This window comes from Geminicoccus harenae, assembly GCF_019800005.1.
In the GTDB taxonomy this organism is placed as follows: domain Bacteria; phylum Pseudomonadota; class Alphaproteobacteria; order Geminicoccales; family Geminicoccaceae; genus Geminicoccus; species Geminicoccus harenae.
Genome location: NZ_JABGCL010000025.1, coordinates 1 through 56,182 on the forward strand (window position 1 = coordinate 1; position 56,182 = coordinate 56,182).

The 56,182-nt window shown below is 68.7% G+C and carries 53 protein-coding genes (1 of these 53 cut by a window edge); 26 read left to right on the forward strand and 27 right to left on the reverse strand.

The genetic code is table 11. The annotated features are described in order from the left end of the window. Positions 1-278 precede the first annotated feature (278 nt). Positions 279-1,268, forward strand: a complete 990-nt coding sequence (locus HLA95_RS20065) for a hypothetical protein (protein WP_191059259.1) — start codon at positions 279-281, stop codon at positions 1,266-1,268. A gap of 19 nt (positions 1,269-1,287) precedes the next feature. On the opposite strand, the gene HLA95_RS20070 is transcribed toward HLA95_RS20065, so the two are convergent. From HLA95_RS20070 to HLA95_RS20095, 6 genes are all read right to left on the reverse strand, one after another. Beyond that, positions 1,288-1,683 (reverse strand): SUF system Fe-S cluster assembly protein, encoded by a 396-nt coding sequence (locus tag HLA95_RS20070; RefSeq protein ID WP_191059258.1) that lies wholly within the window; start codon positions 1,681-1,683, stop codon positions 1,288-1,290. Positions 1,684-1,693: 10 nt separating this feature from the next. Then, entirely contained in the window at positions 1,694-2,947 is a 1,254-nt protein-coding gene (locus tag HLA95_RS20075; protein WP_191059257.1) for an aminotransferase class V-fold PLP-dependent enzyme, read from the reverse strand. A gap of 5 nt (positions 2,948-2,952) precedes the next feature. Then, on the reverse strand, positions 2,953-4,293 hold the full coding sequence (gene sufD / locus HLA95_RS20080; RefSeq protein WP_191059256.1) for a Fe-S cluster assembly protein SufD: 1,341 nt from the start codon (positions 4,291-4,293) through the stop codon (positions 2,953-2,955). Next, positions 4,290-5,060, reverse strand: a complete 771-nt coding sequence (sufC, locus tag HLA95_RS20085) for a Fe-S cluster assembly ATPase SufC (protein WP_191059255.1) — start codon at positions 5,058-5,060, stop codon at positions 4,290-4,292. The genes sufD and sufC overlap by 4 nt, the downstream gene beginning before the upstream one ends. Positions 5,061-5,125: 65 nt before the next feature. Beyond that, a complete protein-coding gene (gene sufB, locus HLA95_RS20090; protein WP_191059254.1) occupies positions 5,126-6,571 on the reverse strand; it encodes a Fe-S cluster assembly protein SufB in 1,446 nt (481 codons plus the stop codon). Between the two features lie 27 nt (positions 6,572-6,598). Next, the gene (locus HLA95_RS20095) at positions 6,599-7,084 is read right to left on the reverse strand and encodes an SUF system Fe-S cluster assembly regulator (protein ID WP_191059253.1); all 486 of its coding nucleotides are present in this window, start codon (positions 7,082-7,084) and stop codon (positions 6,599-6,601) included. 213 nt (positions 7,085-7,297) lie between these two features. Between HLA95_RS20095 and HLA95_RS20100 the strand changes: the two genes are divergently transcribed. Together HLA95_RS20100 and HLA95_RS20105 are read left to right on the forward strand one after the other, a co-directional pair. Then, positions 7,298-8,524 carry a CaiB/BaiF CoA transferase family protein gene (locus HLA95_RS20100; protein WP_191059252.1) on the forward strand — a complete coding sequence of 409 codons (1,227 nt, stop codon included), beginning with the start codon at positions 7,298-7,300 and terminating at the stop codon, positions 8,522-8,524. 5 nt (positions 8,525-8,529) lie between these two features. Then, on the forward strand, positions 8,530-9,318 hold the full coding sequence (locus HLA95_RS20105) for an alpha/beta fold hydrolase (RefSeq protein ID WP_191059251.1): 789 nt from the start codon (positions 8,530-8,532) through the stop codon (positions 9,316-9,318). 25 nt (positions 9,319-9,343) lie between these two features. On the opposite strand, the gene HLA95_RS20110 is transcribed toward HLA95_RS20105, so the two are convergent. Further along, positions 9,344-10,168, reverse strand: coding sequence for an FkbM family methyltransferase (locus HLA95_RS20110; protein ID WP_222184322.1), 825 nt, complete (start codon positions 10,166-10,168; stop codon positions 9,344-9,346). 221 nt (positions 10,169-10,389) lie between these two features. On the opposite strand from HLA95_RS20110, the gene HLA95_RS20115 reads away from it, so the two are divergent. The 3 genes from HLA95_RS20115 (at position 10,390) to pth (ending at position 12,659) form a co-directional block, all read left to right on the forward strand. Next, the gene (locus HLA95_RS20115; protein WP_191058773.1) at positions 10,390-11,322 is read left to right on the forward strand and encodes a ribose-phosphate pyrophosphokinase; all 933 of its coding nucleotides are present in this window, start codon (positions 10,390-10,392) and stop codon (positions 11,320-11,322) included. An 87-nt stretch (positions 11,323-11,409) separates the two neighbouring features. Then, complete coding sequence (locus tag HLA95_RS20120; RefSeq protein WP_191058772.1) at positions 11,410-11,994, forward strand: 50S ribosomal protein L25/general stress protein Ctc; 585 nt, start codon at positions 11,410-11,412, stop codon at positions 11,992-11,994. A gap of 32 nt (positions 11,995-12,026) precedes the next feature. Then, positions 12,027-12,659, forward strand: coding sequence for an aminoacyl-tRNA hydrolase (gene pth / locus HLA95_RS20125; RefSeq protein WP_191058771.1), 633 nt, complete (start codon positions 12,027-12,029; stop codon positions 12,657-12,659). A 108-nt stretch (positions 12,660-12,767) separates the two neighbouring features. On the opposite strand, the gene HLA95_RS20130 is transcribed toward pth, so the two are convergent. Both HLA95_RS20130 and HLA95_RS20135 read right to left on the reverse strand, forming a co-directional pair. Then, positions 12,768-13,700, reverse strand: a complete 933-nt coding sequence (locus HLA95_RS20130) for a hypothetical protein (protein WP_191058770.1) — start codon at positions 13,698-13,700, stop codon at positions 12,768-12,770. 526 nt (positions 13,701-14,226) lie between these two features. Then, entirely contained in the window at positions 14,227-15,108 is an 882-nt protein-coding gene (locus HLA95_RS20135) for a polyphosphate kinase 2 family protein (RefSeq protein WP_191058774.1), read from the reverse strand. 166 nt (positions 15,109-15,274) lie between these two features. On the opposite strand from HLA95_RS20135, the gene HLA95_RS20140 reads away from it, so the two are divergent. From HLA95_RS20140 to HLA95_RS20160, 5 genes are all read left to right on the forward strand, one after another. Continuing rightward, positions 15,275-16,777: an ATPase domain-containing protein gene (locus HLA95_RS20140; protein ID WP_191058769.1), complete on the forward strand. Its 1,503-nt coding sequence runs from the start codon at positions 15,275-15,277 to the stop codon at positions 16,775-16,777. Beyond that, complete coding sequence (locus HLA95_RS20145) at positions 16,728-18,881, forward strand: PAS domain-containing protein (RefSeq protein WP_191058768.1); 2,154 nt, start codon at positions 16,728-16,730, stop codon at positions 18,879-18,881. Before HLA95_RS20140 ends, HLA95_RS20145 begins: the two co-directional genes overlap by 50 nt. Positions 18,882-18,962: 81 nt before the next feature. Beyond that, on the forward strand, positions 18,963-20,060 hold the full coding sequence (gene ychF, locus HLA95_RS20150) for a redox-regulated ATPase YchF (protein WP_191058767.1): 1,098 nt from the start codon (positions 18,963-18,965) through the stop codon (positions 20,058-20,060). Between the two features lie 12 nt (positions 20,061-20,072). Then, complete coding sequence (aroQ, locus tag HLA95_RS20155) at positions 20,073-20,630, forward strand: gamma subclass chorismate mutase AroQ (RefSeq protein WP_191058766.1); 558 nt, start codon at positions 20,073-20,075, stop codon at positions 20,628-20,630. 84 nt (positions 20,631-20,714) lie between these two features. Further along, positions 20,715-21,719 (forward strand): S1C family serine protease, encoded by a 1,005-nt coding sequence (locus tag HLA95_RS20160; protein ID WP_222184326.1) that lies wholly within the window; start codon positions 20,715-20,717, stop codon positions 21,717-21,719. Between the two features lie 73 nt (positions 21,720-21,792). Here the strand turns inward: HLA95_RS20160 and HLA95_RS20165 are convergent, their stop codons facing one another. Both HLA95_RS20165 and HLA95_RS20170 read right to left on the reverse strand, forming a co-directional pair. Next, positions 21,793-22,590, reverse strand: a complete 798-nt coding sequence (locus HLA95_RS20165; protein WP_306422355.1) for an exodeoxyribonuclease III — start codon at positions 22,588-22,590, stop codon at positions 21,793-21,795. Between the two features lie 38 nt (positions 22,591-22,628). After that, entirely contained in the window at positions 22,629-23,258 is a 630-nt protein-coding gene (locus HLA95_RS20170) for a DNA-3-methyladenine glycosylase I (RefSeq protein ID WP_191058622.1), read from the reverse strand. A gap of 118 nt (positions 23,259-23,376) precedes the next feature. Between HLA95_RS20170 and HLA95_RS20175 the strand changes: the two genes are divergently transcribed. The 3 genes from HLA95_RS20175 to HLA95_RS20185 all read left to right on the forward strand — a co-directional run bounded on the left by HLA95_RS20175 (position 23,377) and on the right by HLA95_RS20185 (position 27,660). Then, a complete protein-coding gene (locus HLA95_RS20175) occupies positions 23,377-24,147 on the forward strand; it encodes an SDR family NAD(P)-dependent oxidoreductase (protein WP_191058621.1) in 771 nt (256 codons plus the stop codon). A 422-nt stretch (positions 24,148-24,569) separates the two neighbouring features. Then, on the forward strand, positions 24,570-25,922 hold the full coding sequence (locus HLA95_RS20180) for a hypothetical protein (RefSeq protein WP_191058620.1): 1,353 nt from the start codon (positions 24,570-24,572) through the stop codon (positions 25,920-25,922). Between the two features lie 280 nt (positions 25,923-26,202). Further along, positions 26,203-27,660: a hypothetical protein gene (locus tag HLA95_RS20185; RefSeq protein ID WP_191058619.1), complete on the forward strand. Its 1,458-nt coding sequence runs from the start codon at positions 26,203-26,205 to the stop codon at positions 27,658-27,660. Positions 27,661-27,739: 79 nt separating this feature from the next. On the opposite strand, the gene HLA95_RS20190 is transcribed toward HLA95_RS20185, so the two are convergent. From HLA95_RS20190 to HLA95_RS20220, 7 genes are all read right to left on the reverse strand, one after another. Further along, positions 27,740-28,828 (reverse strand): ABC transporter ATP-binding protein, encoded by a 1,089-nt coding sequence (locus HLA95_RS20190; protein ID WP_191058618.1) that lies wholly within the window; start codon positions 28,826-28,828, stop codon positions 27,740-27,742. Between the two features lie 2 nt (positions 28,829-28,830). Further along, a complete protein-coding gene (locus tag HLA95_RS20195; RefSeq protein ID WP_191058617.1) occupies positions 28,831-29,655 on the reverse strand; it encodes an ABC transporter permease in 825 nt (274 codons plus the stop codon). Beyond that, positions 29,648-30,559, reverse strand: a complete 912-nt coding sequence (locus HLA95_RS20200) for an ABC transporter permease (RefSeq protein WP_191058616.1) — start codon at positions 30,557-30,559, stop codon at positions 29,648-29,650. The genes HLA95_RS20195 and HLA95_RS20200 overlap by 8 nt, the downstream gene beginning before the upstream one ends. Positions 30,560-30,650: 91 nt before the next feature. Beyond that, on the reverse strand, positions 30,651-31,709 hold the full coding sequence (locus HLA95_RS20205) for an ABC transporter substrate-binding protein (protein WP_191058615.1): 1,059 nt from the start codon (positions 31,707-31,709) through the stop codon (positions 30,651-30,653). 243 nt (positions 31,710-31,952) lie between these two features. Beyond that, positions 31,953-33,035: an ABC transporter substrate-binding protein gene (locus tag HLA95_RS20210; RefSeq protein ID WP_222184328.1), complete on the reverse strand. Its 1,083-nt coding sequence runs from the start codon at positions 33,033-33,035 to the stop codon at positions 31,953-31,955. 57 nt (positions 33,036-33,092) lie between these two features. Continuing rightward, positions 33,093-34,187, reverse strand: coding sequence for an extracellular catalytic domain type 1 short-chain-length polyhydroxyalkanoate depolymerase (locus HLA95_RS20215; protein ID WP_222184330.1), 1,095 nt, complete (start codon positions 34,185-34,187; stop codon positions 33,093-33,095). A 37-nt stretch (positions 34,188-34,224) separates the two neighbouring features. Next, entirely contained in the window at positions 34,225-34,641 is a 417-nt protein-coding gene (locus HLA95_RS20220; protein WP_222184332.1) for a ribbon-helix-helix domain-containing protein, read from the reverse strand. Positions 34,642-34,789: 148 nt separating this feature from the next. Here HLA95_RS20220 and HLA95_RS20225 point away from each other — a divergent pair, with 148 nt between their 5' ends. Then, positions 34,790-36,046 (forward strand): DNA recombination protein RmuC, encoded by a 1,257-nt coding sequence (locus HLA95_RS20225; RefSeq protein ID WP_222184334.1) that lies wholly within the window; start codon positions 34,790-34,792, stop codon positions 36,044-36,046. Here the strand turns inward: HLA95_RS20225 and HLA95_RS20230 are convergent. Beyond that, the gene (locus tag HLA95_RS20230) at positions 35,959-36,909 is read right to left on the reverse strand and encodes an anti-sigma factor family protein (RefSeq protein WP_222184335.1); all 951 of its coding nucleotides are present in this window, start codon (positions 36,907-36,909) and stop codon (positions 35,959-35,961) included. The genes HLA95_RS20225 and HLA95_RS20230 overlap by 88 nt on opposite strands. Positions 36,910-37,183: 274 nt before the next feature. Here HLA95_RS20230 and HLA95_RS20235 point away from each other — a divergent pair, with 274 nt between their 5' ends. From HLA95_RS20235 to HLA95_RS20250, 4 genes are all read left to right on the forward strand, one after another. Further along, positions 37,184-39,205, forward strand: coding sequence for an elongation factor G (locus tag HLA95_RS20235; RefSeq protein ID WP_191061650.1), 2,022 nt, complete (start codon positions 37,184-37,186; stop codon positions 39,203-39,205). A gap of 62 nt (positions 39,206-39,267) precedes the next feature. Further along, entirely contained in the window at positions 39,268-39,681 is a 414-nt protein-coding gene (locus HLA95_RS20240; protein WP_222184336.1) for a DUF2946 family protein, read from the forward strand. A 27-nt stretch (positions 39,682-39,708) separates the two neighbouring features. Continuing rightward, complete coding sequence (locus HLA95_RS20245; RefSeq protein WP_191062581.1) at positions 39,709-40,251, forward strand: copper chaperone PCu(A)C; 543 nt, start codon at positions 39,709-39,711, stop codon at positions 40,249-40,251. Between the two features lie 2 nt (positions 40,252-40,253). Then, on the forward strand, positions 40,254-40,877 hold the full coding sequence (locus HLA95_RS20250; protein ID WP_222184337.1) for an SCO family protein: 624 nt from the start codon (positions 40,254-40,256) through the stop codon (positions 40,875-40,877). A 15-nt stretch (positions 40,878-40,892) separates the two neighbouring features. Here HLA95_RS20250 and HLA95_RS20255 read toward each other — a convergent pair whose 3' ends face one another. From HLA95_RS20255 to HLA95_RS20265, 3 genes are all read right to left on the reverse strand, one after another. Further along, positions 40,893-41,699 carry a glycosyltransferase family 2 protein gene (locus HLA95_RS20255; protein WP_222184338.1) on the reverse strand — a complete coding sequence of 269 codons (807 nt, stop codon included), beginning with the start codon at positions 41,697-41,699 and terminating at the stop codon, positions 40,893-40,895. 10 nt (positions 41,700-41,709) lie between these two features. Continuing rightward, the gene (locus HLA95_RS20260; RefSeq protein ID WP_191062330.1) at positions 41,710-41,955 is read right to left on the reverse strand and encodes a hypothetical protein; all 246 of its coding nucleotides are present in this window, start codon (positions 41,953-41,955) and stop codon (positions 41,710-41,712) included. A 143-nt stretch (positions 41,956-42,098) separates the two neighbouring features. Further along, positions 42,099-42,518 (reverse strand): VOC family protein, encoded by a 420-nt coding sequence (locus tag HLA95_RS20265; RefSeq protein ID WP_191062329.1) that lies wholly within the window; start codon positions 42,516-42,518, stop codon positions 42,099-42,101. Between the two features lie 186 nt (positions 42,519-42,704). On the opposite strand from HLA95_RS20265, the gene HLA95_RS20270 reads away from it, so the two are divergent. Further along, on the forward strand, positions 42,705-44,423 hold the full coding sequence (locus HLA95_RS20270; RefSeq protein ID WP_222184339.1) for a methylmalonyl-CoA mutase family protein: 1,719 nt from the start codon (positions 42,705-42,707) through the stop codon (positions 44,421-44,423). After that, a complete protein-coding gene (scpA, locus tag HLA95_RS20275) occupies positions 44,420-46,573 on the forward strand; it encodes a methylmalonyl-CoA mutase (RefSeq protein WP_191061431.1) in 2,154 nt (717 codons plus the stop codon). The genes HLA95_RS20270 and scpA overlap by 4 nt, the downstream gene beginning before the upstream one ends. A 19-nt stretch (positions 46,574-46,592) precedes the next feature. Here scpA and HLA95_RS20280 read toward each other — a convergent pair whose 3' ends face one another. Further along, positions 46,593-48,572: a PAS domain-containing protein gene (locus tag HLA95_RS20280; protein WP_222184340.1), complete on the reverse strand. Its 1,980-nt coding sequence runs from the start codon at positions 48,570-48,572 to the stop codon at positions 46,593-46,595. Further along, a complete protein-coding gene (locus tag HLA95_RS20285) occupies positions 48,569-49,312 on the reverse strand; it encodes a Crp/Fnr family transcriptional regulator (protein WP_191061490.1) in 744 nt (247 codons plus the stop codon). The genes HLA95_RS20280 and HLA95_RS20285 overlap by 4 nt, the downstream gene beginning before the upstream one ends. 239 nt (positions 49,313-49,551) lie before the next feature. Between HLA95_RS20285 and HLA95_RS20290 the strand changes: the two genes are divergently transcribed. Continuing rightward, positions 49,552-51,531, forward strand: coding sequence for an AI-2E family transporter (locus tag HLA95_RS20290; protein ID WP_222184341.1), 1,980 nt, complete (start codon positions 49,552-49,554; stop codon positions 51,529-51,531). 76 nt (positions 51,532-51,607) lie between these two features. Here HLA95_RS20290 and HLA95_RS28435 read toward each other — a convergent pair whose 3' ends face one another. After that, positions 51,608-52,159 (reverse strand): DUF2934 domain-containing protein, encoded by a 552-nt coding sequence (locus HLA95_RS28435; protein ID WP_223861855.1) that lies wholly within the window; start codon positions 52,157-52,159, stop codon positions 51,608-51,610. A gap of 215 nt (positions 52,160-52,374) precedes the next feature. Between HLA95_RS28435 and HLA95_RS20300 the strand changes: the two genes are divergently transcribed. Next, positions 52,375-53,214 carry an HAD family hydrolase gene (locus tag HLA95_RS20300; RefSeq protein WP_222184342.1) on the forward strand — a complete coding sequence of 280 codons (840 nt, stop codon included), beginning with the start codon at positions 52,375-52,377 and terminating at the stop codon, positions 53,212-53,214. A gap of 17 nt (positions 53,215-53,231) precedes the next feature. Here the strand turns inward: HLA95_RS20300 and HLA95_RS20305 are convergent, their stop codons facing one another. Next, positions 53,232-54,218, reverse strand: coding sequence for a YihY/virulence factor BrkB family protein (locus tag HLA95_RS20305; protein WP_191059129.1), 987 nt, complete (start codon positions 54,216-54,218; stop codon positions 53,232-53,234). 116 nt (positions 54,219-54,334) lie between these two features. Here HLA95_RS20305 and HLA95_RS20310 point away from each other — a divergent pair, with 116 nt between their 5' ends. Further along, the gene (locus HLA95_RS20310; protein ID WP_191059128.1) at positions 54,335-54,997 is read left to right on the forward strand and encodes a peroxiredoxin; all 663 of its coding nucleotides are present in this window, start codon (positions 54,335-54,337) and stop codon (positions 54,995-54,997) included. A 107-nt stretch (positions 54,998-55,104) separates the two neighbouring features. Beyond that, positions 55,105-55,506 carry a response regulator gene (locus HLA95_RS20315; RefSeq protein WP_191059127.1) on the forward strand — a complete coding sequence of 134 codons (402 nt, stop codon included), beginning with the start codon at positions 55,105-55,107 and terminating at the stop codon, positions 55,504-55,506. 10 nt (positions 55,507-55,516) lie between these two features. Here the strand turns inward: HLA95_RS20315 and HLA95_RS20320 are convergent, their stop codons facing one another. Beyond that, positions 55,517-55,765, reverse strand: a complete 249-nt coding sequence (locus HLA95_RS20320) for a helix-turn-helix domain-containing protein (protein ID WP_191059126.1) — start codon at positions 55,763-55,765, stop codon at positions 55,517-55,519. A 103-nt stretch (positions 55,766-55,868) separates the two neighbouring features. Between HLA95_RS20320 and HLA95_RS20325 the strand changes: the two genes are divergently transcribed. Beyond that, a protein-coding gene (locus HLA95_RS20325; protein WP_191059125.1) for a monovalent cation/H+ antiporter subunit A crosses the window boundary here: on the forward strand, positions 55,869-56,182 show its 5' portion. It continues 2,602 nt past the right edge of the window; 314 of the gene's 2,916 nt are visible here — the first part of the coding sequence; its start codon is at positions 55,869-55,871; the stop codon falls past the right edge of the window.

Below are 56,182 nucleotides of genomic sequence, written 5' to 3' on the forward strand. Positions count from 1 at the left end.
CGCCAACTTCGCCTCGGCCGTCGCCCTTGCCGCCGTTATCGCATTCTGGTGCTGATTGAGTTCGAACCCTACACATGGATGCACATCATGTAGATGATGACGATGCCCATGCGACTGCTAACGGCCAAGAGACCAGCATAGCCGAGGCCTGCAGAAAGAACAGAAATCCGATGCTCCTGCTGCAAGGTGCAGTTAACTAATTATTAACAAGTTTCCGTCACTAGTAACTCAGCGGATCGCGACTTCAAGCGCGTTTGCTGGGCTACCAGGGCGGAATCATGCAGCTCAAACGGCGTTCGTTTATCGCTGGCGCATCTGCCACGCTAATATCTCATCTGACTCCCAATATTGCTCTGGCTCAATCTGGTGAGATGGAGCCGTATTATCATGAGATCATTCAGAACCGAGCCCGCTACGGCAAGGTCTGTCACCTGTTCGGTGACAGCATCATGCGCGGCTGGGCACTGGGCGAGTTCTGGGACGGGGAGAGGGTAGATCCGACAAGAAATGGCAATGAGCCACGAGACCTCAGGCTGGTACAGGGACATCCGCTTTTCCCCTGGCATTCGATCGCGGCCTGCATGCGTGAACTGGCCATGGAGAATCGCCAGAACCAGCTTGCCATCGGCTATGCGGGTGGCGCCGATCCATCCATGGTCCGTACCCTGGTCGAGAACGGCACGATCCGCACTGGCGACTACGTCGTGTTTGAGGATGCCGGGAGGCACGGCGCCGATCCGGTCGCCTACTTCCACAAGGTTCGCAATTGGCGGCAGGCGGTGATCAACCGGGTGAACGCTACCTGCGTCCTCATGACGATGTTCGATTACCGTCCATTTCGAGGTCAGTACCCTGACATGGAGTATGATCGGCGCTATCGGACCGCGGATGGTCGAGCTCTATCGACGAATGACGCTATCCGGATGGCCGCCAACAGCATTTATTGGAAGCGCGGGCAACCTCCCGGCCGGACCATCTTGATCGACATCAACCGCCGCATGGATGAATGGCGTGACTACTGTCTTGCAAGCAGTCGTCTCGATCCCATTCATCCCGATGGCATCCATCCCAACTGCTGGGGGCAGTGGCTGATGGTGCGAGAAATACTGCAAGCCATGGGACGCACTGATCTGCGGACCGTCCGTATCGAGCGGAGTGTCCAACTGGCGGCCGAGAACTGGCGGCTCCTCGGCTATGGCGCTGACCGGCTAGGTTGGTCACCAAGCCGGGCAGCCTTCTACCTGCGGCGGCTGTTCCGCCAGATCTGAGGTGCCCGGACTGGCCGCCTCAGTAGATCATGCCGAGTTCGAGCTGGGCCTCTTCCGACATCATCGAGGGATGCCAGGGCGGGTCCCAGGTGATCTCGACCGTGCAGCCGGGGATGTTCTCGAGCGCGGTGATCTTGTTCTCCACCTCGATCGGCAGCGATTCGGCGACCGGGCAACTCGGTGAGGTCAGGGTCATCGTCACGATGACCCGGTTGTCGTCCTCGATGTCGATCTTGTAGATCAGCCCCAGCTCGTAGATGTTCACCGGGATCTCGGGGTCGTAGATCGTCTTCAGCGTGTCGACGATCTGGTTGCCGAGCTGCTCGACCTCGAGGGTGCGGGCGCGCTGGGCGGCGTCCTCGGGCGTTTCCTGAAGGAATGCTTCGGCGCGATCGAGGCCGGTCTTCTCGTCCATGTCCGCTTCCTCAGCCATACTTGCGCACGATGTAGCGCAGGCTGTCCGCCAGCGCCGCGACGTCCGCCTCGTTGTTGTAGATGCCGAACGAGGCCCGGGCACTGCCCTCCAGGCCGAAGCGCCGGTGCAGAGGCTGGGCGCAGTGATGGCCGGTGCGGATGGCGATGCCGTCCAGGTCGAGCATGGCGCCCACGTCCTGGTGGTGCAGCCCGTCCACCCAGAACGACAGCGCACCCGTCCGGTGCCGTGGGTCGCCCAGGGGATGCAGGCCCGGGATCTGCTGCAGGGCGCGCTGGGCCTCGGCCATCAGCCGGGTCTCGTGCGCCTCGACCGCGCGGATGTCGAACTGGCCGAACCAGTCGAGGGCGATGCCCAGCCCATGGACGCCGGCGATGTCCGGCGTGCCCGCCTCGAAGCGGAACGGGATCTCGCCATAGGTCGTGCCCTCGAAGGTCACCCGGTCCACGATCCCCCCACCACCCTGCCAGGGCGGCATGGCTTCCAGGTGCTCCCGCTTGCCGTAGAGCACGCCGACGCCGGACGGCCCGTAGATCTTGTGCGCGGAGAAGGCCAGGAAGTCGGCGCCGACCGCCTGGACGTCGACCGCCACGTGCTGCACCGCCTGGGCGGCGTCGAGCAGCACCGGCACGCCCGCCGCATGGGCGATCTCGATGATCTCGGCGACCGGGTTGACCGTGCCCAGCACGTTGGAGACCCAGGTGCAGGCCAGCATCTTGGTGCGTGGCCCGATCATCTCCTTGAGCGCTGCCAGGTCGAGCTCGCCCGCATCGGTGATCGGCACCGCCACGACCTTGGCGCCATGGCGCATGGCGACGAGCTGCCAGGGCACGATGTTGGAGTGGTGCTCCATGGTCGTGACCAGGATCTCGTCGCCCGCCTGGAGCCGGGGCTCCAGGAACGACCAGGCCACCAGGTTGATCGCCTCGGTCGTGTTGCGGGTGAACACGATCTCGCGCCAGTCGGCGGCACCCAGGAAGGCCTGGACCTTGCGCCTGGCGCCGTCGAACGCGTCGCTGGCGCGCTGACTGAGATCGTACACGCCGCGATGGATGTTCGCGTAGTCGTGCCGGTAGAACTCGGCCTCGGCGGTGATCACCGCCTCGGGCTTCTGCGTGCTGGCCCCGCTGTCCAGGAACACCATCGGCCGGCCGTTCATCTCCTGGCCGAGGATTGGGAACGCGGCGCGCACCGCGTCCGGATCGAAGGTGAGGGTGTCGCCCGCTGCCCGGACCTCGGTGGCCATGTCGCTCACCCCAGCTCGGCCAGCCGCTCGCCGCCCGGCAGCCGGCTCAGGATCATGCGGCGCACGATATGCTCCACGCTCTCGTCCGCGATCCGCTCCAGCACCTCGCCGGTAAACGCGAAGGTCAGCATCGAGCGGGCCAGCGCCTCGTCCAGCCCGCGCGAGCGCAGGTAGAACAGCGAGGCAGGATCCAGGTCGCCACAGGTGGCGCCGTGGCTGCACTTCACGTCGTCGGCATAGATCTCGAGCTCGGGCTTGGCGTCGATCTCGGCATCGTCCGACAGCAGCAGGCTGTCGTTCTTCTGGTACGAGTTGGTGCGCTGCGCGTCCTTGTGCACGAAGATCTTGCCGGCGAACACGGCACGGCCGCGATCGTCCGCCACGGTTTTGTAGAACTGGTCCGACTGGCAGTCCGGCATCTCGTGATGCATGCGGATCAGCGTGTCCACGTGCTCGGTGCCGCGCGGCATCATCAGGCCGTTCAGGATCGCCTCGCTATGGGTGCCGCGCAGCCGGGCCTCCATCTCGTGGCGGATCAGGCTGCCGCCGATCGAGGCGGTGGTCTGCTGCAGCCGCGACCTGCTGCCCAGCACGAAGCGCGAGCGGGTGATGGCGCTGCGGCCCTGGCCCTGCTCGAGGGTCCGGTCGATGGTGAGATCCGCCCCGTCGGCGATCTCGACCGTCTCGACCTGGTTCATGAGGCTGTCCGCCTGGCCCAGCGCCACCGTGGTCAGGATCAGGCGGAGCTTCGCGTCCTTGCCCAGCCGGATCACGTGACGCGGATGGGTCATGAAGGCGCTCTCGGCCTCGGTGAGGATCGAGATGACCTGGAGCGGCTCGTCGAGCGCCACGCCGTCTTCCAGCGAGATCCACGCACCGTCCTCGACCAGCGCCCGGTTCAGCGCCTCGAAGCTGTGCTCCGGCTCGTCGTTGACGCTGGTCCGGTCGACCAGCTCCGGCGTCTCGGCCAGGACCTGGGCGAGCGGCCGCACGGTCATGCCGGCGGGCAGGCCGCCCAGATGGCTGAACTGCGGAATGGTGCGGCCGTTCACCAGGATCAGCCGGCGCGCCTTATGGCCGCCCGCGAAATGCGGGATGATGAGGCTGGAATCGACCGTGCCGCGCGGCGCCAGGGCGAACGGGCGGTTCGCGAAGCTGGCGGCGTTGGTGTACTTCCAGTTCTCGACGCGCGAGGTCGGCACGCCCAGGGCCTGGAAGCGCTCGAAGGCCGCGTTGCGCTGCTCCAGCGCCCGGCCGGAACTGCCGGCCGCCTCGCCGCGCAGGCGCTCCAGCGCCTCCGCGAAAGCCGGCACCGGCTCGATGGTACGATTGCGCAGGGCACTCATGCCACGACCTCGGCGAACTCAGCGCCCAGCACGCCGCCATAGCCCTGCTCCTCCAGGTCCAGGGCCAGCGAGCGGTCGCCGCTCTTCTGGATCCGCCCCTTGGCGAGTACGTGGACATGATCCGGCACGATGTAGTCGAGCAGGCGCTGGTAGTGGGTGATGATCAGAAAGCCGCGCTCGGGCGAGCGCATCCGGTTCACGCCGTCGGCGACCGTGCGCAGCGCGTCGATGTCGAGGCCGCTGTCGGTCTCGTCCAGGATCGCGATCTTCGGCTCCAGCATGGCGAGCTGCAGGATCTCGTTGCGCTTCTTCTCGCCGCCGGAAAAGCCGCGGTTGACGTCGCGCTTGAGCAACTCTTGACCGACGCCCAGCAGCCCCGCGCGCTCCTTCACCAGCTTCATGAAAGCGCCTGCCGAGATCTCATCCTCGCCCCGCGCCTTGCGGATCGAGTTCATCGCCTGGCGCAGGAAGTACATGTTCGACACGCCCGGGATCTCGACCGGGTACTGCATGGCCAGGAACAGGCCGGCCGCGGCCCGCTCCTCGGGCTCCAGCTCCAGCAGGTCCTCGCCGTCCAGCGTGGCGCTGCCCTCGGTAACCTCGTAGCCGTCGCGGCCGCTCAGGACATAGGCGAGCGTGCTCTTGCCCGAGCCGTTCGGGCCCATGATCGCATGGACCTCGCCCGGCCGGACGGTCAGCGAGAGACCCTGGAGGATCTGCTTGTCCGCGCCTTCGATGGTAGCGTGCAGGTTGTTGATTTCGAGCATGACTTCTTGATCCGATCGGGTGCCGCGGCACCCCCGACTTGTTCAGTGAGAGGCGGAGCCGGCGGTCAGCCGACGCTGTGTTCCAGGCTGATCGCGAGCAGCTTGCGCGCCTCGACTGCGAACTCCATGGGCAGCTCGTCCATCACCTCGCGGCAGAAGCCGTTGACGATGAGCGCCACGGCGTCCTCCTCCGGGATGCCGCGCTGGCGGCAGTAGAAGAGCTGGTCGTCCGAGATCTTGGACGTGGTCGCCTCGTGCTCGCACTTGGCCGAGCGGTTGCGCACCTCGATATAGGGCACGGTGTGCGCCCCGCACTTGTCGCCGATCAGCATCGAGTCGCACTGGGTGTAGTTGCGGGCACCCTCGGCCGACTTCAGGATCTTCACCAGGCCACGATAGGTGCTGTCCGAGGTACCGGCGGAGATGCCCTTCGCAATGATATGCGAGCGGGTGTTCTTGCCGATATGGATCATTTTCGTGCCGGTGTCGGCCTGCTGGCGGTTGTTGGTCACCGCGACCGAGTAGAACTCGCCCACCGAGTTGTCGCCCTGCAGGATGCAGGACGGGTACTTCCAGGTGATCGCCGAGCCGGTCTCGACCTGGGTCCAGCTGATCTTGCTGTTCTTGCCGCGGCAGGCACCGCGCTTCGTCACGAAGTTGTAGATGCCGCCCTTGCCCTCGGCGTCGCCCGGATACCAGTTCTGGACGGTCGAGTACTTGATCTCGGCATCGTCGAGCGTGATCAGCTCGACCACCGCGGCGTGGAGCTGGTTCTCGTCGCGCTGAGGTGCGGTGCAGCCTTCCAGGTAGCTGACGTAGGAGCCCTCGTCCGCGATGATCAGGGTCCGCTCGAACTGGCCGGTGCCCTTCTCGTTGATGCGGAAATAGGTGGACAGCTCCATCGGGCAGCGCACGCCCTTGGGAATGTAGACGAAGCTGCCGTCGGTGAAGACGGCCGCGTTCAGGGCGGCGAAGAAGTTGTCGCCGGCCGGGACCACGCTGCCCAGATACTTGCGCACGAGCTCCGGGTGATCCTGGATCGCCTCGGAGATCGAGCAGAAGATGATCCCCAGCTCATGGAGCTTCTTGCGGAAGGTCGTGGCCACCGAGACGCTGTCGAACACGTAGTCGACCGCGACGCCTGCCAGGATCTCCTGCTCCTTGATGGGAATCCCGAGCTTCTCGTAGGTGCGAAGGATCTCCGGGTCGATCTCGTCCAGGCTCTTCGGGCGCTCCTTGATCTTGGGCGCCGCATAGTAGCTGATCGCCTGGTAGTCGATCGGCTCGTAGTCGACCTTCTGCCAGGTCGGCTCCTTCATGGTCAGCCAGCGATGGTACGCGGCCAGACGCATCTCGGTGAGCCATTCCGGCTCGTTCTTCTTGGCCGAGATCAGACGGATGACGTCTTCGCTCAGACCGTTGGGCGCCATGTCCGACTCGATATCGGTGACGAAGCCGTACTTGTACTCGCCACCGGTATATTCACGGACCGTCTCGAGCGCGGTCGCCATGGATGTCGATCTCCCGATATACGGCCGTCAGGCCGAAAGATGTCCGGACGGGCGCGCCTGCTTCCGTCCCGCTTCGTCGTCCGTGTGGCCATCCATGAAGGCCTCGGGCACCGCGGTCGCCATCTCCTCGATGGATACGGCCGCGAGTGCCACGCGGATGGCACGGTTGATGGTGTTCCAGTTGGTCCGGGTCAGACACACCGAATCGAGGCTGCAGTCGGAGCCGTTCGGGTCCAGGCAGCTCGTGATCGCGATCGGCCCTTCCACCGCCTCGATCACTTCCGCCACCGATACCCGCCGCCCGGCATCCGCCAGGCCGTAGCCCCCGCGCGCCCCGCGATGGCTGACCAGCACCCCGGAACGGACCAGCGTCTTGAGGAGCTTGCTGGTCGTGGGCAAGGGAATCCCGGTCGCCGCGGCCAGCTCGGGCGCGCTCCAGTGACGGCCGGGATAGCGTACGACCTGGGTGGTCAGCACGATCCCATAATCGGCAAGGCGGCTCAGTCGGATCACGCTCTACCAGACCTAGGGAAGCAGCTCGGAACCATTCCAGACCGGAACGGTCCAGTTTCCACTGCTCAATTGGCGTCTGCGGCGATGATGTCAAGCGATCGTGACGCAGGCTGCGGCCAAGAATCCGCCGGACGACCGGCACGGCTTGAGGCTGCCGCCCCGTTCTGCGAGCGTCCTGCCGTCAGTGCTCCCTAGCTAGGCATCCAGAGCCCCATGTCCAAGCCCCTGCCGCTCGACGGCGTCCGTGTCCTCGACCTCAGCCGGATCCTGGCGGGCCCCAGCTGCACCCAGCTCCTGGGCGACCTCGGCGCCGACGTGATCAAGATCGAGCGGCCGGGCGAGGGCGACGACACGCGCAAATGGGGCCCGCCCTTCGTCACGGGCGAGAACGGCGCCGATACCGGCGAGAGCGCCTATTATCTCTGCGCCAACCGCAACAAGCGCTCGGTGGCGATCGACATCGCGCGCCCGGAAGGTGCCGCCCTGGTCCGCCGGCTGCTGGCCGACTGCCACGTCCTGGTCGAGAACTTCAAGGTCGGCGGGCTCGCCCGCTATGGCCTGGCCTATGAGCAGCTGAAGGAGGAGTTCCCGAGCCTGGTCTACTGCTCGATCACGGGCTTCGGCCAGACCGGCCCCTATCGCGACCGTGCCGGCTACGACTACCTGGCCCAGGGCCATGGCGGACTGATGAGCGTGACCGGCGCGCCGGACGGCGAGCCCATGAAGGTCGGCGTCGCGATCGTCGACGTGATGTGCGGCATGTACGCGGCCACCGGCATCCTGGCGGCGCTGCGCCATGCCGAGCGGACGGGCGAGGGCCAGCAGATCGACCTGGCGCTGCTCGACACCCAGGTCGCCACCATGATCAACCAGGCGACCAACTACCTGGTCTCGGGCAAGGCCCCGCCGCGGCTGGGCAACCAGCACCCCAACATCGTGCCCTACCGGGTCTATCAGGCGAAGGACGGCCACGTGATCCTGGCGGTCGGCAACGACACCCAGTTCCGCCGCTTCTGCCAGGTGGCCGGCCTGCCGGAGCTGGCCGACGACCCGCGCTTCGCCACCAACCGTGCGCGAGTCCGCCATCGTGCCGAGATGGACGCCCTGCTGCCCCCGGTGATGGCGACCCGTACCATCCGGGAATGGGTGGACGAACTCAGCGCGCTGGGCGTGCCGTGCGGCCCGGTCAACACCCTGCCGGACGTATTCGCCGACCCGCAGGTGCAGGCGCGCGGCATGCAGGTCGACGTGCCCCATGCCGTGGCCGCTTCCGGCACCGTGCCGTTGCTGGGCAACCCGCTGCACCTCTCCGCCACCCCGGTCCGCTACGAGAAGGGCCCGCCCGTGCTGGGCCAGGACACGGACGAGGTGCTGGCCGAGCGCCTGGCCCTGTCGGCGGACGAGCTGGCCGGTCTGCGCGCCGACGGCGTCATCGGCTAGGGGGCATGGACGCGGCCGCGGCGGGTGCGGAATTCTGGGTCGAGACCGGGCACGATCGGCTGCATGCACGGTGCTGGCCAGTACCGGATGCCGGCCCCGCCCGGCCGCCGATCGTGCTGCTGCACGACTCCCTGGGCTGCGTCGCGCTCTGGCGAAACTTTCCCGGCCGGCTGGCGGCGGCGACCGGGCGACGGGTCATCGCCTATGACCGGCTGGGCTTCGGCAGATCCGACCCGCATCCGGGCCGGCTCGGGCCAGGCTTCGTCCTGGAGGAGGCGAAAGGCGGGCTTGCCGCCGTGCTCGCCCGGTTCGGCATCGGCGAGTTCGTCGCGTTCGGCCACAGCATCGGCGCCGGCATGGCGATCGCCGCTGCCTCTGCCCGTTCCGGCACCTGCCGGGGCGTGATCAGCGAATCCGCCCAGGCCCTGGTCGAGGAGCGCACGCTCGCCGGAATCAGGGCAGCGCAGCGGCAGTTCGCGCAGCCCGGGCAGATGGCACGGCTGGAGCGCTATCACGGCGCCAAGGCGGCATGGGTCCTGGATGCCTGGACCGGGACATGGCTGTCGCCCGAATGGGCCGGCTGGAACCTCGATGCCGAGCTGCGCGCGGCATCCTGCCCGATCCTGGCAATCCACGGGGAGGGTGACGAGTACGGCTCGGCCCGGCACCCGGAGCGGATCGCGGCGCTGGCGGGCGGGCCGGTGACCGTCCGGCTGCTGCCGCGCTGCGGGCATGTCCCGCACCGTGAGCAGGAGGCGGACGTGCTACAGGCGGTCGCGGCCTTCCTGGCCTGAGCGCCCCTGACCGGCCGCCCGGGCCTCAGCCTGCCGCCTGCCGCCCCGGCGCCCGGTAGCTGGAGCTGGCAAAGCACGGGTGGTCGGCGCGCAGGAAGAACAAGTGGAGCTGCCAGAGCAGCCCGTCGCCTGGGCGCCAGAGCGGATCGCACAGGTCGGCCGGGCGCAGGCCCAGCCCCTTCAGGTGCAAGGACATCTCGTCGAAGGTCAGGTTGCGGCCGCCGGCGAAGCCCAGCTTGAAGTTGTAGCACTCCATCATGAGGATCGCGGTCTGCCGCAGGGTCTGCTCGGCCCCCGCCAGGATCGGCAGCTCCGCGCCATGCGTGTCGAACTTCAGGAAATAGGGCGGCGGCAGGGCGTGCTGGGCGATCAGCGTGTCGAGGCGGACCGAGCGGATCTTCTTCGCATCGGGGTCGGTCGCACCCTCCAGCGCGATGCCGCCGGTCCGGTCGGTCTTGAGCATGCCGATCTCGCCGTCATGCTCGGCCAGCGCTGCGACCTCGCCCACCAGGCCCGGCAGCTTCCGGGCCAGGCCGTCCCAGACCGGGCGGAAGCTCTCGTCCATGTCGATCAGCAGGACCCGGGCCCCCGGCCAGTGCTCGACGAAGGACAGGGCATCGTCGCCCTTGCCGGAGCCCAGGCAGACCAGCGTGCCGATCTCGTCGACATTGGCGCGCAGGCGCACCAGGGCCGAGGCGAGCGAGGTCGGGTGCGCCAGCATCGCCTGGCGGGACAGGGCCGGGGCTGCCGGAGCCGCGGCCGGCGCCGGCGTGCGCGGTGCCGGCGGCTCGTCGCGAAACGCGACCGCGGCCCGCCGGAGCCTGGTCAACAGAGCGGATCGGCCGGTCATGCCCGTCTCCAAGGGGTTGCTGCCGCAGGTGCCGCCTGACACCAGCAGCAGGCCCCCTTGGCGATGGCGGCTCGGCATCGTCAAGGCCGGAATGCGTCCTGCTCATGCTGCAACTGCGAAAGGAACATGCACACCCGCCCTTCACCGATCGGCCTCGCGGTGCTATTGGGGCCGCGCTCGCCGGACGGGGCTGGACGTCCGAGGCCCGAGGTTCCTGGTTCATGAAGATCGTCGCCGCCAACAGCAATCGCCCGCTCGCCGAGGCGATCGCCGCGTCCTTGCGGATGCCCCTGACCTCCGCGAGCGTCCAGCGCTTCGCCGACATGGAGGTGTGGGTCGAGATCCACGAGAACGTCCGCGGCGAGGACGTGTTCATCGTCCAGTCGACCAGCTACCCGGCCAACGACCACCTGATGGAGCTGCTGGTCTGCATCGACGCGCTCCGGCGTGCCTCGGCCCGGCGGATCACCGCGGTGGTGCCCTATTTCGGCTATGCGAGGCAGGACCGGAAGCCGGGTCCCCGCACGCCGATCTCGGCCAAGCTGGTGGCAAACCTGATCACGCGGGCCGGTGCCGACCGGGTGCTGACCCTGGAATTGCACGCGGCCCAGATCCAGGGCTTCTTCGACATCCCGGTGGACAACATGTTCACCACCCCGATCATGGTCCCGGACATCATCGCCAATATCGGCACCGAGGACCTGGTGATCGTCTCGCCGGACGTGGGCGGGGTCAGCCGGGCGCGGGGCTTCGCCAAGCGCATGGGCGTCCAGCTCGCGATCGTGGACAAGCGCCGCGAGAAGCCGGGTGCGTCCGAGGTCATGAACGTGATCGGCGAGGTCGCCGGCAAGCGCTGCATCCTGGTCGACGACATCGTCGATTCGGGCGGCACGCTGTGCAACGCCGCGACCGCCCTGCTCAAGCAGGGTGCCCGCAGCGTCCAGGCCTATTGCACCCATGGCGTGCTGAGTGCCGGGGCGGTGGCGCGGATCGCGGCCTCCGACCTGGAGCGCCTGGTGATCACCGATTCGATCCGGCCGACCGAGGCGGTCCGGGTCACCGACAAGATCCGGGTCGTCTCGGTCGCCCAGTTCATGGGCGAGGCGATCAAGCGGATCTCCAGCGAGACCTCGGTCAGCTCCCTGTTCGACTGACCGGCCAGTTCGTCTGGTTCTTTTTTCGATGGCCTGTCCGGGGCCGGGCATGGGGCCTGAGGTGCCGGAGGGGCGGAGTGCAGAGCGATGAGTGACTTCCTGACCCTGAGCGCCGAGGCGCGCTCCAACCATGGCAAGGGCCCGGCCCGTGCCCTGCGCCGCGCAGGCAAGGTGCCGGCGATCATCTACGGGCCGGGCGGCGAGCCCGAGATGTGCGCGTTGGTGTACAATGAGCTGCGGAAGGTCGCCGGCCGGCGCAGCTTCTTCAGCCAGATCGTGACGCTCGACTTCGGCGACGGCCGCAAGGTGCAGGTGCTGCCGCGCGAGGCGCAGTACCACCCCGTCACCAGCGACCCGCTCCATGTCGACTTCTTCCGCGCCAGCAAGGACGCCACGGTGGTGGTCGAGGTGCCGGTTGTGTTCCTGAACGAGGCGAACTCGCCGGGCCTCAAGGTCGGCGGCACGCTCAACATCGTGCGCCGCGCGATCGAGGTGCATGCCCCGGCCGATGCGATCCCGGACGTCATCGAGGTCGACCTGACCGGCCGCGAGATCGGCGACACCGTGCATATCAGCGAGGTGACCCTGCCGCAGGGTGTCACGCCGACCATCACGGATCGCGACTTCACGGTCTGCTCAATCGTCCCGCCGACGGTCGCTCCGGAGGCCTGAGCCTTGCGGATTCCGGGCCCCTCGAGGCGGACATGAAGCTCTTCGTCGGGCTCGGCAATCCGGGCGACCAATACGCGCACCACCGGCACAATGTCGGGTTCATGGCGCTGGAAACCATCGCTGCCCGCCACCGCGCATCCAACTGGCTGCGCAAATGGCAGGGCAGGGTGGCGGATGCGACGCTCGGCATCGAGCGCGTCCTCCTGCTGATGCCGCAGACCTTCATGAACCTGTCCGGCCACGCCGTGGCCGAGGCCGCGCGCTTCCACAAGATCCCGCCGGCCGACATCGTGGTGTTCCACGACGAATTGGACCTGGCACCCGGCAAGGTCCGGGTGAAGCTGGGCGGCGGGGTGGCGGGCCATAACGGCCTGCGCTCGATCCGCGACAGCCTGGGCACGCCGGACTATCGCCGCGTGCGGATCGGGATCGGCCATCCCGGCCACAAGGAAAAAGTGCTGGGCCATGTGCTGGGCGACTTCGCCAAGGCGGAGCGGCCCTGGCTGGCGGCCCTGCTCGACGCGCTGGCCGACGCGGCGCCCATCCTTGCCGCCGGCGACGATGCCGGCTTCATGAACCGGGTGGCGCTGCTGACCGCACCGCCCAAGCCCGAGAAGCCGGCCCGGCCGGCAGCACCGGCCACCGAACGACCCCCCGGCGAATGATCCGCGGGCCCGGCCGTCTGGTGCCGACCAAGCCCGTTACGGATTGAGCCTGCACTCCGTCGCCCTTCCCCCCGGAGGCGACGGAGTGCTGGCTGGCCGCGCAACGCCTCAGGGCGCTGCGTCGACATCGACCTCCGAGACCGCCGAGTCGACGTCGCCCTGCCAGGACACCTTGATCCGGAGCGGGCAGCCGTCGAGGTTGCGGTTGGAGGAACGGTAGCGGTACTGCGCATATTGCGGCGAGGCCGGATCGACCACCGGCACGATCGTGGCCGTGCCCGTGGTCTTGGTGGGCCTGCGGCCGGTGGTGAGGCCAGGATAGGTGATGGTAATGGCAGGCAGCGTGCCGGTGAGGTTCGGCAGGCCGGCGCGATGCACCCAGCCCTGCACCTCCAGCTCATCCTTGCCTGCGTCGGCGCGGTCACGGCACTGGGTGCGCGTGACGCTGACCTCATTGCTGCTGCGGTTCACCGGCTCGCCGGTATCGGCTTCCAGCGTGTGGTAGTAGAGCTGCCTGGTCCCGTTCTCGGAGCCCAGATAACCCTCGATCGAGATCAGGGAGCCCACGGCCACGGTCTTCTCGTCGATCTGGAAGCCGAAGACGTTCATGGGCGCGCTGCCGGGGATGACCGGGCTGGTGCTCCTGACGACCGGCAAGTGGTTGACCGTCAGCGGGTTGTTCGAGGTTACCTCGCCCACGACCACGTTCTCGTTGACGTCGGAGAACACCTCGGTCGCCGTGACGACGCCGCCCGTGCTGCCGCCCGTGACGATCGCGGTGCCGCCGACGAAGCCCTGGCTCCGCCCGGGCAGCGGGTCGTTCAGGCTGTCGAGCGGAACGCCGAGGGCGGTGGGCGTGTCGGCCCGCCCGCTCGGCACGTTGATCTCGATGCCCATCACCGTGATGGAGTTGGCTCCGATCGCGTCAATCGGGCCTTCGATGACGAGTTCCGGCGGCGGCACCTGGGCCGTTGCCGGGGATGCGGCGGCGAGGGCGGCCAGAATGATGGCCGAGCTGCCGGCGAGCGACCTGCAGGACATGGCTTTGCTCCAGGCGGTGCGGGCTTGCGCCGGCTACCGCCGCACGTTGGACGAAGTCGGCTGATGCTGGTGAGCGAAGGCTCAGGCCCCGGTCCTGCCTGGATGCGGCTACGCCCTGCTGCTCTGGCTGATCTGCAGAGGCGCGTGCCGGCTGTCCTGGAAATTGCGGGACTTCACGGGACGATCAGGTGACTACGGTAAATCTGGCGGAACTGTTTCGTTGGCTCCGGCGAATATTTTTCTTGAGGAGGCAATCATTGGGTTTGCGTGAATGTGTGGATAAAGCTGGTTTGCTAAAGCTGCAAGCTAACCTTGTGGTTGCTTGAGTATATCCATCACATAACTCAGGGATATATTTGGATAAGCCTGAATATAGCCAAGGATATAGCAGCAGGCTTGCACCCGGCTGAAAAGCCGGCTCTTGGCCCTGTCCGACGGTGCATGGGCAGCCTGCTGCGTCGTCAGCTCACGCCACACTTCAGGCGAACGTGATCGCCGTTCCCGGCTCCGCCGGCCCGCGCAGTGCCTATTCCGCCTCGAGCGCCCGGCGATACTCGGCGAACTTCGCCCGCTCGGCCTCGCTTACCTCGGGATAATGCAGGTCGAGCCGGCGCATGCTGTCGACGATGGCACCCGCCACCACCAGGCGGGTGAACCACTTGTTGTCGGCGGGCACCACGTACCAGGGTGCCTGGGGCGTCGCGGTGGCCCGGATCGCCTCCTGGTAGGCGTCCATGTAGGCATCCCAGTGCCTGCGCTCGGCGAGGTCGCCCGCCTCGAACTTCCAGTGCTTCTCGGGATCGTCCAGGCGCTTGAGGAAGCGCTTCTTCTGCTCGGCCTTCGACACGTTCAGGAAGAATTTCAGGATCAGCGTGCCCTGGCGGGCGAGGTAGCGCTCGAAGCCGGCAATGTCCTCCAGGCGCTCGCCGAAGATGTGCTCGCCGACCAGGCTGGGCGGGAGATGCTGACTCGCGAGGATCTCCTGGTGGACCCGCACCACCAGCACCTCCTCGTAGTAGGAGCGATTGAACACGCCGATCCGGCCGCGCTCGGGCAGGTTGCGCGCGCAGCGCCACAGGAAGTCGTGGTCCAGCTCCTCCGCGGACGGCCGCTTGAACGAGAAGACCTGCACGCCCTGCGGGTTGACCCCGGACATGACGTGCTTGATGGCACTGTCCTTGCCGGCCGCGTCCATCGCCTGGAAGATCAGCAGCACCGACCAGCGGTTCTGGGCGTAGAGCATGTCCTGCAGCTCGGTCAGCCGCTCGATGCCCAGCCGCAGATATTCCTTCGCCGCGCTCTTCTCGATGCCGAGCTCATGGGTGTCGCCCGGGTCGTGGTCCTTCAGGGAGAACCGCTTGCCATCCTCGATCCGGTAGGGTGCCAGGAACCTGTCCAGATCCATCATCATCGCCGGTTCTCCTCGCCATGCCGAAGAAGAGTTGAGCCGGAGGGCAGGGTTGGCAAGGTGATGGGCAGCCACGCCAGCGCACTGCATGGCTTTCGCCGTGCCCGCGCAAGAGTTACGAGACCGGCGTTGCCATGAGCGGCGCGGATAGGATGGGTTGGCCTGCATGACGGATGCCGCAAAGCGCATTCCCTTCGGCAACGATGGCCTCGATGCGGTTCTCGGCGGCGGGTTGACGCCAGGCAGGGTCTATCTGCTCGAAGGGACGCCCGGTTCCGGCAAGACGACCCTGGCCATGCAGTTCCTCATGGCAGGCGTGCGGCGGGGTGAATCGACGCTCTACGTCACCCTGTCCGAGACCATCCAGGAACTGACCGCGGTGGCGGAATCCCATGGCTGGGATCTTTCCGGCATCCAGCTGTTCGACCTGTCCCTGGCCGAGCAGGTGCTCGGCCGGGGTCGCGAGCAGTCGGTGCTGCATCCCTGGGAAGTGGAGCTGGGCGAGACGATCGATCTGATCATCGAGCAGGTGGAGCGCAGCAGCCCCAAGCGGGTGGTGTTCGACAGCCTGTCGGAGATGCGGCTGCTGGCCCACGACCCCCTGCGCTTTCGCCGGCAGCTCCTGGCGCTCAAGCAGTACTTCGCCGGCCGCGGCATCACTGTCCTGTTCGTGGATGATCTGGCCGGGTCAGCCGGCAGAGAAGACAAGCAGCTCCACAGCCTGTGCCATGGCGTGATCACGCTCGAACGCCTGACGCTCGAGTTCGGGGCGGCCCGCCGTCGCCTGCAGGTCCAGAAGATGCGCGGCATCGACTTCGTCGCGGGCTATCATGACCTGGTCATCCGCACCGGCGGGATCGAGGTATTCCCCCGGCTGATCGCCCTCAGGCACCATCTGCCGTTCGTGGGCGAGCCCGTGGGGAGCGGCGTGCCGGAGCTCGATAGGCTGCTGGGCGGAGGCCCGTTGCGCGGCACCAGCACGCTCATTACCGGCCCGGCCGGTGTCGGCAAGACGACCATCACCCTCCAATACATCATGGCTGCCTGTCGGCGCGGCGAGCGCTGCGTCATCTACGAGTTCGACGAGCGGGTCGGCACGATGATCGTGCGCGCCAGGGCCATGGGCCTGGATCTGCACGAGCAGATGGAAGCGGGCCGGCTGATGATCCGGCAGGTCGATCCGGCCGAATTGTCCCCGGGCGAGTTCAGCGCGATCGTCCGCCGTGACGTCGAGCTCCAGGAGTGCCGGATGGTCGTGATCGACAGTCTGAGCGGCTATCTGTCCGCCATGCCGCAGGAGCAGCAGCTGATCTTGCAGATCCACGAGCTGCTCTCCTACCTGAACCAGCGCGGCGTGGTGACCTTCCTGCTCAACCCGCAGGCGGGCCTGATGGGCACCACGTCGACCGGCGGCCTCAACGTTTCCCACATCGCCGATGCCGTCATCCTCCTGCGCTTCTTCGAGGCGGGTGGCCGGATCCGCAAGGCAGTCTCCGTCATCAAGAACCGGGGCGGCTCCCACGAGGACGCGATCCGCGAGCTGCGCATCGATGCTCAGGGGCTGCGCGTCGGCACACCCCTGACCGAATTCAGGGGCGTGCTGAGCGGCACTCCGGAATATGTCGGCGCCGGGGATCCGCTCATGCAAGACCGCGACAGTGGCGGATAGAACCGTCCGGGACGGCCACCGCGTCCTCATAGCGGCACCATTCGGCAGGGACGCCTCGACCATCGCGGAACTGCTCCAGCGCCACGGCTACGAGGCGCTGCCTTGCGCGGACATCGGCGAACTCGCGGGGCATCTGGACGATCATGTCGGCCTGGTGCTGCTGACCGAGGAGGCACTGAAAGGGGACCTGAACCCGCTCCAGGCGGCCCTGGCGGAGCAGCCTACCTGGTCCGAGGTGCCGATCGTGCTGCTGACAGCACCCAATAATGCCCCCCGGCAGTCCCGCGCGGAGCTGGCGCGGGCACGGCTGCCTCCGGCGGCGGTCAATGTCGTCGTGCTGGAGCGGCCGATCGGTGCCGCCTCGTTGCTCAGTACGGTCGCCTGGGCCATGCGCGCACGGCAAAAGCAGTTCGACCTGCGCGACCACCTGGTCCAGCTGGCCGAGAGCGAGCGTGCGCTGCGCGAAAGCCAAGCCGCCCTGCGCGCCAGCGAGACGGAAATGCGGCTGGTCGCGGACTCGCTGCCGGTGCTGATCGCGTTCGTCGACCGCGGCCTGATCTATCGCTTCGCCAACCGCGCCTACCAGGACTGGGTCTACCGCCCGCCGGAGGAGGTGGTCGGCAGGAGCGTGCTGGAAGTGATCGGATCGGAGGGCCTGGAGGCCCGGCAGGCGGCGATCGAGCGTGCCCTCGCGGGTGAGCCGACCTATCTGGAGCTGCCCTGGCCGCATCGGGATGGCCGGCGGCGCGACGCGGACATCCGCTACCTCCCGCGCAGGAATGGTACTGGCGAGGTCGACGGCTTCTACGTGTTCGCCCTGGACGTCACGGAGCGCAAGCAGGCGGCCGAGACGCTGCGGGACGCGGCAGCCACGCTGGAGGCGCGGGTGCGCGAGCGGACCGCGGCGCTCGAGGAGGAGATGGCCAGCCGGCTGCGCCTGGAGGCAGCTCTCCGGCAGAGCCAGAAGATGGAGGCGGTGGGCCAGCTCACCGGCGGCATCGCCCACGACTTCAACAACATGCTCACCGGCATCATCGGCTCGATCGATGTGCTGAAGCGGCGGATCCGGTCCAACCGGCTGGAGGATGCCGAGCGGTTCATGGATGCGGCCCTGGCCTCGGCCAGCCGGGCCGCCAATCTCACCCACCGGCTGCTCGCCTTTTCCCGCCGGCAGTCATTGGACCCGAAGCCGGTCGACATCAACCGGCTCATCGGCTCGCTGGAGGAGCTGATCGGGCGCACGCTCAACGAGCAGATCAGCCTCGAGATGGTGCTGGGCCACGATCTTCCGCCTGCGGTCGTGGATGCCAACCAGCTCGAGAACGCGACCCTCAACCTCACGATCAATGCGCGGGACGCCATGCCGGAAGGCGGCAGCCTCACGATCGGGACGCGCGAGGTCGTCGTCGGGACGGACGCGGCAGCCGAGCGGCCGGGGCTCGAGCCTGGCCGCTACCTGGCCCTGACAGTGTCCGACACCGGCGTCGGGATCGCCCCGGAGCTGCTGGACAAGGTCTACGACCCGTTCTTCACGACCAAGCCGATCGGGCAGGGTACCGGGCTCGGCCTGTCGATGGTGTACGGCTTTGCCCAGCAGAGCGACGGCCAGGTCCGGATCGACACCCAGCTCGGACGAGGCACGGCCGTCACGATCTACCTGCCCGCGGCTGCCGAGGCCGTGGCGGAGGAGGCTCCTGCCCCAGCCGAGGCCACGATGCCGCCAGCACCCGGCTGGACGATCCTGCTCGTCGAGGACGACGCCTCGGTGCGCATGCTGACCACCGATCTGCTGCACGAGCTCGGCTACCGCGCCATCGAGGCCGCCGAGGCCCAGGCGGCCATGGCGATCCTCCGCTCACCCCGCCCGCTGGCGATGATGATCTCGGACGTGGGTCTCCCGGGCATGAACGGCCGGCAGCTCGCGGAGATCGCCCGGCAGGACCGGCCGGACCTGCCGATCCTGTTCATCACCGGCTATGCCGAGAATGCCGCGATCCGCTCCGGTTTTCTCGGCACCGGCATGGCGATGATCACCAAGCCGTTCAGCGTCGATGTGCTGGCGGCCAAGGTGCGTGACATGCTGGACGGCCGCCCGGCCGGCTGAGTGCGTCAGACGCTCGCCTAACCACGGCTTCCCGGGTAGAACCCCGGGAACTCGGACCCCTTTCGCATCTCCTGGACGATCATGGGCTTCAATTGCGGGATCGTCGGCCTGCCGAATGTCGGCAAGTCGACGCTGTTCAACGCGCTGACCAAGACCGCGGCGGCGGCTGCGGCCAACTATCCGTTCTGCACGATCGAACCCAACACCGGCCGCGTGCCGGTGCCCGATCCGCGGCTGGAGCAGCTGGCGGCGATCGCGAAGTCGGCGAAGACCATCCCCACCCAGCTCGAGATCAAGGACATCGCCGGGCTGGTACGCGGCGCCTCCAAGGGCGAGGGGCTGGGCAACCAGTTCCTGGGTGCCATCCGCGAGGTCGACGCGATCCTCCATGTGCTGCGCTGCTTCGAGGACGACGACGTCACCCATGTCGAGGGTGGGGTCGACCCCCTACGCGACCTGGAGCTGATCGAGACCGAGCTGCTGCTGGCCGACCTGGAGAGCCTGGAGCGGCAGCGCGATGCCCTGGCCAAGCGTGCCAAGGGCAACGACAAGGAGGCGAAGGAGCGGCTCGCACTGGCCGAGAAGCTGCTCCCCTCGATCGGCGACGGCATCCAGGTCCGCTCGATCGATCTCAGCGAGGACGAGCGGGCGCTGGCCCGCGGCTTCCAGCTCATCACCGCCAAGCCGGTGCTCTATGTGCTGAACGTCGAGGAGGCGAGCGCTGCCACCGGCAACGCCCACAGCGCAAAGGTCGCCGCCGAGGTCGCCAAGCACGATGCCGGCTCGGTGGTGATCTCGGCCTCGATCGAGGCGGAGCTGGCGCAGCTGAACGACGAGGAGTCGGCGGAATATCTCCAGACGCTCGGCCTGGACGAGCCCGGCCTGAACAAGGTGATCCGGGCCGGCCACGACCTGTTGGGCCTGCTCACCTTCTTCACGGTCGGCCCCAAGGAGGCGCGGGCCTGGACCACCCACCGCGGTGCCACCGCCCCGGAGGCCGCCGGCGAGATCCACACCGACTTCCAGCGCGGCTTCATCTGCGCCGAGATCATCGCCTTCGACGACTATGTCACGCTGGGCGGCGAGCAGAAGGCCAAGGAGGTCGGCAAGATGCGGCTGGAGGGCAAGGAATACGTCGTGAAGGACGGCGACGTCTGCCATTTCCGCTTCAACGTCTGACGAGCACTCCCGATGCGCCTGATCCCGGTCGCCGCTGCGGTTCTGCTCGCCCTGCCCGGCGCAGCGCTGGCGGACACGCCGCTGGCCCTGCTCAAGGCGGCGATGGCCGAGCGCCTTGCCGCCATGCCGGACGTCGCCCGCCACAAGTGGAACAGCGGTGCCGCCGTGGAAGACCGGGCGCAGGAGGCGCGGGTCGTCGAAGGGGCCGTGGCAGCGGGCCAGGAACTCGGCTTGGCGCCGGAGGTGGTCCGCAGCGTGGCCATCGCCCAGATCGAGGCCGCCAAGCTCGTGCAGTCCGCCCTGATCGAGCAGTGGCAGGCAGAAGCGGCTGCCAAATTCACCGATGTGCCGGACCTGGCGGCCGTCCTGCGCCCGGCGATCGGCAGTGCCACCGAAGCCATCATCGGCAACCTGAAGCCGGCGGCGCCGGCGCTGCGGGAATGTGCCGGGGCCGGCGAGCTGCGGGCGGTGCCGGAAGCACTGGCGTCCTATGCTGCGGCCTGGCAGGTGGCGGCCGATGGCGTGATCGCGGCACAAGGCGGTCCCGCACGGACCGCGTGCCCCGGCTGAGGCCGGATTTGCGCGCCACCGGCAGTACATTGTAGCCGGGCGAATGGATGCCCACTTCTTCATCCTCTGATGGAGGAGATGGGGATGGATCGATCCCTGGTTGAGCTGCACCATGACGGTGCAGCGCAGGACAGCTCGCCGCTGCCGGGACCCGGTGCCGCGGACGGCGACGGCGTCCTGTTCGACGCCTATTCGCAGGCGGTGGTGACGGCGGCGGCCAGGGTCGCGCCGTCGGTCGGGCACCTGCAGGTGCGGGGCAGCGCCGGGCAGGGCACCGGCTCCGGCTTCCTGGTGACTCCGGACGGCTACATGCTGACCAACAGCCATGTGGTGAACGGGGCCAAGGACATCCGGGTGGGCTTCCCGGACGGCAGCCGCCACGTGGCCTACCTGGTCGGGGACGATCCGGACACCGATCTCGCGGTGGTGCAGGTCCATGGCAGCAGCCTGGTCGCGGTGGAGCTGGGCACGACCTCGGGCCTGAAGGTCGGCCAGCTCGCACTCGCGATCGGCAACCCGCTGGGCTTCGACCACAGCGTCACCGCCGGCGTGGTGGGGGCGCTCGGGCGATCGCTGCGTTCGCGCTCCGGCCGCTCGATCGACGACGTGATCCAGACCGATGCCGCCCTCAACCCCGGCAATTCCGGCGGACCGCTGGTCGATTCGCGCGGCCGGGCGATCGGGGTGAACACCGCGACGATCATGGGCGCCCAGGGCCTGTGCTTCGCCATCGGCATCGATACGGCCCGCTTCGTGCTCCAGGAGATCCTGCGGCACGGCCGGGTGCGCCGCGCTCATCTGGGCATTGCCGCGCAGACCGTGACCCTGCCCCGCCGGATCGTGTTCGCGCTGGGCCTGTTCGGCGAGACCGGCGTCCGGGTGGCGCAGGTGGAGCCCGGCAGCCCGGCTGACCGGGCCGGCCTGCTGGCCGGTGACCTGATTGTCGACCTGGACGGGATGCAGGTCCCGTCGGTGGATCGCCTGCACCGCCTCCTGGACGCCTCGATGATCGGGCGCGACGTGCCGATCCGCCTGCTGCGCAACGGTGCGGTCGTCGAGCGGCAGGTGGCGCTGCGGGCGCGAAGCTGAAGCCGGCCAGGGGGTCGATCACGCGTCTGCCGTCGATCCCGCTAGGTCGGCCTGATCCCGGTGGCGGTTCCCGTCAAAGATCCAGATCCACCGTCACCGGGACATGGTCGGACGGCTGCTGCCAACCGCGTGCCTCCCGCAGGATCGAGCCGCCGGCCAGCCGGTCCTTGATCGCCGGCGACAGCCAGACATGGTCCAGGCGCCGGCCGCGGTCGCTCAGCGCCCAGTCGCGGTTGCGGTACGACCACCAGGAATAGAGCTTGGCAGGCGGCGGGGTGAGCACGCGCAGGGCATCGGTGAAGTCGTAGGCCCGCTGCAGGCGGAGCAGGGCCTCGACTTCCACCGGCGTGTGGGAAACGACGTTCAGGAGCTGTTTGTGGCTCCAGACGTCCTCCTCCAGCGGTGCGATGTTGAGGTCGCCTACCAGCACCATGGGCTGGTCGCGCGCCTCCATCCCCTCCAGCCAGTGGGTCATCTCCGCCAGCATCTCCAGCTTGTGCCGGAATTTCGGGTTGATCTCGGGGTCGGGAATGTCGCCGCCGGCCGGGACGTAGAAGTCGTGGATCTCCAGGCCGTTCTCCAGGGTGACGAAGCAGTGCCGGGCATGGTCGCTGCCGCACCAAGCCCTCGTACCCACCGAGTGGAACGGGCGCTTCGCCAGGATCGCCACGCCATGATAGGCCTTCTGGCCATAGACATGCTGGTGCCGGAAGCCGAGCGCGGCCAGGTCCGCGGTGGGAAAGCGCTCCGTCTCGATCTTGATCTCCTGCAGGCACAGGACGTCCGGGTCGAGAATGTCGACGACTTGGCGGATCAGTTCCAGCCGGATCCGGATCGAGTTGACGTTCAGCGTGGTGATCCGCAGGGGCAAGATCGGCTCCAGGGTCGGATGAGGGAGGAAGGGTTCGCTCAGCGCGGGCGGACGAAGGCCGCGCGCAAGGCCTCGCAGGCCGGGCGGCAGGCACAGCCTTCCACATGGTCGTTGACCAGGCCGCAGGACTGCATGAAGGCATAGACGGTGGTGGGCCCCACGAAGCTCCAGCCGCGCTGGCGCAGCGCCTTGGACAGGGCGGTGGATTCCGCGGTCTTGCCCAGGGTCTTCAGCGTGGCGTGGTCGAAGCTCGCGGGCCTGGCCTCCGGCGGCGGCTCGAAACGCCAGACGAACGCGGCCAGGGAGCCGGCCTCTGCCCGCAGCTCCAGGTAGCGCCGGGCATTGTTCAGCACCGATTCGATCTTGCCGCGGTGGCGCACGATCCCGGCATCCTGGAGCAGGGCCTGGACCTCGGCCGCGCCGAACCCGCACAGGGTCTCAGGGTCGAAGCCGCGAAAGGCCCGGCGGAAGTTCTCGCGCTTGCGCAGGATCGTGTGCCAGGACAGGCCGGACTGGAACCCTTCCAGGCAGAGCTTCTCGAACAGGCGGATGTCGTCGCCCACCGGGCGGCCCCATTCGGTGTCGTGGTAGCGCCGGTAGTCGTCATGGCCGCCATGCCACCAGCAACTGGCCGTTCCATCCGCGTCGAAGCGCAGGCCCGTGGTCATCCCTCATCCCGCTGTCGAAGGCGCGCCAGACCTACCAGTTGCGGCCAGCGGTTGCACCCCGAACCTCGGGGCGGCAGGTTCGGCGCGCTGCCATGGCCGGCAGCAAGAGGGAGGCGGAATGTCCGAGTTCGTTAAACGGTTTAGCCTGTCCGGGCGCAAGGCGCTGGTGACCGGCGCCAGCAAGGGGATCGGGGCGGCGACCTGTGCGGTGCTGGCCGATGCCGGTGCGGACATCGTGGCGGTCGGCCGCGACCAGGCCGGGCTGGAGGAGGCGAGGGAAGCGGTGGAGCGGATCGGCCGGCGCTGCCTGACGATCGTGGCCGACCTCGGCACGGTCGAGGGGCCGCGTCGGGCCTGTGCCCAGGCGCTGAAGGAATGGGGGACGATCGACATCCTGGTGAACAATGCCGGGATCGCACGGGTATTCCCGGCCCTGGAGCACAGTGTCGAGGACTGGGACGAGGTGATGGCGGTCAACCTGCGGGCCCCGTTCCTGTTCGCCCAGGCCCTGGCCCCGGCCATGATCGCGCAGCGCTGGGGCAAGATCATCAATGTCAGCTCGACCGCCGGCAAGGCCGCGGTGCTCGACCATGCCGCCTACTGCGCGTCCAAGGCCGGCGTGAACATATTGGGCCAGTGCCTGACGCTGGAGTGGGCCAAGCACAACATCCAGGTCAACGCGGTCTGCCCGACCGTCACGCTGACGCCGATGGGGCGCAAGGTCTGGGGGCCGCCGGAGAAGGGCGACCCGCAGAAGGCGAAGATCCCGATGGGGCGGTTCCTCGAGCCGATCGAGGTCGCGGATGCCATCCTGTTCCTGGCTTCCGACGCATCGAACATGATCACGGGCGAGACGATCGTCGTGGACGGCGGCTACCTGGCCGCCTGATCCAGCCCGGCTCCTGATGCTTCCAACAGGGCGGCCGCACCCGATCCCGGGGCAGCCGCCCATGCCGCCCGCGCACCTGCGGGGCGAAGCGATCTCCGGTCGTTCCAGCCATTACATCCCCGTAACCTGTTCATGGGAATGAACCCAAAGACACGTCGGTAAGCAGGTGCCGGCGCAAGGGTTCGGCCGGCCCGTGTCCAGCCTGATCGTGCGCCGCAGCACGATGAATTATGCTTCATTTCCGGAAAATACGTAGATTAATCTTACAAACGTGCCATTTCCGGCTGGCGGGCGGTCGGTCCGCGGGTAGTCTTGCACAAGTCGGACAACAAGAAATGACCTACTTCAGCAGCGCTCGGTGGAGTGCGGCCGTCCTGCTCTTTGGGCTGACTGCGGCGACTGCCATGCCGGCGGAGCAGGCTGTGGCGGCAGACAAGCTCGGCGACCGGATCAATCTGCACCGCGTGCCATCCCGCGGCATGGAGTATGTCGCGACCTCGCGTGCCGGCGCCTCGACCGCCGCCAAGTCATCGCTGTCGGCCAAAGTCGAGCTCAAGATCGAGCTGGACGGCGATCCGCTGCTGAACGTCTATTCGAGCGTTCTGCCGCTGGACTACAATGGGAACGGCACGACCGAGTTCCTGCACTGGAACGGTCACCGGATCATGCGGCTCTACGGCCAGGCCGGCAACAAGCTGTGGCAGGTCACCAACAGCTCCGGGCGGCGCCTGACCAACGTATCCTTCATCCACCGTGACGGCGCCGCCATCCTGGACCTGAATGGTGACGGCAAGGACGACGTGCTCCACTGCTGGCAGTCCGGCTCCACCAAGCTGCTGGTGGCCCGCAATGGTGCCAACGGCAAGGAGATCCGCCGCGCCAGCCTCGCGGGGCAGAGCAACGGCGAGTCCGCCTGGTGCAAGATTTCCGTCTACCGCAAGCAGTCCGACAAGAAGCCGATCGTGCTGGTGGCAGCACAGCAGCCGGGCGGTACGGCGAAGTGCGACGGCAAGAACTGGGTCGACAACTGGACCCGGGTCATCGCCTACGACACCAATCTGAAGCAGCTCTGGACCACCGACATCTGCCATGCCGGCCACCAGACCGCCGGCGTGGACGCCAACAATGACGGATACCAGGAGTATTTCTTCGTCGGCAAGTACGCGCTGGACTTCAATGGCAAGGTGCGCTGCAGCCTGAAGGGCTGGTCGTCCGGTGACCATGTCGACGCCATCCGGGTCGCCAGGCTGGATCCCGAGTCATCCCGGGTCCATGCAGTGGCGGTGGGCATGACCGGCGGCGGCGCCTTCGACGCCAGCAACTGCAAGTGGCTGTGGGGCTTCTCCAAGACCATCAAGAACCCGCAGGAACTGTCGATCGCCCAGCTCGACCCGGCCCCCAAGCCGCTGTCGGTGACCGTCACCCAGCGCGGCTCCGAGGCCAGCCCCAAGACCTATGTCCTCAATGCCGACGGCAAGATCGTGCGCACGATCGGGGCGCGGATCATCCCGATGCAGAACGCGGAACTCGATGGCAACGGCCGCACCGACGAGATCGTCGCCATGTTTGGTGAAGTATTCACGGGCTCCGGCAAGCAACTGCTCTCCAGGAACTGGTTCTGGAACCTGAAGGGCAGCAAGGTGAAGACCGTGCCGAGCTCCAACGTCTACGACCACTGGGCTGCCTTCCCGCTCCTGGTCGACGTGGACAAGGACGGCCGGGACGAGATGGTGGTGTGGGGCCAGAGCCTGATCGCCACCGCCGAAATCCGCTGACACGACCGCACCGCCCGCCGTTTGCGGGCGGTACCGGCCTTTTCCGTCTTGCCTCCTGGTAATCTTGGCCCTGCGTCATCGCTGACGCTTGAGTTGGCGGGGTTGCAGCGCTGACGCGGCGCTGTAGAAGAAATTCTTCCTCGTTTTCCGAAAACTCCGGAATGAAAACTCGTTAATCTGGCAAGATATGATGGCATCGAGGACACCTGTATTGTCAGTTTCCCGAAAGCGGGAAGATCATTCTTTCCCTGAGACCCGGTACGTGATCAGGAAATCAGACATGAAGCTTCAGCAAGCCGCCGGACGGCCACGCGTGTTCTCGATGATGGGTCTGGGCCTGCTGGCAATGCTGACGGCCGGCACCGCCTTGCCGGAAACGACCCAGGCTGCGGACCTGGGGCTCAAGCTCAAGGACCGCGTCCTGCTCCATCGCAACGCGCCGCGCGGCATGGAATACGTGCCCACGTCCCGCGCCGGCTCCTCGGCCAAGGGCAAGACCGCGCTGAAGGTCAAGGTCGTCCGGAAGATCAACCTGGACGGCAACGCCATCGACAATGCCTATTCCAGCCTCCTGCCGATCGACAGCAACAACGACGGCAAGTACGGCTTCGTCCACTGGAACGGCCACCGCATCATGCGGGTGTATGATCCCGCCGGAAAGAAGCTCTGGCAGGTGACCAACGGCTCGGCGCGCCGGCAGGGTTCCGAGGCCTTCATCCATCGCGACACCGCCGCGATCATGAACATGAACGGCAACAAGAAGCCGGACATCCTCCACTGCTGGCAGAAGGGCTCGAGCAAGGTCCTGGTCGCCCGTGAAGGTGCCACCGGCAAGGAGATCCGCCGGGTCACCCTGGACAGCCAGAGCAACGGCCCCACCGCCTATTGCCGGATCGCGATCTATCGCCAGCAGTCCAACAAGAAGCCGATCATCCTGGTGGCGCATCAGCAGCCGGGCGGCAGCGGCAAGTGCAGCAAGAAGAACTGGGTCGACAACTGGACCCGGGTCGTCGCCTTCGACACCAACTTGAAGAAGCTCTGGCATCGCGACACCTGCCATGCCGGCCACCAGACCGCAGGCGTGGATGCCAACAACGACGGCTACCATGAGTATTTCTTCGTCGGCAAGTATGCCATGGACTTCAAGGGCAAGGTCCGCTGCACGCTGAGCGGCTGGCCGTCCGGCGATCATGTCGACGCCGTGCGGATCGCGAAGCTCAGCCCCAAGTCCTCGCAGCTCACCGCCGTCGCGGTCGGTCACACGGGTGGCGGGGCATTCAACGCCAGCAACTGCAAGCGGCTCTGGAAGGCTCCGGTCAAGAATCCGCAGGAACTGGCGATCGCCCAGCTCGATCCGGCGCCCAAGGACCTCTCGATCACCATGACCCAGCGTGGGACCGAGAAGAACCCCAAGACCTACGTGCTCAACAAGAACGGCAAGGTGGTCCGCACGATCAGCCGGCGGATCCTGCCGATGCAGAACGCCCAGCTCGACGGCGACAAGCGCACCGACGAACTGGTTGCGATGTTCGGCGAGGTGTTCAACGGCAGCGGCAAGCCGATCCTGACCAAGGGCTGGTACTGGAACCTGAAGGGCAACAAGGTGAAGGAGAAGTCGACCTCCAACGTCTATGACCGCTGGGTGGCCTTCCCGATCCTGTTCGACGTGGACAACGACAAGCGCGAAGAGATCGTGACCTGGGGGCAGAGCCTGATCGTGGTCGGCCGGCCGGGCTGACCCGCGGCTCGATCGCTGCTCGATGCGGGGGGAGCTTCGGCTCCCCCCTTGTCGTTTCGGGACGGGATGCTCTCCGGGATCAGTCGCTCAGCACGATCCCGTCGGTCGGCTCGAACGCCACCCAGCAATCGGCGCCGGTGCGGTACGGCTCGTCGCGCGAGCGCGACTGGTTGTGACGCAGGACCACCACCCGCCCGGCCTGGCTGGTTTCCACGAACACCTGGCTGTTGTCGCCGAAATAGGCGACCTGCGCGACCTTGCCCGGCAGCCGCACCCAGCCGAGCTCCGGCTCCTCGCGGTAGAGCCGCATCTTCTCGGGCCGGACCGCCAGCGCCACGTCCGAGGTGGCGGGATAGTCCCAGGGCACGTCGACCAGGCCGATCCCCTTGAGGTCGAGGCGGGCGTGACCGCCATCCACGGACAGCATCCGCCCCTCGAACAGGTTCATCTCGCCGATGAAGTCGGCGACGAACCGGCAGTTCGGCTCCTCGTACAGGTCCCAGGGCGGTGCTACCTGCAGGACCTTGCCGCGGTTCATCACCGCGATCAGGTCGGCCATCGACAGGGCCTCGTCCTGGTCGTGGGTGACGATCACGAAGCTGATCCCGACCTCCTGCTGCAGGCGGACCAGCTCGAGCTGCATGTCCTCGCGCAGCTTCTTGTCGAGCGCCGACAGGGGCTCGTCCAGGAGCAGGAGCTTCGGCTTCTTCACCAGTGCGCGGGCGAGCGCCACGCGCTGGCGCTGGCCGCCCGACAGCTTGTCCGGCTTGCGGTCGGCGAAGCCGTCGAGCCGCACCATCTGGATGGCTTCCTCGACCCTGGGCGCGATCTCGCTCTTGGGCACGCCCGAGACCTTCAGGCCGTAGCCGACATTCTCGCGCACGGTCATGTGCGGGAACACGGCATAGGACTGGAACACCATGTTGACCGGGCGCTTGTTCGGCGGGATCCCGGCCATGTCCTCGCCGTCGATCAGGATCCGGCCCGAAGTCGGGTGCTCGAAGCCGGCCAGCATGCGCAACAGCGTGGTCTTGCCGCAGCCCGAGGGGCCCAGCAGCGCGAAGAAGGAGTTGTTCGGCACGTCCAGCGTGACGCCGTCCACCGCCTTGAAGGAGCCGAAGCTCTTCTCGATGTTCTCGAACCGGACGATCGGGACGCCGTTGCTCATGGTCAGCCGACGCCCTCCGAAGGCTTTTGGAACTTCAGCGCGATCACCGTCAAAAGGACGGTGAACAGGATCAGGATGGTCGAGGCGGCGTTCACCTCAGGGGTCACGCTCTGGCGGACCATCGAGTAGATCTTGACCGGGAAGGTGATCGTCTCGGGGCCGCTGGTGAAGAAGGTGATCACGAAGTCGTCCAGCGACAGGGTCATCGCCAGCAGCGCGCCGGCGATCAGCCCGGTCTTCATGTAGGGCAGGGTGACGTTCCAGAAGGTCTGCCACTCCGAGGCGCCCAGGTCCTTGGACGCCTCCTCCAGCGAGCGGTCGAAGCCCTCCATGCGGGCGCGCACCACCACCGCCACGAACGGGAAGCTGAACACGACATGGCCGATGATCACCTGGCTCAGGTTGAGCGGCCAGGGCAGGCCCGTCGGCCAGCCGGCCCGGGCGTAGAACACCAGCAGCGCCACCCCTAGGCAGATCTCGGGGATCACGATCGGCAGGGCGGCGACCCCGTCCAGCACCGGCTTGCCCGGGAAGCGGAAGCGGTAGAGGCCCAGCGCCAGGAGTCCGCCCAGGATCACCGACAGCACCGTCGAGATCAGGGCGATCATGATCGAGTTGGTGAAGGCCTCGATCAGCGACGCGTTGTTCAGCGCCCGGCCGTACCAGTCGGTGGTGAACCCGGTCCAGACGATGTTGCGGCGCGACTGGTTGAAGGAGAAGGCGACCAGGATGACGATCGGCGCGTAGAGGAACACGAACACGGCGAGCAGCCACAGCCGTACCCAGCCGCGCCGGGTGAACTCCAGGGGCCCGATCGGGTTACGCATCGGCCTTCTCCGCCCGTGCCGCGAACCAGGCGCGCAGGGCCAGTGCGATGAAGGTCAGGTAGAGCAGCAGGAACGACAAAGCGGAGCCCAGCGGCAGGTTGTTGGCGGCGCGGAACTGCCGCTCGACCACGTTGCCGATGAGCTGGCTGTCCGGCCCGCCCAAGAGGTCGGAGATCAGGAAGGTGCCGAGTGCCGGGATGAACACCAGGATGATGCCGGACACGATCCCGGGCTTGGCCAGCCGGACGATGATCTCGAAGAAGGTCCGCACCTGGCTGGCGCCCAGGTCGAGCGACGCCTCGATCAGCGAGCGGTCGAGCTTTTCCAGGTTGGCGTAGAGCGGCAGCACCATGAAGGGCAGGTAGACATAGACGATGCCCAGCACCACGGCGGTGTTGTTGTAGAGGAGCGGCAAAGGCGCAAAGCGCTCGCCCATCAGCCCGTCCAGGCCGACGGGCGTCAGCAGATATTTCAGCGCCGTCCAGAGCAGGCCGATCCCGTCATTGACGAAGCCGTTCTGGCGCAGCATCGCGATCATCGCATAGGTGCGGATCAGCATGTTGGTCCAGAACGGCAGGATGACGAGCAGGAGCAGGACGTTCTTGTAGCGATCTGGGGCAAAGCAGATCGCCAGCGCCACCGGGAAGGCGACCACCAGGCAGATGGCGGTCGAGACCAAGGCGATCAGGAAGGTCTTGAGGAAGAGCTGCAGGTAGACCGGCTGCAGCGCCTCCCGGTAGTTCTCGAGCGTCCAGGTCACCACGATGTCGACCGGGCCCTCCCGCTCGCCTACCGCGAACAGCCAGATCCAGCCGAGCGGGAGGAGGAAGAACAGGAACAGCCATAGCGTGCCGGGGCCGATGAAGGTCGCGAACACCCAGGGCTGCCGCCGCCAGTTCTCCAAGCGCCGTCCTCGCTAGCGGGCCGGCGGGAAGGCCGGCCGGTTCGTCCCTGTCAGGTCCTGGCCCGAGTTGAAGAAGAGCCCTTTGGCGGCGTCAAGCCGCCAGCACCCGGGTCAGGACGTCCTCGAACAGCTTCTCCGCGGCCTCGCCGCGATAGGCCGGCACTTCCGACTTCGCCATGACCTCCGCCGGCGGATAGACCTGCGGGTCGTCGCGGATCTCGGCCGGCAGGAGCTCGACCGCCGGCTGGTTCGGGATCGCGTACTGGATCTCTTCGGCGATCGCGGCATGGACCTCCGGGCGCAGCACGAAGTCGATGAAGGCATGGGCGGCCGTCGGGTGCGGCGCACCCTTGGGGATGCACATGCAGTCGATGCCCAGCACGGTGCCCTCGCTCGGCACCACGAAGTCCAGGTCGTCGTCCTCGGCCATGACCTGGCGCAGGTCGCCCATCCAGTCGACCGCGAGGTCGACCTCGCCGGACAGGAGCAGGTCCTGCCCGGTATCCGGGGCGAACATCTTGACCACGCGGCGCCGCTTCACCTCGAGCAGCAGCTCTTCCGCGGCCTTGAGATCGGCCGGGTCCTCCGAGTTCAGCGACTTGCCCAGCGACTTCAGGGCGACCCGCACGAGATCGGTCTCGTTCGGCAGCGACACGCGCCCCACCGGCGCATCCGGGCCGAACACCGCCGACCAGGAGGTGGGCGGCTCCGCCACGGCCGACTTGCGGTAGCCGATCACCAGCAGGCTGTAGGTGTAGGGGGCGCCATATTTCAGCCCGGGGTCGTAGCTGGGATTGGCGAAGGCGGGTGCGATGTTCTTCAGGTTCGGCACCAGCGCGTGATCGAGCGGCATCAGCATGTCGCCCGCGACCATCCGCTCCACATAGTTGTTGGACGGGAAGATCACGTCGTAGCCGGGATTGCCCTCGCGCAGCTTGCCGAACAGCTCGTCGGAGGAGGCATAAAGGTCGTACCGGACGGAAATGCCGGTGGCGTCGGTGAACTCGGCCAGCGTGTCGCTGCCGATATAGGTGTCCCAGTTGTAGATGTTCACCTGGTCTTCCTGCGCGCGGGCGAAGCGCGACAGCGGCAGCAGGCCGGCCACGGCGAGCCCGCCTCCCAGAAGGCCACGGCGGCGCACAGGAATCATGGGAAACCTCCGAATCGAAAACGGCTGCCTCGTCCGGCAGCGACATCCTCAGGCAGAGCGCAGGATGGCGACGAGCCGATGACAGGTCAAACCGTGGCGGCCAGGGAGCCGCGGCCGCCACGCCAGTGGCCCGACCCGAAGGGATGCTTCCCATCCGTTCGGGTCGGGCCACCAAAGTCCGGGAGACAGTGGTGCGCAAGACATTCGACGGAAGGAATCTTCCGTCGAATTCGCACCACTGGGTCAGGCCGCGAGCACCCGGGTCAGCGCGTCCTCGTAGAGCTTTTCCACCTGCTCGCCCTTGTAGGTGGCGTACTCGCAGCGGGCGAGGGTCTCTTCCGGAGGGTAGATCGCGGGATTGGTGCGGTCGGCTTCCGGGATCAGGTCCAGCGCTGCCTGGTTCGGGCAGCCATAGCCGACCTCGGCGGCGATCGCGGCGTGGACTTCCGGCGTGAGGATGAAATTGATGAAGGCATGGGCGTTGCCCGGGTGCGGCGCGCCCTTCGGGATGACCATGTTGTCGGTCCAGAGCATGCTGCCCTCGACCGGGATGACATAGGCCAGGTCCTCGTCCTCCGCGGCGACCTGCAGGATGTCGCCGGACCACTCCAGGCAGGCATCGACCTCGCCGGACAGGAGCAGGTCCTGGCCGGTGTCGGGCGTGAAGCTCTTGATGCCGGGCTTGATCTTGATGAGGTAGTCGGCCGCGGCCGCGATCTCGCCCGGGTCCCGGCTGTCCAGCGAGACGCCGATGATCTTGAGCGCCATCCGCAGCGTGTCGGCATCCGACAGGAGCGAGAAGCGGCCCGCGACCGCCTCGTTCTCGGTCATGTCCTTCCAGGACACGGGTGCCGTCTCGAACAGGCTCTTGCGGTAGCCGATCCCCTGCGTGCCCCAGAAATAGGGGGCACCCCATTTCAGGCCGGGATTGTAGGGCGCGTTCGCGAAGGCAGTGCTGATGAACTTGAGGTTCGGGATCTTGGCCTGGTCGACCTCGATCAGCATCCCGGCCACGGCCATCCGCTCGACGATGTTGTTCGACGGGAAGATCACGTCATAGCCGGGATTGCCCTCGCGCATCTTGCCGAACAGCTCGTCCGCGCTGGCGAACAGGTCGTAGCGCACCTTGATGCCGGTGGCCTCGGTGAACTCGACCACGGTCTCCGAGCCGATATAGGTGTCCCAGTTGTAGACGTTGACCTGCGCCTCTTCCTGGGCCTGCGCCAGCCGGCCGAGTGGCGCCACCGCGGCCAGGCTGAGCGTGCTGCCGAGCAGATGTCGGCGCGACAGGAACGGCATCGGGAACGGTCTGGCGCGTCCGGTCATCGAACTTCTCCCCCCACGCAGGCTGTCCGGAAAACGTCGACGCGCCGCGACATCGTGTCAACGCGAGAACGCGGCCGGCCGGTTCAGGAAGAAGCGGACGAACTCGGCCGAAGCGTCCGGGCCCAGGGGATCGGTATAGGACCCCGCCTCGCTGCCGCCGGACCAGACATGGCCGGCGCCGCGGATCGCCCAGTGCTCGTGCATCACCTGGCCGGTAGGGTCGCGGTAGAGGGTGCGCGCATAGTCGTGCCCGCCCGGGACCCGACCCTGCTCGACCTCGGCCGGCTCGGCTGGACTCAGCAGGCGCAACTGGTCGAGCACCGCCTGGGCGTTGCGCGGATGGACCGTGCCGTCCTGGGTGCCGTGGAACAGGATGGTCGGCACCGGCCGGACGCCCCTCGGCCGCCGGCCCGCCGCCCGGCCCTCCCGCATGGCGGCAAAGGCCGACGGCATGTCCTGCGCGGCACCGAACGGCAGGCCGGAATGGACGCCCACGGCGGCGAACAGCTCGGGATGGAGCAGGCCCGCAGCCAGCGCCGCGGCACCGCCCGCCGACAGGCCGGCGACGAAGATCCGGGCGGGGTCGACCGGGTGGCTGCGCATCACCTCCGCCACGATGCCGGCGATGATGGCCGGCTCGCCCCGCTCCTTCTGCTGGTGGCCAGGCTCGAACCAGTTCCAGCAGCAGGACGGGTTGGCCGTGGACGGCTGCTCGGGATAGGCCACCAGCAGGCCGTGGCGCTCTGCCTGCAGGTTCATCCGCGTGCCGGCGGCGAAGTCGCTGGCATCCTGGGTGCAGCCATGCAGCATCACCACGAGCGGCAGCGGGGTGGCGGCACAGCAGGACGGCACGTAGAGCCGATAGTCGCGGCTGCCATGCGGGCCCTGGAAGCGCCGCCGGAGGAAGGCAGCGCCATCCGGCAGCGGCTCCGGCTCGGCCGGCCGGGGGCGGGCGCCGCCAAGCCCCTGGCGCAGCTTGGCACTGAGCTTGCCCAGGTCCAGTCCCGCCAGGTCCGGCATGACCCGGCCACCTTCCGGCAGGCCAGGCAGCTCGCCGCCGGATGCGCGCAGGCAGGCGGTCGCCTCGGCCGGTTGGCCGGCGCGGATCAGGCGCATGGCTTGGGCCATGCGGTCGGCAAAGGGATTGCTCATCCGGTGGGAGACTTTCTTGGAGCAGGAGCGAAAGGGTTCAATGGATCCGGTCGCCGAGCGCGGCCTTCACCTCGGGGCTGGCGACGAACGAGCCCAGGACGACCACCGATTCGACCGTGGCCAAAGCCAGGTCCGGGTCCACGTCGGGAGCGATGGTGGCCAAGCCCAGGACGCGGATCCGCAGCCGGCGTCCGGCTGCCCGGGCCGCCTCGAGCTCGGCCCGGTCATAGCGGCGCAGGCCCAGGTCGAAGCCGTGATGCGCGGCCGAGCGGTTCAGCGCGTCGGCGTGCCGGTCGATCTGGTTCCGGATCGCGGTACGGATGAAATCGCTGCGGTTGGCATAGAAGCCCTCGCGCACCAGCAGGTCGATCTGGCCCAGGTCGACGAAGCCGAGATTGAGCGTGATCTTCTCGCTCTCGCTGCTGCGCCCACGCGGCTCGGCTCGCTCCATCATGCTCTAGGCCATCCATACGCCATCCAACTGGATGGTAAGATGGCCGACTGCCGGGCTGGATCAAGATCCCGCGCGCCGGTTTTGTGCTCGCGCTGAGCGAAACCGCCGCGCTAGGCAACAGGCGGGCGGGAGCGGCGGGAGCAGGCGCTTGGAGATCTGGATCGGCCTGGGGGCGGCATTCGCGGTGGGCCTGGCGCTGGGCTTCCTGCTCGGGCGCCGTGACGCGGCCGGCCAGCGCGGGGCCACCCGCCACGCGCTCGCCGAGCTGGACAGCCGGCGCGCCGAGGAGACCGAGGCCCTGCTGGACCAGGTGAAGCTCGCCTTTGCCGAACTGTCCCGCGAGGGCGAGAAGCGTGCCGCCGACGAGCTGGCCCGGGCGGTGCAGACCGCGTTCACTGTCGAGCGCACGCTCCAGGGCCACCGTGCCCAGAGCGAGCGGGCCGAGTTCGAGGCGCGCATCCAGAACGTGCTGGGCCAGGTCGAGCGGCTGGGCGAGCTGATCCGCCGGATCGAGCGCGAGCGTGCCGAGAGCTTCTCCACCCTGGGCGGCCGGGTCGAGCAGGCCTTCGCTCGTGCCGAGAAGCTGGCGGAAACCACCGCCTCGCTGCGCGATGCTCTGGTCCATGCGCGGGTGCGCGGCCAGTGGGGCGAGCGCATGGCCGAGGACCTGCTGCGCGCCATGGGCCTGGTCGAGAACCTGCACTGGGTTCGCCAGCGCCAGCTTCCCGACGGCACCCGCCCCGACCTGACCTTCCTGCTGGCGGATGGCCGCGTCCTGCACATGGACGTCAAGTTCCCGTTCGAGAACTGGGCGAAGCTGGTGGAAGCCAGCGACGAGGAGGCGCGCAGCCGGGCCAGGTCGGCCTTCGTGCGCGACGTGCGCGGCCGCATCAACGAGGTGGCCAAGCGGGGCTGGGCCAGGCCGGAGCACGGGGCGCTGCCGCTGGCCCTCTTGTTCGTGCCGAACGAGCAGGTCTTCGCCGGCATGGTCACCGCCGAGCCGCTTCTGGTGGACGAGGCGATCACGCGCCAGGTCTGCCTGGTAGGCCCGGCCAGCCTGTTCGCGGTGCTGGCCCTGATCCGGCACGCCGCGGAGGAGCGGCGGATCGCCGAGGGGATGGGCGAACTGCTGGAGGCGCTGCGCGGCCTGGACGAGGGCTGGCGTGCCCATCTGCAGCGGCTGGACCGGCTCGGCCGCCGGCTCGAGGAATCACTCAGGGACTGGCACGAGCTGCGCGGCAGCCGGGTACCGCAACTGGAACGCCTGCTCCTGCAACTGGGCGAGCGCAGCAGCGAGGCGGCGGGCCCGCCGGGCGGTCAGTTCAGCGAGGCCGGGGTGAAGAACAGCTCGTCCAGCCTCGCTGCCGGTACGTGCCCCAGCACGTCGAACGTCCCCCGGTCATAGCGCCGCACCAGGTGGGAGAGGCCGTGCTCCCGGGCGAGCCCCGCCACCTCGGCCGACATCGAGGTCATCCCGTCCGGGGTCGGCAGGATCATCAGCCGGCCATCCTCCGGCGTGTCGACCAGCATGGCGGGCCGGCGCTCGTGGCCCATGGGCACGTCGGTGCCGCCCACGATCGTCGCATTCAGGGGGAGGGGCAGGTCGACCGGGTGGCCGAATTGCCGGCCGAACCAGGCCTGCAGCTCATCCGGCCCGACCTCGACATGGTCGAGGTCGAACCCGCCCGCGGCCATCGGTGACGCCTCGTCCGGCACCGTGGCGCCGATCGGCATGGCGAGCGTGCCGTCCTCGGCAGGGGCATCGGCCTGGCCACCCTCCAGGAGCCGCAGGCTCGAGGCGACCTCCCCGGCCGGGTCGCTCCCGGGGCGGACCAGCAGCCAGCCGCCCGTGCCCACCCCGGCCAGCACCAGGCAGAGCAACGCCACCACCGACCAGCGCTGCTCACGCGGCGCCGTTTCCTGGGGCGGCAGGACAGCGGCACGGCTGGCCCGGGCCGGAGGCAGCAAGAGCGCGCCCGACAAGGGCGAGCTGGCGGGGCGCGGCGATTTCGGCGGCAGCGTATCGCCGGAAGCGGCAGCACTGGGCAGGCCGACCAGGTCGAGCTCCAGCCCGGTCCACAGCCGCTGGGTCCGGGCCATGGCCCGGAAGCGCTGGTGCAGGTCGACCTCGAACCGGCGCAGCTCTTCCACCCGGTAGCGGCAATGCTGGCAGGTCATCACGTGACGGCGCAGCACCAGCCACTGCGCCCGGCGCAGCCGGCCTTCCAGATACGCCTCGAGATAGCGTTCGAGGCTCGCGCAATCCATGCCTGCCCCCACAACACCCGACCGTCCGGGACTAGGCCGCCACGGCCCGCCATGATCCGCCAGTTCCGAGGCCATGTCCACCCATCGATGTCGTTCCCAGGCAGGTCCGGGCACCAGCGCGCACCCGGGAACCGGCCTGGACGTCGGGGTTGCCAATTGCGGCCGATCCCCTGAACATGCGTCATACCCGATCGCGCGAGCCGGTCGGACGCCTTCCTGCCCATGGGATGCCGACCGCGCCGGACGGCGCACGGACAAGGGAGGCCGAGAACGAATGAGTACCGACCGTAACCCATGCAACCTCGCGCTGGTCGGGCCTAACGGTGCCGGGAAAACGAGCCTGCTCGAAAGCATGCTGTTCGTGTCCGGCGCCATTGCGCGCAAGGGCAGGGTCGCCGACGGCACCTCGGTGGGCGACCATGCGCCCGAGGCCCGGGCGCGACAGATGAGCACGGAGCCCACCTGCGCCACCGTCACCTTCGACAGCAGGCGGCTCACCGTGATCGACTGCCCGGGCTCGGTGGAATTCATCCATGACACCCGCTCGATCCTGATGGGCGTCGATGCGGCGGTGGTGGTGGTGGAGCCGGTGCTGGAGCGCCTGGTCGCGGTCGCCCCGCTGCTGCACTTCCTCGACGAGATCCACCTGCCGCACCTGATCTTCGTCAACAAGATGGACCGCTCGGAAGTGCGCTGGCGCGACCTGCTGGCGGGCTTGCGGGCGGTCAGCCAGCGGCCGGTGGTGCCGCATCTCTATGCGATCGGCCGGGGCGAGGGCCTAGTCGGCTATGTCGACCTGGTCGACGAGAAGGCCTGGCACTTCAAGGCCGGCGCCCCCTCCGACGAGATGCCGATCCCGGAGGAGTATCGGGACCGGGAAAGCCAAGCGCGCCAGGAGATGCTGGAAACGCTGGCCGACTTCGACGACGAGCTCCTGGAGCAGTTGCTGGAGGACCGGCCGGTCGACCCGGCCACCGTGCTGCGCGATCTCGCCCGCGGCCTGTCTGCCGACAGCGTCGTCCCGGTGCTGCTGGGCGTGGCCGAGCGCGACATGGGCGTGCGCCGGCTGCTGCGCGCGGTGGCGGAGGAGGTGCCGGATGCTGCGGTCACGGCCGAACGGCTGGGGATCGCCCAGGACGGCCCGCCGCTCGTCCAGGTCCTCAAGACCTACCACGTGCCCCATGCCGGCAAGCTGAGCCTGGCGCGGGTCTGGCGCGGCCCGCTGAAGGACGGCAGCCAGCTCGACGGTTCCCGCGTGTCCGGCCTGTTCGAGGTGAACGGTGCCCGTAGCGAGGCGGTGGGCGAGGCGGAGAGCGGCGCCGTGGTCGGGCTCGGCCGGATGGAGACGGTCCGTACCGGCGACGTGCTGGGCGGCAGCGATGGCGAGGCCGCAAGCCTCCTGTCCCTGGCACCGCCCCAGCCCATGTACGCCTTCGCGCTGCATGCCAAGGACCGCAACGACGAGGTGAAGCTGTCCGCCGCCTTCCAGAAGCTGGCCGAGGAGGACCCGGCGATCCGCCTCGATCTCGACCCGGAGACGCGGCAGACGATCCTGTGGGGCCAGGGCGAGATGCATCTGCGCGTGGCGCTGGACCGGCTGCGCCAGAAGTACCGGCTGGAGCTGGAGACCCATTCGCCGCGCACCCCCTATCGCGAGACGATCCGCAAGGGCACCCAGGCGCACGGGCGGCACAAGAAGCAGACCGGCGGCCACGGCCAGTTCGCCGACGTGAAGATCGAGATCCGCCCGCGCGAGCGCGGCGAGGGCTTCGCGTTCAGCAACAAGATCGTGGGCGGGGCCGTGCCCAAGCAGTTCATCCCGGCGGTCGAGGAGGGGGCGCGGGAATGGCTGGCCAAGGGGCCATTGGGCTTCCCCGTGGTCGATGTCGAGGTCACGCTGCATGATGGCCAGTTCCACTCGGTCGACAGCTCCGAGCTGGCGTTCAAGCTGGCGACCGGCCTCGCCCTGAAGGAGGGGCTGCCGAACTGCCACCCGGTGCTGCTGGAGCCGATCCTGGCCATCAGCATCTCCGTGCCCTCCGACTACACCTCGAAGGCGCTGGCCCTGATCTCAGGCAAGCGCGGCCAGGTGCTGGGCTACGAGGCGAAGGCGGACTGGCCAGGCTGGGACGAGATCAGCGCCAACCTGCCCCAGGCCGAGAGCCACGACCTGGTGCTCCAGCTCCGCTCGATGACCCAGGGGGTCGGCTTCTTCACCTGGCAGGTCGACCATCTGGACGAGGTGCCCGAGCGGCTGACCCGCGACATCGCCGCCCAGGCCGCCACCGCCGCCTGAGCGGTGCGCCCTGAAGTAGCGCCCGTTGCCACAGGTGCTCGGCAGGATCGCCGGCCTGTGGCATGATGGCAGCCATGGGCCATGTCCTGCACCAGCGCCTGCAACTCCTGGCCGCCCGCCTCGTGGGCGTGGCGCTGCTGCTGCAGCTCCTCCTGCCGCCGGGCCTGGCGCCGCCCCAGCCGATGCTCGCCGGGGCGGACGGGAGGTTCCTGCCGACCGTGCTGTGCGCCGTGGCCGCTGGCGGCGCGGACGAGGCGCCCTGGCAGGAGCGTGACCGGCACGGCCACGACCATTGCGTGCTGTGCCGGCTGCCGGGCCTGGCCAGCCTGGGCCTGGGCCCGGAGCCAGAGGCAGCGCTGCCGCTTCCCGCCGACAGCGGCCGGCGGGTCGGCCCGCCGCCGGCCGGGCCGCCCGCAGCCCCTTCCGTGGCGCTGGGCTTTGCCGCCCGGGCACCGCCGCCGGTCCTCGCCGCCTAGAAACCTTCGCGCAACGAGGACAAGTTCATGACCAATTCCTGGATCAGGGGCGCCCTGGCGGGCGTCCTTCTGGCCGTGGGTGCCACGGGCGCCCAGGCCCACGAGTACGAGCTGGGCGAGCTGGCGATCGACCATCCCTGGACCCGCGCGGTGCCGCAGGGCCAGCCGGCCGCCGGCGGCTACTTCACGATCGCGAACCACGGCAGCGACGCGGACCGGCTGGTGTCGGCCGCGAGCCCGGCGGCCCGGGTCGTGGAGCTGCACGACATGACGATCGAGAACGGCGTCATGAAGATGCGGCCGATCGAGGGCGGCATCGAGATTCCGGCCGGGGGCACGGTGGCGCTGGCGCCGGGTGGGATGCATGCGATGCTGATCGGCCCCACCCAGGCGTTCAAGCCGGGCGAGCGCATCCCGCTCAGCCTGACCTTCGAGAAGGCCGGCACGGTCGAGGTCGAGCTGTCGGTCGAGAAGCCGGGGGCCGCCGCCAAGCCGGTGGCCGATCACGACAGCCATGGCGAGCATGGTGACCATGGCGGCGGTCACGCCGGCCACGGCACGGGAGGATGAGCATGAAGGGCAGGATCCTGCCCGCCGCGGCCGCCGGTGTGATCGCCGCGGCGGCCGTCGGCATCGTCGGCTGGCAGGCCGGCTGGTTCGAGTCGGCCAGGGCGGAGGCGCCGGAGATCCCGGGCGTGATCCGCGAGGTGCCGGTGGGCGGGCCGTTCACCCTGGTGGCGCATGACGGTCGCACCGTCACCGAGGCCGACCTCCAGGGCAAGCTGACGCTGATGTTCTTCGGCTATCGCTACTGCCCGGACTTCTGCCCGAACGAGCTGCAGAAGTTCTCCGAGGTGCTGGAGCAGCTCGGGCCCAAGGCGGAGCAGGTCCAGGCCTGGTTCGTCTCGATCGACCCCGAGCGCGACCGGCCGGAGGACCTGGCCGAATATGTCGAGCTGTTCGACCCGCGGATCGTCGGCCTGTCGGGCAGTGCGGAGCAGGTGGCCGGTGCCGCCAAGGCCTGGCGGGTCTATTTCGCCAAGGCCCAGAGCGAGCAGAGCACCGAGTACCTGATGGACCACAGCACCTACAGCTACCTGATGGGCCCGGACGGCACCAACCTGGCCGTGTTCAGCTACGAGGCGCCGCCCGAGACGGTGACCAAGGTGATCACGGACGCGATCGACGCGGGCTGAGCCGGGTTGCCAAGGTCACGCCGTGCGGTGGCTCCGGTTGACCCGGCGCCGCAGCGCGGCGTGGACCTGGCCCGGCAGGATGCGGCCAAGCAGGCGCTGGGCGGCGGCCCGCGCCACCCGCCCGCCCCAGATCGGCCAGGCCTTTGCAGGCGGCAGCCCGTGGCGGATCGAGATGGTCCGCAGCTCGCTGGCCGCACGCAGCCATTGCCGGTCCGAGGCGCCGCCCAGCCGGTAATGGCCGACGATCTCGGGGTCGTAGACGAAGCGGGCGCCCGCCCGGTGCGCCCGCAGGCACCAGTCATAGTCCATGGCGACCCGCAGGTTCGGGTCGAAGCCGCCGATCTCGTCGAACAGGTCGCGCCGGACCATGAGGGTCGGGTGGTTGAGCGCCGGGAAGGCCCGGTCGATCCAGGCGGCATAATCTGGATCGCCCGCGATCCGGTGCAGGGGTCGGCCAGACTCGTCCTCGCAGATCAGGTCGCCGAACACCCCGTCGGCACCGGTCCGCTCCAGCGTGGCGGCCGCGCGCGCGACCTGGTTCGGGCCCAGCCGGTCGTCGGCGTTGAGGAACATCAGCCAGGTGCCGCTGGCGCGGGCGATCCCCTTGTTGAAGGCGTCCGCGATCCCACCGTCCGGCTCGCTGACCAGCACGGCCAGGTGCTGCCGCCAGCGCTCCAGGATCTCCAGCGTGCCGTCGGTCGAGGCGCCGTCGATCACCACATGCTCGATCGCCCGGCCGCGCTGGGCTGCGACCGAGGCGAGCATGGCCTCGATCGAGCCCGCGGCATTGCGGCAGACCGTGACGATCGAGATCAGCGGCAAGCGGGTTTCCTCACAGCTCCGACGGCTTGCGGACGAACGGGCTGACCAGCAGCCAGGGCCCGGCCACCGACAGGAGCAGGACGCCGAGCAGCGGGACGAGTTCGCCGCGGTGGAGCGACAGCCCGTTCTGCTCGAGGTTGCGGTACATCAGGTAGCATATGAACAGGCCCGCCAGCCCGCCCAGGACCGTCAGCCCCGTGCGCAGCCGCCGGAAGAACAAGTAGCGCCGATAGGCGCTGCGATATCGCACAGCCATCGTCGTTCCCGTCGTTGGTCGAGGGAGCGATACTACGGTATTGCTGCGTTGCAGCAACCGTTCTGGCTGCGACATCGACGTTTCCGGAAGCGGAACGGGTCATGTCCACGGTCGTCTCACGGCATCGTGAGCAAGAACTGGCCTCACCAGGTCCCGATGTTCTCGGCCGACTTCCAGGGCTCCGCCGGCTCCTTCGCACCGCCCTTCTGCAGCAGCTCGATCGAGATGCCGTCGGGCGAGCGGACGAACGCCATGCGGCCATCGCGCGGCGGGCGGTTGATGGTCACCCCATTGTCCTGGAGGTGCTGGCAGAAGGCGTAGATGTCGTCGACCTCGTAGGCCAGGTGGCCGAAATTGCGCCCGCCCGTATAGGTTTCGGGGTCCCAGTTGTAGGTGAGCTCGATGGTTGCATCCGGCGTCTCGGGGGCTGCCAGGAACACCAGCGTGTAGCGGCCCTTCTCGCTTTCGCTCCGCCGGACCTCCTTGAGGCCTAGCAGGTCACGGTAGAAATGCAGCGACTGCTCGAGATCGGTCACCCGGACCATGGTGTGCAGATAGCGCAAGCTCGTTCCTCCATCTCAGGTGGCCGCGCCTGATGTAGAGCGCCCTGCGGCCGACCGCCACCTGAAGCGGGTTGCGGCCATCAGAGCGGCGGTGGTGGCAGGTGAGGGACCGGCGGCGTATGCTCTAGCCGGCGGCATGCCGGCCGGAGCCGGCGTTGCCCTCTTGCTGCTGCCGGAGAGACCCCTTTGTCCGCGTTGCCGAACCTCGCCGCCGACTTCCCGGCCCCGGAGCTCGAGGCCTGGGAGGCCCTGGTCCTCAAGGGGCTGAAGGGTGCCGGGTTCGAGGAGCGGCTGGTGGCGCACACCGAGGACGGGCTGCGCATCGAGCCGCTCTATACCAGGCGGGACGAACTGCCCGAGGCGCCGCCGCCCGGCCAGGCACCCTGGCTGCGCGGCCCGGCGATAGGCCGGACCGCCTGGGACATCCGGGCCCGCTGCGAGCTGGCCGACCCGATCGCGGCCAACCGGGCGATCCTGGCCGACCTGGCAGGCGGGGCGGGGTCGGTGGTGCTGGCCGCCCGGGGGCGGGACAGTGCGGACCTGCGCCAGATGCTGGACGGGGTGCTGCCGGAGCTGGCCCCGGTCCATTTGGAGCGCGATCCGGACGACCCGCTCGACCTGCCGCCCGGCGTGCTGATGGAACTCGATCCGCTGGAGCCCTGGGCGCGCGGCGACGTGGCCGACCCGGGCGAGACGCTCGATCGCATCGCCGCTGCCGGGCTGGCCGGACGGGACGATGTCCGCTTCGCGCTGGGCGGCCCGATCTTCGACGATGCCGGTGCCAGCGACGCCGAGGAGATCGGCCTGACGATCGCCCTGGCGGTGGATCTGGCCCGCCGGCTGGAAGGGGTGCAGGAGCCCGGCCGGGTGCTGGAGCGGGCGATCCTGCGGGTGACCACCAGTGCCGACTTCTTCGCCGGCATCGCCAAGCTGCGCGCCCTGCGCCGGCTCTGGGGGCGGTTGGCGGAGATCCTGGAGCTGCCGGCGCACCGCCCGACCGTGCATGCGACCAGCTCCGCACGGATGCTGACCCGCTATGACCGCTGGACCAACCTCCTGCGCAACACGATCGCCGCCGCGGCCGCCGGCCTGGGCGGTGCGGATGCGGTGACCGTGCTGCCGCACGACCATGCCTGTTCGCTGCCCGACCCGTTCGCCGCGCGGATGGCGCGCAACATCCAGAACGTCCTGCTGGAGGAAAGCCGGCTGGGCCTGGTGGCCGATCCCGCCGGCGGGAGCTGGCATGTCGAGCAGCTTTCCGAGCAAATGGCGGGCGCCGGCTGGGCGGTGCTGCAGCGGGTCGAGGCCGCGGGCGGCATGGCCGCCGCCTGTCGCACAGGGCTGGTGGAAGCCCTGCTCGCCGAGCGTCGGGCCAGCCGCCGCGAGCTGGTGGCGACGCGCCGCCGGCCGATCCTGGGGGTGAGCCTTTATCCGGACGCAGGCGAGCGCGAGGTGCCGCCCAGGCGGGAGCAGGCACCCGGCCGGCGCCTGCCGCGGGTCCGCGATGCGCAGGAACTGGAGGAACTGCGCGACCGGGTGCTCCAGGCGGGCCTGGCGCCGGTGCCGATCCTGACCATGGGCCCGGCTGCGCGGTACACGGGACGGCTGGGCTTCGCCTATGGCCTGCTGGCGGCCGCCGGGCTCGAAGCCGCGGTCACCGACCAGCCGGACACGATCCCGCCAGAGGCGCGCCTCGTGCTGATCGCCGGGGACGATGCCGATTATGCCGAGAGTGGCGTGGCGGCGGTGCGCCGTCTGCGCGAAACCGGCATCGGCGCCGTTCATCTCATGGGGTGGCCGCGCGACGTCGTCCCGGCGCTGGCGGAAGCCGGAGTCGCACGCTTCGTGCGGCAGGGTGACGACCTGATGACCTATCTGGAAGACGTGGTGGAGCAGCTGCGATGAGCAAGGTCCCGAGCCTCGCCGGCCTGCCGCTGGGACCACGCCCGGCGGCAACCGCCAGCACGTCGCAACCCGCCTGCTTCGACACGCCCGAGGGGATCGGGCTCGCCCCCCTCTACGGCTCGGCCGACCGGGATGGCATTGCGACGCTGGACAGCCTGCCCGGCATCCCGCCGTTCGTGCGTGGCCCCTATCCCACTATGTACGTCCAGTCGCCCTGGACGATCCGGCAATATGCCGGCTTCTCCACCGCGGCGGCGAGCAACGCCTTCTACCGGCGCAACCTCGCCGCCGGGCAGAAGGGGCTCTCGATCGCATTCGATCTCGCCACCCATCGCGGTTACGACAGCGACCATCCCCGCGTCATGGGTGATGTCGGCATGGCCGGGGTGGCGATCGATTCGATCCTCGACATGCGCGAGCTGTTCGCCGGCATCCCGCTCGACCGGATGAGCGTGTCGATGACCATGAACGGGGCGGTCCTGCCGATCCTGGCCCTGTTCGTGGTGGCGGCGGAAGAGCAGGGCGTGCCGCCCGAGAAGCTGACCGGGACCATACAGAACGACATCCTCAAGGAGTTCATGGTCCGCAACACCTACATCTTCCCGCCCCGGCACAGCATGCGGGTGATCTCGGACATCTTCGCGTTTACCGCCGAGCGGATGCCGAAGTTCAACTCGATCAGCATTTCCGGCTACCACATGCAGGAGGCCGGGGCGACCGCGGACCTGGAGCTCGCCTACACGCTGGCGGACGGCGTGGAATATGTCCGGGCCGGCCTGGCCGCCGGGCTGAAGGTCGACGCGTTCGCGCCGCGCCTGTCGTTCTTCTGGGCGATCGGCATGAACTACTTCATGGAGATCGCCAAGCTGCGCGCCGGGCGGCTGCTCTGGGCGAAGCTCATGAAGCAGTTCGATCCGGCCGACCCGCGCTCGCTCAGCCTGCGCACCCATTGCCAGACCAGCGGCTGGTCGCTCACCGCCCAGGACGTGTTCAACAACGTCACCCGCACCATGATCGAGGCGATGGCCGCCACCCAGGGCCATACCCAGTCGCTGCACACCAACTCGCTGGACGAGGCGCTGGCCCTGCCGACCGATTTCTCGGCCCGGATCGCGCGCAACACCCAGATCCTGCTGCAGGAAGAAAGCGGCACCACCAGGCCGGCGGACCCCTGGGGCGGTGCCTACTTCGTCGAGAAGCTGACCGCGGACCTGGCCGCGCGCGCCTGGGAGCATATCCAGGAGGTGGAGGCCAGCGGCGGGATGGCCCAGGCGATCGAGCAGGGCATCCCCAAGCTCCGGATCGAGGAGGCGGCGGCGCGCACCCAGGCCCGGATCGATTCGGGCCAGCAGGTGGTGGTCGGCGTCAACAAGTACCGGGCGGAGCAGGAGCAGGCGATCGAGGTCCTGAAGGTCGACAACAGCGCGGTGCGCAAGGAGCAGCTGGACAAGCTCGCGCGCCTCAAGGCCAGTCGCGACGGGGCGGCGGTGGACCGTGCGCTGGCGGCCCTGTCCGCCATGGCGCAGGAGGGGCAGGGCAATCTCCTGGCCGGCTCGATCGAGGCGGCCCGGGCGGGTGCCACGGTCGGCGAGATGACCGATGCCCTGGAACGGGTCTGGGGCCGGCACGTGGCGCAGATCCGCACGATCACCGGGATCTACGGGCAGGAGACGCGGTCGGTGGCCAAGGTGGCGAAGGTCCGGGCGATGGTGGAGCGCTTTGCCGAGAACGAGGGGCGGCGGCCGCGCATCCTGATCTGCAAGATGGGCCAGGACGGGCATGACCGCGGCCAGAAGGTGATCGCATCGAGCTTCGCCGATCTGGGCTTCGACGTGGACATCGGCCCGCTCTTCCAGATGCCGGCCGAGGCCGCCCAGCAGGCGGTGGACAACGACGTCCATGTGGTGGGCGTCTCCAGCCTGGCGGCCGGCCATCTGACGCTGGTCCCCGCACTGAAGGCCGAGCTCGCGGCGCGCGGGCGCGACGACATCCTGATCGTGGTGGGCGGCGTGATCCCGCCGCAGGACTATGACGCCCTGAAGGCAGCGGGTGCCACGGCGATCTTCCCGCCCGGGACGGTAATCGCGGAGGCCGCAGCGGAGCTGATCGAGCGCCTGAACCGGACGCTCGGCTACGACGCCGCGGCCTGAGCCGCCGAGTGCCTTCGCGTCAGGAGGCGCTGCCGGCCGGACCCGCCTCGTCGGCTTCGCCTGACGCATCGTCGTCCGGCACGATCCCGGCGCTCAAGGGGATATGGAGGTCGCAGCGGATCCCGTCCGCCCGGAAATCGACCGCCACCTCGGCGCGCAGCTCGTAGACCAGGCCGCGCTTGAGCTGCAGCATGCCGAAGCCCTCCGGCCCTGGCTGCGGGCTGCCGCCGGACAGCTCCTCCCAGACGAAATGCAGCCTGCCATCGGGGCCGGCGGCGTCCACCGACCAGCTCACCGTGATCCGGCCGTCCGGGCGGAACAGCGCGCCATGCTCCAGCGCGTTGGTGACCAGCTCGTGGATGGCCAGGCCCAGCGCTTCCGCCGCCTTGCCCTTCAGCCGCACCGGTGGCCCCGCGACCTGCAGCCGGCTCGATTGCCGGACATGGCTCGCCAGCAGTTCCTCGTCGATCAGGCCCTGCAGGTCGGCGCCGCGGCCGGGAAAGCGGGTGACGGCCGCCTGGACCCGCGCCAGCGCGCCGATCCGCCCGTCCAGGTGGGCAGCCAGGTCCTGCAGGTTCGTGGCGCTCTCGGCGGTGCGGCGGGCGATCGAGCGCACCACCGCCAGCGTGTTGCGCAACTGGTGCTGCAACTGCTCCATCAGATGCTGCTGCCGCTCCTGCCGGCCTCGCAGGTCGTCGATGTCGCCAGCAATGCCGATCCACCCGGCGGGAGCGCCGGCCCCGTCGGCCAGCGGCTCCGCCCGCAGCCTGGACCAGCGATGGCGCCGCTCGGCCGCTTGCCACAGGCGGAGGTCGGCCTCGAACCGTCCGGTGTTCCGGGCCTCGCCCAGCGCGTCCCCGACCCGGGCGCGATCGTCCGGATGCACGGCGTCCAGCCAGCCGGCGCCGGCCGACGCCTCCCGGGGCTGGCCGGTCAGGCTCTGCCAGCAGCGGTTGGCCCAGGTCCAGGCCCCTGCCGCATCCGCCTGCCAGACCGGCTGCGGGATGGCGTCGCAGCCGGCGCGCAGCCGGTCGATCGCAAGGTGTTGGGCGGGCTCGCCCAGCCGGGCGGCGATCGCCTCGGCGGCCTGCCCGACGAACAGGTCGAGATGATGGAGGGTGCTCGCCGAGGGCAGCATGGGTGCGCGAAAATAGGCGGACAGCACGCCCAGCGGGCGACCTTCCCCGTCGATGAGCGGGATGGCCTGCGCCCCGCGGATGCCCAGCTCCTGCGCGCGATTCTTGTCCAGCAGCGGGTCGGTGTCGCGGGTGATGTCCTCCACCGCGATCCGGCGCCTGGTGTTGAACGCCCGGACCACCACCAGCATCCGGCCGGTCACCGGCAGCTCGCGGAACTCGTCCGCCACCGCCTGGTCGAAGCCGCGCTGTGCCGCGATCCGGAGCGTGCGGCGCTCGGGCTCGTAGAGCCGCAGGACCCCCAGATCGGCATCCTGCAGCGCCATGGCAGCATCCAGCACTTGCTCCAGCAGCGGCTCCAGCCGGGTGCAGGCCGCGAGGCGCCCGGACAGGCGGTGCAGCCGGGTCAGTGCCGCGACCTCCGTGCTGAGCGCACGGCACAAGGCAGAAACCTCGCCGTCACCGGCCCGTGCCGCGGTGACGTCCCACAGGATCCCGCCGAGCCTGACCCCGCCGCCTGCCGCGTCGCGCAGCGCGGCGCCGCGTGCCTCCAGGCGGATGACCCGCCCGTCCTGCGGGCGCACCATCCGATAGGCGAACTGGAACGGCCCGCCGCGCTCGGCAGCTCTGCGCCGCTCGGCGTGCAGTCGGTCGAGGTCGTTCGCATGGACGCTGCGGTCGTGATCGGCCGCGGCCAGGCTGCGCTCGCTCCCGATCCCCATCATCTCGGCGGCCGCTCCCGAAAGCCGCAGCATACCGGCCGCTAGGTCATGCTCGAAGACGGCGAGGTCGGCGGCGGCGAAGAACTCGGCACAGGCTTGCAGGCAGGCGCTGGTCGCCATTCCGGGCGCGGCAGTGCTCACGACTCGTTGGCTCCGTATTGCTGGCCTTCGGCGTCCAGGTGCAGGTAGTTCGGGTTGAACAGCGAGAGCATCTGCAGGGCCCGCAGGTCCCGGATGGTCAGCAGCCGGTCGCGCAGGACGATCAGATCGCCCGCGCGCAGTTCCTGCAGGGTCCGGTTCAGATGCACCGCCGAGAGGCCGGTGGCATCGGCGAGGTCGACCTGGGTGATGGGGAACTCGCAACTGTTGCCGTTGGTCAGGCCCACCATGCGCAGCCGGACGAACAGCTCGCACAGGATATGGCCGACCCGCTCCAGGGCGGTGCGCTGGCCGAGACTGACATTCCACTCGCGCTGGATCGCGGCGGTAACCAGAGAGTCCCACCACAGGGCCTGGGTGATCCGCGGCTGCTTCAGCATGACCTCCTCCAGCACCTCCCGGCTGACCTCGGCATGGGTGACCGGTGTGATGGCGGCCATCGAATGGTCCATGGCGCGCAGGATGAAGATGTTCAGATCACAGAAATCACCCGGCAGCAGGATGGCGATGATCTGGCGCCGGCCATCCTCCAGCGTCTTGTAGCGGCAGGCCCAGCCCGACAGGATCAGGTTGACGTGCTCCGGTCGATCGCCCTCCCGGATCAGGTCGTGGCGGGCATTGACCTGGCGGACGCGCTGCCGCGACAGGACATCGAGGGCCGCCTCGTCGCTCGCCCACAGCCTCGTGAAGTGGGAGAGCTTGCGCGCGAGGGGATTGTCCATGCTTCCCTCTCCCGGCTCGCCCCAGTGCTGCCAGGGCCTCCCCGCGGATCGGACCACTCCATATTATAGGACATCGGCAGACCGGTGCCACCCGGGTTCGAGGGCCGCCGGCCAAGCATCCGCGGTCGTCACCTTGCGGTGTCAGCCGGGAATTTTCTGGCGGTCGACGGTGCGGCGCGCAATGTTGGGCGTTGTCTGGCTCAGGGGGCTTCCCCGCCCGCCACCAGCAGCGAGACCAGATGCCTCAGATCCCAGCCCCGATCGAGACCCGCATCCCGGACGGCATGCGCGCCTCACCGGCCTCCGGCCTGTTCGTGGCGGTCGTCATCATCGGCTTTCTTTATTTCGGCCGCGAGGTCCTGGTCCCGGCCGCGCTGGCGGTGCTGCTCAGCTTCGTGCTGGCGCCGGTGGTGCGCCTCCTCCAGCGCTATTTCGTGCCACGCAGCATCGCGGTCCTGTCCACGGTGCTGCTGGCGTTCATCCTGATCTTCGGGCTCGGCACCCTCATGGCCGCCCAGCTCACCGAGCTGGCCACCGACCTGCCGCGCTATCAGTCGACGATGCAGGAGAAGATCCGCTCGTTTCGCGGCGCCACCGAGGGCGGCAGCGGGGGGATCGTCGACCGGATGTCGCGGATGCTGGATGGGCTGAGCCGGGAGCTCAACGAGCAGCCGGCCCAGCCGACCCGTCCGATCGGGCCGGAGCCGGGCGTGACGCCGGACGAGATGACGCCCATCCCGGTGATCATCCACCAGGCGGATCCCGGCGCCCTGGCGACCCTGGCGCTGATCATCAACCCGCTCCTGCATCCGCTCGCGACCACCGGCATCATCATCATCTTCGTGATCTTCATCCTCCTGGCGCGCGAGGATCTGCGCAACCGGCTGATCCGCCTGGCCGGCGCGCACGACATCCAGAACACGACCGCCGCCTTGGACGATGCCGGGCGGCGGCTGAGCCGCCTGTTCCTGAGCCAGGTGGCGCTCAACTCGGCCTATGGCTGCGTGATCGGCCTGGGCCTGTGGCTGATCGGCGTGCCGAGCCCGATCCTGTGGGGCGTGCTGGCCGGCGTGCTCCGCTTCGTGCCCTATGTGGGCGCGATCATCGGCGCGGTGTTCCCGATCGTCTTCGCCGCCGCGGTCGATCCGGGCTGGTCCATGGCGCTGTGGACCCTGGCCCTGTTCGTGGTGATCGAGCCGATCGTCGGCCACGGCATCGAGCCCATGCTTTATGGCCGCTCGACCGGTCTGGCCCCGGCTGCCGTGGTGGCGGCCGCGACCTTCTGGACCTGGCTGTGGGGACCGATCGGGCTGCTGCTCGCGACCCCCATCACCGTCTGCCTCGTGGTCCTGGGCCGGCACGTGAAGTCGCTGGAATTCCTGGACATCATGTTCGGCGACCGACCGGCGCTGACACCCGCGGAGCTGTTCTACCAGCGGATGCTGGCAGGCGACCCGGTCGAGGCCATCGAGAAGGCGACCGAGTATCTCAAGGAACGCTCGCTCACCTCCTATTACGACCAGGTCGCGCTCAAAGGCCTGGAGCTGGCGCAGGCCGACCATGCCCGTGGTGCTCTGAACGAGGAGCGCCTTGCCCGGATCCGGACCAGCCTGGAGGAGCTGATCGACGACCTGGCGGACCAGGAGGACCGGCCCAGATCGCTCGCCGGCACGGACGACCCGGAGGCGGAGGCGGCGTTCGACCAGGACGAGGACGACGAGGACTCCGCGCTGCACCTGCCGGTGCTGACCGAGGAGGCGCTGGCGCCGGAATGGTCGGGCGAGGCGCCGGTGCTGATCATCTCGGGCCGCGGGCCGCTCGACGATTCCGCTTCCAGGATCCTGGCCCAGCTCCTGGGCAAGCATGGCCTGCGCGCGCGGATCGTCGGCACCGAGGCGATCAGCACGGCCAACCTGTTCCGCCTGGACCCCAGCGGGGTGGCGCTGGTCTGCCTGTCCTACCTGGACCCGGCGAGCCTGATCCCGGCCCGGACCGCGGCCAAGCGGATCCGGCGCCGGATCCCCAAGGCCGCGATCCTGCTGGGCCTGTGGCGGCCATCCGAGGAAGACGAGCGCCGCGAGCTGCCCGAGGAGGTGATGACGGACTACCGCGCCTTCACCTTCGAGGAAGCGGTCCGGCTGTGCCTGGCGGCCGCCACGCGGCCGAAGGCCCAGGGGGATGCCGCCGCGGCGACGCATGCGGTCCAGCGCAGCGCGTGATCCGGGCCGCCGGAACGCATGAAGGCCCCCGGCCGTCGCCGGCCGGGGGCCCGGAAGCGGGATGTTCCGGCCGCGATCAGTTGTTGATGCGGTCGGTCATGTCGCGGTCGGTTTCCGCACCCTGGTCAGCCAGCCCCTGGAACTCGCCGAGATTCTCCGTGACCCTCGCCTCCTCGACCGGCTCGTCGAGGCCGCCGTCGAAGGGCAGCAGGCTGGAGCGGGCCGCGTCCTCCTCGGCGACCAGGGTGGCCGCCAGATGCCAATGGTCGTCGGCGCGGCCATGCGGGCCGCCTTCGGATTCCCAAAGTTCGTAGGCCTTGCGGCGGATCCGCTCTTCCAGCGGCTCGTCCATCGCCAGATCCTCGGCACTGGCCCTGGCCGATTCTTCGAGCTCGTTCAGCCCGTCGACGGTCTCCTCCTGGAAGTCCGGGCGCACCGCGTCGGCGACGGCCCAGTCCTGCGCGGTCGCGTCCTCGGCCTGCGGGCTGGTGCCCTGCGCGTCATAGCTGTCGACATCCCGCCCGAACACGGCCAGCGAAGCATCCTCCTCCGGGCTCTGCGCCTCGGCACGGTTCAGTGCTGCCTGTTCCGCCTGCTCGATCGTCGGCGAATCGGGGTTGCGCGCCATCTTCAGCTTCTCCTTCGGCCGCTCACGCAGGCCGGTCCGGTGATGCCCCTCCAACGTTTCCCGAATGGATGCGTTCCGGCCGGATGCCGGCCCGCCGCCACGATGCCGACCGTGCCGCGCCGGCGGCTGGAGGGAGCGCCCTGGCAGGCCCATGTCCTTGACGGTTCGCGTGCCAGGCGTTGCAGTCCCATGTCCCGCAGGCGAGGAGAAGCGCATTGACCCGGACGACCACCGAAGGGGATCGGGTGCTGCCCCCGATCGACCTGCTGATCAGCGATGTCGACGGCACGTTGGTGCGGACCGACAAGAGCCTGACCGAGACGACCAGGCAGGCGGTGGACCGCCTGCGCCGGGCAGGGGTGCGCTTCAGCATCATCAGTGCCCGGCCGACCCGCGGCCTGCGCCTGCCGCTGGACGGGTTGCAGGTGACCGAACCGGCGGCGGCGTTCAACGGCGGCACGATCGTGGCGGTCGACGGCACGATCCTGCAGGCCCACCGGCTGGACGACGCGACCGCGCGCTCCGTCCTGGAGCGGCTGCGCCGGCCGGGCATCGAGCTCTGGCTGTTCGCGGACGACCGCTGGCTGGTCGAGAAGGCGGACGGCCCGCTGGTGGCGCGCGAGGAGCGGGCGGTGGGCTTCGGGCCGGAGCTGGTGGAGAACCTCGCCGACCATGCGGTGCGCGTCGACAAGATCGTGGCCGCCAGCGACGACCATGCGCTCCTGGCCGCACTCGAGCAGGAGGAGGGCAGGGCGCTGGCGGGGCAGGCGCAGGCGCTGCGCTCCCAGCCCTATTACCTGGACGTCACCGCACCCGACGCGGACAAGGGCAGCGGCATGGCGGCGTTGGCCGAGGCGATGGGTGTGCCGCTCGAACGCGTGGCGGTGATCGGCGACGGGCACAACGACCTGCCGATGTTCGCCAGGGCCGGGCTCGCGATCGCGATGGGCCAGGCATCGGACGAGGTGAAGGCGGCGGCGCGCTTCGTCACGGCCGGCAACGACGCGGACGGCGTGGCCCAGGCGATCGACCGCCTGCTGCTCGGCCGGCCTTGAGCCGCAGCGTCCAGGCTTCAGCGCCGCACGACATGGTCCGCCACGAAGGCGCCGCGGCGGCCCATCGGTGCGGCAGGGTCGATCGTGGTGTCGCGACGGGTCTGCAGCTCCAGTTCCGCGTTGAGCTCGGCACCCAGCAGCAGGGCGTAGGCCGAGATCCAGAACCAGAACATGGCCACCACCACGCCGCCGAGCGTCCCGTAGAGCGCGTCATAGTCGCCGAACCGGCCGACATAGAAGGAGAAGCCCAGCGAGACCAGCAGCCAGAGCATGGCCGCCAGGATCGAGCCCGGCGTCACCCAGCGCCACTTGGCGTCCTCCCGGGAGGGGCCGAAGCGGTAGATCAGCGCCAGGGCCAGCATGGCGAAGGCCAGCAGCAGGAGGAAGGAGCTGGCACGCACCAGCAGGGCCGGGACCGGTCCCAGCCATCCGGATGCCAGGGCCGCCGGCACGGCGACGATCACCGCCAGCGCCACGACCGTCCCGACGATCCCGCACAGGGTGATCAGCAGCGCCTCCAGGTTCAGCCGCAGGAAGCTGCGCTTCTCCTTCTCCTCGTAGGCGACGTTGAGCGCGGTGATGATCGACTTCACCCCGTTCATGGCGCTCCACAGGGCCACGGCGAGGCTGATCGCCAGGCTGGAGCTGAGCCGGGTGCGGCCGGCGGTGGCCAGGTCCTGCACCCGGTCCCGGACCATGTCGAAGGTCGAGGGCGGCAGGACGCCCTGCAGCGCTTCCAGTTGCCGGGCCGCGGTGGTCTGGTCGTTGAACAGGCCATAGACCGAGATCGCCACCAGGATCACCGGGAACAGCGCCAGGATCGCATAGAAGCCGCAGCTCGCCGCGGCCATGCCGATCTCGTCGGAGATCGCCTGCCAGAAGACCCGGCGCAGCACGGCGAGCCAGCCTTCCGCCGGGATCTCCCGCGGCGAGCGGGCATCATGGCCCGGCACAGCGTCCGGGCCCGATCCTGGCCCCACCACGTCGTCGCGCTCCTCTCCCATCAGGCCGGCCTCCCGGCTGCACCCGATCGCCCGCCGTCCCGCCCAGCGGATTTCTTGTCCCGGAATCCACACGCTGCGTGTAGTATTGCGCGGTGAACCAGCCAGGGACATCGTAGATGGCGGTACGACTGGGCGACATCGCTCCCGACTTCGAGGCGGACACGACCGAGGGGAGGATCAGGTTCCACGAGTGGATCGGTGACAGTTGGGCGGTGCTGTTCTCGCATCCGAAGGACTTCACCCCGGTGTGCACGACCGAGCTCGGCTACATGGCCAGGGTGAAGCCGGAATTCGACAAGCGCAACGTGAAGATCATCGGCATCAGCGTGGACCCGGTCGAGGACCACCATCGCTGGGCCGCCGACATCGAGGAGACCCAGGGGCACGCGCCCAACTACCCGATGATCGGCGACACCAGGCTGGAGATCGCCAAGCTCTACGACATGCTGCCGGCCGGCGCCGGCGACAGCCATGCCGGGCGCACGGCCGCGGACAACGCCACCGTGCGCAACGTGTTCGTGATCGGCCCGGACAAGCGGGTGAAGCTGGTTCTGGTCTATCCCATGTCGACCGGGCGCAACTTCGACGAGGTGCTGCGGGTGATCGATTCGATGCAGCTCACCCAGCAGTACTCGGTGTCCACGCCGGCCAACTGGCAGAAGGGCGACGACGTCATCGTGCTGCCGTCCATCCCGACCGACGAGGCGCGGCGGCGCTTCAGCAAGGGCGTCACCGAGCAGAAGCCCTATCTGCGGATCACGCCCGACCCGAGCGCCTGAACCGGTTCCTGCGGCATCGCGGCTGCGACTCCACAGCACCCGAGGCGGAGAAACCGGGGCTGGGGCGGGATGTTGCCTGAGGAGGTACGGCAGCGGCGGAGCATGCGATGACCGGACAGGCTGGCGGTCCGGCGGGTGGCCTGCTCGCCGGCAGGCTCATCCTGCTGGTCGAGGACGACCGGCTGGCAGCACTGGATCTCGTCCAGGCCCTGGAGGCGGAAGGGGCCAGGGTCGTCGGGCCGGTGGCCAGCGTCCGCCAGGCGCTGGACCTGATCGAGGCCACGCCCGGCCTGGACGGGGCGGTGCTGGACGTCGAGCTGGTGGACGAGCTGAGCTTTCCGGTCGCGGACCGGCTGCGCGACCGGGGCATCCCGTTCGTGTTCGAGACGGGCTATGACGAGCATATCATCCCCGAGCCCTACCGCGATGCGCCGCTGATCGCCAAGCCGGCGCAGGCCAAGCTCATGACGCAGGCACTGGCCGACCCGGTTCGATGCCGCCCGGGGTGAGCCACGGGCCTCAGGGCGGGGCCTGCCGCCACGCCTTCAGCCGCACGCCCGGCCCCTCGGCATCGATCCCGAGCAACCGGACCCCGCCATCCTCGAACGTCCTGACCAGCAGGGCCTCGGTCGCGCGGTGCAGCGAGTGGCGATGGCACTCGAAATCCTTGATCGTGCTGCGTGATACGCCGGACAGTACGGCCAGGCGCTCCTGGGACCAGTTCAGGAGGCCGCGGGCGGCACGGCATTGCTCTGGATGAAGAATCATGATCCGGACCCTTGCCTCTCCGGACAATAGTCAACCATAATGGGTGGGATTGGGCAACGGCCCGCTCCCGAACGAGAACAAGCAGAGGACGCGGACGACGCGGATGACGGACGACACCTTGCTCATCTCCATGGTCGTCCTGCCCTTCGTCGGCGCCATCATCGCGGCCTTCCTGCCTACCATGGCCCGCAATGCGGAATCCTGGCTGGCCGGCACGGTGGCCCTGGCAGCACTCGGCTGCGCCTTCCTGGCCTACCCGGCCATCGCGGCCGGCGGAGCGCTGCGTGCCGAGATCCCCTGGCTGGCCAGCTTCGGCCTGACCCTCGCGTTCAGGATGGACGGCTTCGCCTGGCTGTTCGCGATGCTGGTCAGCGGCATCGGCTTCCTCGTGGTCCTCTATGCGCGCTACTACATGTC

Bases quoted from the DNA above. Each gene is read 5' to 3' on its own strand.
- HLA95_RS20065 (WP_191059259.1), top strand. From the start codon at position 279: ATGCAGCTCAAACGGCGTTCGTTTATCGCTGGCGCATCTGCCACGCTA.
- HLA95_RS20070 (WP_191059258.1), bottom strand. From the start codon at position 1,683: ATGGACGAGAAGACCGGCCTCGATCGCGCCGAAGCATTCCTTCAGGAA.
- HLA95_RS20075 (WP_191059257.1), bottom strand. From the start codon at position 2,947: ATGGCCACCGAGGTCCGGGCAGCGGGCGACACCCTCACCTTCGATCCG.
- sufD (WP_191059256.1), bottom strand. From the start codon at position 4,293: ATGAGTGCCCTGCGCAATCGTACCATCGAGCCGGTGCCGGCTTTCGCG.
- sufC (WP_191059255.1), bottom strand. From the start codon at position 5,060: ATGCTCGAAATCAACAACCTGCACGCTACCATCGAAGGCGCGGACAAG.
- sufB (WP_191059254.1), bottom strand. From the start codon at position 6,571: ATGGCGACCGCGCTCGAGACGGTCCGTGAATATACCGGTGGCGAGTAC.
- HLA95_RS20100 (WP_191059252.1), top strand. From the start codon at position 7,298: ATGTCCAAGCCCCTGCCGCTCGACGGCGTCCGTGTCCTCGACCTCAGC.
- HLA95_RS20105 (WP_191059251.1), top strand. From the start codon at position 8,530: ATGGACGCGGCCGCGGCGGGTGCGGAATTCTGGGTCGAGACCGGGCAC.
- HLA95_RS20110 (WP_222184322.1), bottom strand. From the start codon at position 10,168: ATGACCGGCCGATCCGCTCTGTTGACCAGGCTCCGGCGGGCCGCGGTC.
- HLA95_RS20115 (WP_191058773.1), top strand. From the start codon at position 10,390: ATGAAGATCGTCGCCGCCAACAGCAATCGCCCGCTCGCCGAGGCGATC.
- HLA95_RS20120 (WP_191058772.1), top strand. From the start codon at position 11,410: ATGAGTGACTTCCTGACCCTGAGCGCCGAGGCGCGCTCCAACCATGGC.
- pth (WP_191058771.1), top strand. From the start codon at position 12,027: ATGAAGCTCTTCGTCGGGCTCGGCAATCCGGGCGACCAATACGCGCAC.
- HLA95_RS20130 (WP_191058770.1), bottom strand. From the start codon at position 13,700: ATGTCCTGCAGGTCGCTCGCCGGCAGCTCGGCCATCATTCTGGCCGCC.
- HLA95_RS20135 (WP_191058774.1), bottom strand. From the start codon at position 15,108: ATGATGGATCTGGACAGGTTCCTGGCACCCTACCGGATCGAGGATGGC.
- HLA95_RS20140 (WP_191058769.1), top strand. From the start codon at position 15,275: ATGACGGATGCCGCAAAGCGCATTCCCTTCGGCAACGATGGCCTCGAT.
- HLA95_RS20145 (WP_191058768.1), top strand. From the start codon at position 16,728: ATGTCGGCGCCGGGGATCCGCTCATGCAAGACCGCGACAGTGGCGGAT.
- ychF (WP_191058767.1), top strand. From the start codon at position 18,963: ATGGGCTTCAATTGCGGGATCGTCGGCCTGCCGAATGTCGGCAAGTCG.
- aroQ (WP_191058766.1), top strand. From the start codon at position 20,073: ATGCGCCTGATCCCGGTCGCCGCTGCGGTTCTGCTCGCCCTGCCCGGC.
- HLA95_RS20160 (WP_222184326.1), top strand. From the start codon at position 20,715: ATGGATCGATCCCTGGTTGAGCTGCACCATGACGGTGCAGCGCAGGAC.
- HLA95_RS20170 (WP_191058622.1), bottom strand. From the start codon at position 23,258: ATGACCACGGGCCTGCGCTTCGACGCGGATGGAACGGCCAGTTGCTGG.
- HLA95_RS20175 (WP_191058621.1), top strand. From the start codon at position 23,377: ATGTCCGAGTTCGTTAAACGGTTTAGCCTGTCCGGGCGCAAGGCGCTG.
- HLA95_RS20185 (WP_191058619.1), top strand. From the start codon at position 26,203: ATGAAGCTTCAGCAAGCCGCCGGACGGCCACGCGTGTTCTCGATGATG.
- HLA95_RS20190 (WP_191058618.1), bottom strand. From the start codon at position 28,828: ATGAGCAACGGCGTCCCGATCGTCCGGTTCGAGAACATCGAGAAGAGC.
- HLA95_RS20195 (WP_191058617.1), bottom strand. From the start codon at position 29,655: ATGCGTAACCCGATCGGGCCCCTGGAGTTCACCCGGCGCGGCTGGGTA.
- HLA95_RS20205 (WP_191058615.1), bottom strand. From the start codon at position 31,709: ATGATTCCTGTGCGCCGCCGTGGCCTTCTGGGAGGCGGGCTCGCCGTG.
- HLA95_RS20210 (WP_222184328.1), bottom strand. From the start codon at position 33,035: ATGACCGGACGCGCCAGACCGTTCCCGATGCCGTTCCTGTCGCGCCGA.
- HLA95_RS20215 (WP_222184330.1), bottom strand. From the start codon at position 34,187: ATGAGCAATCCCTTTGCCGACCGCATGGCCCAAGCCATGCGCCTGATC.
- HLA95_RS20220 (WP_222184332.1), bottom strand. From the start codon at position 34,641: ATGATGGAGCGAGCCGAGCCGCGTGGGCGCAGCAGCGAGAGCGAGAAG.
- HLA95_RS20230 (WP_222184335.1), bottom strand. From the start codon at position 36,909: ATGGATTGCGCGAGCCTCGAACGCTATCTCGAGGCGTATCTGGAAGGC.
- HLA95_RS20235 (WP_191061650.1), top strand. From the start codon at position 37,184: ATGAGTACCGACCGTAACCCATGCAACCTCGCGCTGGTCGGGCCTAAC.
- HLA95_RS20240 (WP_222184336.1), top strand. From the start codon at position 39,268: ATGATGGCAGCCATGGGCCATGTCCTGCACCAGCGCCTGCAACTCCTG.
- HLA95_RS20245 (WP_191062581.1), top strand. From the start codon at position 39,709: ATGACCAATTCCTGGATCAGGGGCGCCCTGGCGGGCGTCCTTCTGGCC.
- HLA95_RS20250 (WP_222184337.1), top strand. From the start codon at position 40,254: ATGAAGGGCAGGATCCTGCCCGCCGCGGCCGCCGGTGTGATCGCCGCG.
- HLA95_RS20260 (WP_191062330.1), bottom strand. From the start codon at position 41,955: ATGGCTGTGCGATATCGCAGCGCCTATCGGCGCTACTTGTTCTTCCGG.
- scpA (WP_191061431.1), top strand. From the start codon at position 44,420: ATGAGCAAGGTCCCGAGCCTCGCCGGCCTGCCGCTGGGACCACGCCCG.
- HLA95_RS20285 (WP_191061490.1), bottom strand. From the start codon at position 49,312: ATGGACAATCCCCTCGCGCGCAAGCTCTCCCACTTCACGAGGCTGTGG.
- HLA95_RS20290 (WP_222184341.1), top strand. From the start codon at position 49,552: ATGCCTCAGATCCCAGCCCCGATCGAGACCCGCATCCCGGACGGCATG.
- HLA95_RS28435 (WP_223861855.1), bottom strand. From the start codon at position 52,159: ATGGCGCGCAACCCCGATTCGCCGACGATCGAGCAGGCGGAACAGGCA.
- HLA95_RS20305 (WP_191059129.1), bottom strand. From the start codon at position 54,218: ATGGGAGAGGAGCGCGACGACGTGGTGGGGCCAGGATCGGGCCCGGAC.
- HLA95_RS20310 (WP_191059128.1), top strand. From the start codon at position 54,335: ATGGCGGTACGACTGGGCGACATCGCTCCCGACTTCGAGGCGGACACG.
- HLA95_RS20315 (WP_191059127.1), top strand. From the start codon at position 55,105: ATGACCGGACAGGCTGGCGGTCCGGCGGGTGGCCTGCTCGCCGGCAGG.
- HLA95_RS20320 (WP_191059126.1), bottom strand. From the start codon at position 55,765: ATGATTCTTCATCCAGAGCAATGCCGTGCCGCCCGCGGCCTCCTGAAC.